A 57,671-nucleotide genomic window follows, 5' to 3' on the forward strand; every position below is an offset into this window, starting at 1 on the left:
CAGCCTGTCCTGGAGGTCGAGCAGGAGGTCGAGGATCTGTGCCTGCACGGACACGTCGAGCGCGGAGACCGGCTCGTCGAGCACCAGCAGGTCCGGGTCGCTCGCCAGTGCGCGTGCGAGGGTGACGCGCTGCCGCTGGCCTCCCGACAGTTCACGCGGAAGGCGGTGGGCGACGTCTGCGGGCAGGGCGACGAGGCTCAGGAGCTCCTCGACCCGCGCAGTCCGGGCCGCCTTCCCGCCGAACAGTCGGAACCCGCGCAGGGGCTCCGCGATCGACTGGGCGACGGTGAAGCGGGGGTCCAGTGCGGCGGTCGCGTCCTGATGGACGAACCGTGCGCGGCGCGACAGGACACGCACACGCCGGGGCAGGGTCGCGAGTTCCTCCCCCAGCACGGTGCCCGTTCCGGTGTCCGCCGGTTCGAGCCCCAGCAGCAGGCGCGCCGTCGTCGACTTCCCGGATCCGGATTCGCCGACGATGCCGAGCGTGCGTCCCGGCCGGATGATGACATCGACATCCGCGACGGCGGCGACCGCCTGCGTGCCGGTGCCGAAGGTGCGGGTGAGCCCGGACACCTGGACGGCCGGGGCCCCGGAGGCTGTGTCCTCCTGGACGGCCCGGAGCCGCGGTGCGTCGGTGAGGCCGGGAGCGGCGGCCAGCAGCTTCTGCGTGTAGGGGTGCTGCGGTCGGCTCAGCACGTCGTCCGCGGCACCCGCCTCGACGACGCGCCCGGCTTCCATGACGAGGATCCGGTCTGCCCGGTCCCGGGCGATGCCGAGGTCGTGGGTGATGAGGACGAGGGCCGCCCCCCGTGCGGCGACGAGGTCCTCGAGCAGGTCGAGCACCTGCTTCTGCACCGTGACGTCGAGGGCGGAGGTCGGTTCGTCCGCGATGACGAGGCCGGGGTCACCGGCGATCGCGAGCGCGATGAGCACCCGCTGGCGCTGGCCGCCGGAGAACTCGTGCGGGTGCCTGCCCGGGTGGTGGTCCGGGTCCAGCCCGACCGCGGCGAGCACCTCCCGCATCCGTGCTCGGGCCGCGTCCTTCGCGAAGCCGTGGACCGCGAGCACCTCGAGGATCTGCGAGCCGACGGTCCGCACCGGGTTGAGACCCGAACCGGTGTCCTGCGGGACGTAGCCGATCCGCGTGCCGCGCACCCCGTGCCACGCCCGGCTGCCGGCTCCCCGCATGTCCGTGCCGAAGACTGTGTGCGTCCCGGTGGACACGTCCGCCGAGGTCCCCAGGAGCCCGGCGGCGACAGCGGCCGTCGTCGACTTCCCGGATCCCGATTCGCCGACGAGGACGACGGTCTCCCCCGCCTGCACCTCGAGGTCGACACCCGTCACCGCGGTGACCGGCCCACCTCGCGACGGGAAGCGGACCGTGAGGTCGGTGAGACCCAGCGCGACCGGACCATCCGCAGCGGGGCCCGGGTGGGCGGCCGCCTGGCCTTCCGCGTGGGTATCCGTACGAAAGGCCGCGCCCGAGGTGTGGGTCGTGGGACGGGCCGTGTCACGTGTCGTGGTGGGCACCTCGGCGGTGGTCCCCGGCACGTCGGTGACCGATACGAGCGAGCAGCCGGTGAGCGCCTGCTCCGCCTGCTGGGATGCGGCGAAGAGGATCGGTGTGGAGGTCATGACAGTCTCCTTCCGGAGCCGATGGAACGGGCGATGCGGTTGACGGACAGGACGACGCCTGCGATGACGAGGCCGGGCAGGGTGGTGAGCCACCAGGCGCTGGCGAGGAAGTCACGGCCCTCGGACACGAGCAGGCCCCATTCGGGCTGCGGCGGCGGGGCGCCGTAGCCCAGGAAGCTCAGCGCGGACACCGCGAGGATCGCGGACCCGAACTCCAGCGCCGCGAGCGCGAAGACCGGCGCCACCGCGTGGGGCAGGACGTGACGGCCGATGATCTCCGGCGTGCGGATGCCGCTCAGACGTGCCGCCTCGACGAAGAGGGTCGACCGCCAGCGCAGCACCTCGCCGCGGGCCACACGGGCGAACGCGGGGATCGAGGCGAGCGCGACGGCGAGCGCGATGTTGACGGAGCCGAAGCCCAGAGCCACGACGACGGACATCGACAGCAGCAGGCCGGGGATCGACTGGAGCACGTCGATGAGACGCATGACGACCGCATCGACGCCTCGGCCCAGGAATCCAGACACGACACCCAGCAGGGTGCCTGCGCCGAACGCGATGAGGACGGCGATCGCGGTCGTCCCCAGCGAGGCGGCGGCCCCGTGGACCACCCGGGACAGCACGTCGCGTCCCAGGTGGTCGGTCCCCAGCAGGTGGGCGGTGCTGGGCGCCTGCAGCCTGTCCGCGGGTTCCCCCATGAGCGGGTCCTGCTCGGTGAACAGGTCGGGGACCAGCGCCCACGCGATGACGATCGTCAGCACCACCGCGGCGAGGACGAGTCCGGGCGCGCGACGGAAGGCGCGAAGGACAGTTCCGGCGATTCCGTTCCGCGTGCGACGGTCGGCCGGCACCGGCAGGATCGACGGAGTGGTCGTCCGGGCGGTCACGGAGGCGGTTGCCGAGGTGGTCGTCGGGGTGGTGCTCGTCCTGACACTCGTGCTCATGCCGACACCTCCTGTGCAGCGGTGGGCGCCACCGGCCTCGCCGTCCGACGGGACGACGGTCGAGCAGCGGGACGGGTGCGGGGGTCGACCAGCGGGTACAGCAGGTCCGTCACGAGGTTGACGACGACGAACACGAGCGCGGAGAACACCACGATCCCCTGCACGAGCGGGATGTCCTGGCTCGAGACTGCGCTTTCGGCCAGTCGACCGAGCCCGTTGCGGGTGAACACGGTCTCCACGACGACTGCGCCGCTCAGCAGGTTGCCGGTGAGGACACCCGCGATCGACAGCAGGGACAGGCTCGCCACCCGCAGCGCGTGGGTGAGGAGGAGCCTGGTCCGTGCGAGCCCGGCGGCCCGGAACGTCGTCACGAACTGCTCCGCCCACGCCCGGTCGAGTGCGGTGAGGAGCACCTGCCCGATCATCGCGCCCAGCGGCAGCGCGAGCGTGATCGCGGGGAGGACGAGGCCCAGGAAGCCGTCCGCGCCGAGCGCGGGGATCCACCCCAGACGGAACGAGAAGACCTGGAGCAGGAGCAGGCCGACCCAGAACGTCGGCATCGCGACGCCCAGCCCGGGCAGCCCTGCGAGGATGTTCCGCAGCGTGGGGCGCTGGGTGCGCACCGCGATGATCGCGAGTGCGGTGCCGCCCACGACTGCGAGCGCGAGGGCCGCGGTTGCGAGCCCCAGCGTGCTCGGCAGGGACTGGACGATCGCCTGGACGACGGGCATTCCCGTCGCGTACGACGTGCCGAAGTCCAACCGCAGAGCCCCTGAGAGCGCGAGCGCGTACTGCACGAGGAACGGACGATCGAGGTGGTGCTCCTCCCTCACCGCCTGGATCTGCTCCGGGGTCGCGGTCGACTGGTCGGCCCCGCCCAGGATGATTGCGACCGGGTCACCGGGGAGGACGAAGAGCACGAGGAAGCTCAGTGTGTAGGCCGCCCACAGGACGATGGCACCGTGGCCCAGCCGGCGGAGGATGAGCACCGCGGTCGGTGTGATGCGCATCAGTCCTCACCCGCCAGCCACGTGTCGTAGAACTGGATGCGGGAGGATGCCTCGAAGTGGAAGCCCTGCACGTCGGGGCTCGTCGCGACGACCCCCGACAGTTCGACGAGGGGGATCGAGTACCCCTCCTCGATGAGTGCCGTGACGGCCTCTTCTGCGAGCGCACCGCGCTCGTCGGGATCCGTCGTCGCGGTCGTCCGGTCGAGGATCTCGTCGACCTCCTCGGGCTCCCGGTTGTTCACATTGCGGCCGTTGGCGTCGAAGACGGTGCGGAGGATGTCGACGTCCGACCGGGTGAGGTTGTAGAAGTCGAACGCGAGGTCACCGGTCTCCTGCACCGCCCGGTGCTCCGCGATCGTCTTCTTGTCCAGCTGCAGATCGATGCCCACGGTGCGCAGCTGCTGCTGGACCAGCTCCAGGAAGGGTGCGGTCTGCCAGTAGCTGAGCGCGATGGTGAGGGGCTCGCCGTCCTTCTCCCGGATGCCGGTCGACTCGTCGAGTTCCCACCCGGCGTCGTCCAGCAGCTGGGCGGCACCGTCCGGATCGTGCTCCAGGAGGTGGGAGAGGTCCGTGTAGTGCGGTGTCGACTGGGCGAGGGTCGACGTGGCGGGCGACTGGTGCGGGGACAGGACGGTGGCGAGCTCGTCGCGGTCGATCGCCTTGTTGATCGCCTGGCGCACCTCCGACTCGTCCGCGATCGGCTGTCCGACGTTCGGGAACAGGTGGTAGACGACACCCGGGTTGGGGCGGGAGACGATCGGGAAGCCGGAGGACTCGAGCACCTCCTCGTCCTGTGGGAGGACCGCCGTGTCGATGTCGATCTGGCCCGACGACAGGCTTCCGTTGCGGACGGTCGCCTCCGGGACCACCGTGATCTCGATGCCGTCGAGGTGCGCCGGCCCGTCGTGCTGGGCGAGCGAGGACGGCCACCCGTAGTCGTCGTAGCGCGACAGTGTGACGGAGTCGGCCTGCGTGAAATGGTCGAGGGCGAACGGCCCGGTGCCGACGATGTCGCCCATGCACCGCTCCTCCGGGGTCTTCTCCAGGGTGTCCGGCGCGTAGAAGCCCAGGATCATCGTGGAGGTCGCCTGGAGGAATTGGGCATTCGGTTCGTCGAAGGTGACGGTGACGGTGCGGTCGTCCGGAGTCTCGACCGAGCGAAGCCCCGCGAGGTACGACGACCCCTGCGTCGCCTTCGCACCCAGGTCGATGATCGCGTCGAAATTCTCTTTGACGGAGGCGGAGGTGAACTCCGTCCCGTCCTGGAAGGTGACCCCGTCGCGCAGGTGGAAGGTGAAGGAGGTGGAATCCTCGTTCACCTCCCAGGACTCCGCGAGCCACGGGACGATCTCACCCGTCTCCGGGTCCTGATCCGTGAGGGAGTCGGTCACCTGACGCGCCACGTTGAGAGCGGTGTTGTTGCCGACCTGCTGACCATCGACGCACTCCGGGTCCACGTCGTAGGCGACGCGCAGCACGCCGCCGGACACGGGTTCGCCCACGTCCTGGGCGGAACTCGCCGCACCCTGGCATCCGCTCAGCAGGACGAGCGAGGCCAGGGAGGCGACTGCGGCGAGCGGCAGCGCGAAGGTGGAGCGAAGAGACGTGGGACGTCGGGACATGAGGTGTTCTCCTGTGGCGGATATGGCCCGGCCGGTGCCGGGAGAGGAATGGGTGGAATGGCGATGGACGGCCCGAAGCCGACGGCGGGACCCGGGCTGGGCGATTGAGGTCGGAACCAGCGGTCGGAGCCGGAGATCGGAGCCGGGGGTGAGGTGACGCGCAGGAGCCCACGGACAGTGTTCGGCGCACAAGATCTGAGGCGCTGCCTCTGACACACGGAGCTCGGCGCGCCGGTCCGGCGCAGCGGTCCCGGAGCTGGGGAGGGAGTGCGTGTTCCGGCGTGCGCGCAGGGTTGCCCGAGGATTCCGACTCAGTCGGAGGGAATCGGATCAGCGAGCCGGGTGGAGAGTGCGGTGCCGGTCAGTGAGGGCGGGGTGACAGCGGACGGCGTGAGCCGTCCGACATGTGACGGTGCGAACCGTTCAGCTGGTCCCGCGGACGCACGGGGCAGGGCAACAATCGAGGGCTTCGAAGCGGGCGGAGAGTGCCCATGCCTGCGAGTTCCTGAAAGCGATCATCGTTCGTCCTGTCGTTGTGCACTCGGGTCACGTGACCCGAACCACCACTGACAGTAGCCCGTCCGGGAACCGGTGTGATCGCGCTCGTAAGAGTCCGTCACACGGCGTCGCATCCTGAGACACGGAGCTCGGACCGTGGCCGTTCCGTAGAATCCCGATCATGCGCGCAGTCCTCTATGAAGCCTTCGGCCAGCCACCGTCCGTCGTCACCGTCGACCCGCCGACCCCACCGGACCACGGTGTCGTCATCACCGTGGAGGCGACCGGGGTGTGCCGTTCCGACTGGCACGCGTGGTCGGGGCACGACGACAGCGTGTCCGCGCCCCATGTGCCCGGTCACGAACTGGTCGGTCGCATCGTGCGCGCCGGCGCGGGTGTGACGGCGTTCTCCCCCGGCGATCGGGTCACTGTCCCGTTCGTCTGCGGATGCGGGACGTGCGAGTTCTGCGTGTCCGGGAACGCACAGGTGTGCCCCACGCAGACACAGCCCGGCTTCACCCACTGGGGGTCGTGGGCGGAGGAGGTCGTCATCCACCATGCCGACGTCAACCTGGTGTCCGTGCCGGAGGACCTGCCCGCCGAGGCCGTCCTCCCCCTGGGCTGCCGGTTTGCCACCGCGTTCCGCGGGCTGCACGACCGTGCGCAGCTGCGAAGCGGCGAGGTCGTCGCCGTGTTCGGCTGCGGCGGTGTGGGCCTGTCCGCGGTCATGATCGCCCGCGCGATCGGAGCGGAGGTGATCGCGGTGGACATCTCCGCCGACGCGCTCACGCTGGCGGAGTCGATGGGCGCCGGCGCCGCCGTCGACTCGACCGGACTCACCGAGGCCGAGGTCGCAGACCGTGTCCGCGTGGCCGCCGCTGACCTGGGCACGGCCGACGGCCCGCATGTGACGGTGGAGGCGCTGGGCGTCGACAGCACGCTCAACGCCGCCCTCCTGTCGCTGCGGCCGCTGGGCCGCCACGTCCAGATCGGGCTGCTGGCGGCCCGTCCGACGACAGCGGTTCCGCGCATCATCTCCCTGGAGCTCAGCCTGCTGGGGTCCCACGGGATGGCGGCCGGCGACTACGCTCCGCTGCTCCGCCTCGTGGCCGACGGTCGCCTGCGGCCCCAGGATCTCGTGACGCGCACCATCGAACTCGACGAAGCGCCGGCCGCCCTCGTCGGTCTGGGAGAACCCGGAGCGGCCGGTCTCACGATCATCAGGCCATGAGACCCGCAGACCGCGGCGTGAGACTGGTCCGTCTTTCGACATTACGGTCGCGTAACAGCGGAGGCGCCCGGCGTAACGCTCCTTTCGTTTCTGAGAATCATTTTCTACAGTAGGGGGGAGTGAAGGACGCAGGCGGCCGCTCCCGGTGATCGCAGTGCCCTTCAGACGACACGAAAGGGCTGCACATGGATCTCCCGCAGATCGCAGGAATCGTGCTCGCGCTGATCGCCGCCGTCCTCGTCGTCGGAGGCGTGGCAGGCTTCGTGACGACCGCTGTCAACAGGACGCTGCAGCGCCGTCGGCAGGACGCACACCGCACGAACGCCACCCACGCGACCACCGCGCACTGATCAACTGGACACAGAAAGGGTGCCCCTCCCGAGGGAGCGGCACCCTTTCCTGCTGCTCGACGTCCTGACGTGTGGAGCGATGGCACCGGCCGCGCTCGACGAGAGCCGAGAGCACTGACCCGCCCGATCGCCCCTAGCGGACGATGCCGCCCCTAGCGGACGATGCGCGCCAGCACGACGGGCGATTCCTGGCCGTCCCACGTGGCGACCAGCTGACCGGCGTCCACCACTGCGGAACCGAGGTCCGCCGCACCGGCTCCCGGCAGCCCGCCGTCCGTGTCCAGCACCTCCACGAGTTCGATCGCCGTCCCGCGCAGACGGGTGACGGTCTTGCCCCCCGCGCGCTCGACGGTCGGGAGCACCGAACCGTCCGCCTGCACCTCTTCGTCCGCACCTCCGGACACGTCCCGTGGATCGGGCATATCCACGGGGTCCGATGCGGGGCCTGTCCCCCGGACATTCGCCAGCCCCTCCGTGAGGAGCGATCGACTGCCGTCGTCGGCAACGGCGAACTGCTGTGCGGCGCTCCCCGCGTCGGTGATCGCCAGAAGCAGCTCTGTCACGTAGATCGGGTCGTGCGCCGCGTCGTACACCCAGCGGTCACCCAGCACCGAATGGTCCATCGTCGTGACGAGGGCCTCCTGGCGCGCGCCGTCGAGCGGTGCACCCCGGTACGTCAGGGGGACCTGGACGACGAGGTCGCGCCGATCCGGCAGGGTCACGGCCACGATGTGGGTCTCACAGCCCACTTCGCCGGCCGGGTCATCGAAACGGAACGACGTGAGCATCCGCACGTCCTCCGCCGTGATCGCGGTGCTGAACCGCACGGTCAGGAGCGCGGCGACCGCCTGGGGCTTCGTCGGGCTCAGGTCCGCTGCGAAGATGTCAGACATAGATGATCACGCCTTCCGGGTGCCCGGCAGCCATGCACCCTCCTCCACCGAATAGTCCGCGAAGATCGCGGGCGCCTCCTCCTTCATGATCTCCCCGATCTTGCCGAAGACCAGGCGGATCTCCTCCTCCGCACCCGGCGCCGTGCGCATCTCGATGACGTGACGCAGGGAGCGGAGGTTCGCGGTGTAGACGATTCCGGTGCCCAGCCCCTCCGGGGCGAACCGACGCATGAACGACGTCATGTGCTTCTTGTGCGAGAACGCGGTCCCCTCCTCGTCCAGCTTGAAGTGGGACGCCATCCACTTCTGATGCTCTTCGAGCGTGTCGAGCACCTTGAGGGAACGCTCCATGAGCTCCTCGTCCTCCCGTGCCCAGTCGGGGAACCAGAACGGCACCTCCTCGAGCCGGACGTATCGCAGCGACTCCTGCGAATAGGCACAGCCTGCCCGGTGCCTGATGAGCTCGTGCGTCAGCACGCGCGACACGTTGTGGAGGATGAAGGTGAAGTTCGCGTGCTCGAGCACGGAACCGTGCTGTGAGCCGATCACATTGCTCAGGTACGCGGCGGAGTCCGTGCGCACGCGGGAGACGTTCGGGTTGAGCCCGGGCTCCCACGAGCGATAGCACATGCGACCGGCGAACTCGAGGAGGTCCTCGCTGTCCGGGGACTCCGAACTCTGGACCCGGTCGGACCACGAACGCCCTCCCACCTCGTCGAGATAGGAGTCGATGGCCTCCCAGTCGATCTGGGGCTTGGCGATGAGCGAGACTGCCGGTTCGACGTGGCGCACTTCTGTCCTTCTTCACGGGGTCCGGGACATGGGGGCACGGCGATGTCGCCGCCCCTTCCGATGACGACAGTCTCCCACAAGGGGCGCGCTCGTCCCACACCGCGAAACCCGAAGAGAACTGCGCCCGCGCGTCGTCACACAAGCCAGTCGGCTGGTATGTTTATTCTCGGACTAACAGCTGAGGGGAACGCACATGACAACGCTGCCGGTACGGGTACTGGGATCTGCAGAGGAACTGCCACGCCGAATCGTCACCACCGCAGAAGTCGCCGCACTGTGCGACGTACCCGCCGACACGGCCGAACAGCGATCGGGAGTGCGGACACGGCACTGGCTCGGTGAGGACGAGGACCCCCTGATGCAGGGCGTCGCAGCCGCCAGAGGCGCGATCGCAGCTGCGGGTCTGTCCCCCGACGACATCGATCTGGTCCTCAACGCATCCGGCACCCCGATGCAGGCGATCCCGGACGGCGGCGCCCTCATCGCGGCGGAGCTGGGCCTCACACGGTCCTTCGCCTTCTCCGTCCACGCGACATGCATATCCTTCCTCGTCGCACTGCAGCAGGCGGGCTTCCTCCTCGCGGCAGGCACCGCGGAGCACATCCTCATCGTGTCGACGGAAGGCGGCAGCCGCGGCATCAATCTCCATCAGCCCGACAGCGCGCTCCTCATCGGTGATGCGGCCGTCGCGTTCATCGTGGGGCGGTCCGACGACGGCAAGGGCATCGTGGCATCGCAGTTCCGCACGGACCCGTCGGGGATCCGGTACGCGGAGATCCGCGGTTTCGGCAGCCGGATCCATCCGACACGCGTGACCGACCGCCCCACGGACTTCCAGTTCGACATGAACGGTCCCGCGCTGCTGCGCGGGGCGCTCGGCCAGATGCCTCCCTTCTTCGAGAGCCTGAGACCCGGACTCAGCCGCGGGCTGCCCGGGATCGACCGGGTCGTCCCCCATCAGACCAGCGCCGCCGGGATGAAGCTGCTCGAGCGGTTCTGGGACCCCGCACACATCACTCTCACGCTCCCGGTCGTCGGGAACACCGTGGCCGCGAGCATCCCCCTGGCTCTCCATCGGACCCCCGTGGAGCCCGGCGAGACCATCCTCCTGTTCGGCACGGGGTCCGGCACCCACTACGGAGGACTGATCGTCGAATGGTGAACGGTGCACGTCCGTTCCTCCGGATCCGCGGGGTCGGCCGCAGGTTCGGGAGCGGGCCGGCCGAAGTGACAGCACTCGACAGCGTCGACACGACGATCAATGCCGGGGACTTCACCGTCGTCCTGGGGGCCTCGGGGTCGGGGAAGTCCACCCTGCTCAACATCATCGGTGGGATGGACAGGCCGACGACGGGGTCGGTGGTCGCCGACGGCACGGAGCTGACGGAGCTCAGTGACCGCCGGCTCACGGACTACCGTCGCACCCGGGTGGGCTTCGTCTTCCAGTTCTACAACCTCGTCCCGAACCTCACAGCAGTCGAGAACGTCGCACTCGCCGCCTCCCTCGTCATGCCGATGCGGGACGCCGGGACCCTGGCGGAGGAACTCCTCACCGAGGTGGGGCTCGGGCACCGGCTCGCCCAGTTCCCCCGGAACCTCTCCGGCGGTGAGATGCAGCGTGTCGCGATCGCACGCGCGCTCGCGAAGCGGCCGCCCCTGCTCCTGTGCGACGAGCCCAGCGGCGCCCTCGACTCCGTGACCGGGCAGCACGTGCTCGCACAGCTGCAGCGCACAGCACGGGACACGGGGACCGCCGTCGTCGTCGTCACACACGACAGCACCCTCGCGGACGCTGCGGATCACCTCATCCGGCTGGCGGACGGCCGCATCGTCACCGATGAGCACGAACCCGCCCCCGCGCTGCTCGTCCCGCCCGCGTCGTCCACGGCCGCCTCGTGACCCGCCTCCTCCTGCGGAAGCTCAATCGTGACCTGTGCGAGCACTGGACCCAGTTCGCCTCCGTCGCCCTCATGGCCGCGCTGAGCGTCCTCATCTTCGTCGGGATGGAGGGCGGCTGGCGCGGCATCGACACGCAGGTGGAGGGCTTCGCGGACTCCCATCGGATGCCCGACGCGTGGGTGAGCGGACGCGGACTCACCGATGACGATGTGCGGGCCCTCGAGGAGCACGTCGATGATCCGGACCAGATCGAGGAGGCGGCTCTCGTCGACATGGTCCTCGCGCAGTGCGACGGGACGCAGCTGTCCCTGTCGGCGCCGCCTGCAGACGGCATCAACATCCCATGGGTGACCGCCGGCACGCCGGTGGACAGTGGGGACGGGGTCTGGATCGACGACGGCTACGCGCGCGCCCACGACCTCGACCCCGGCGACACCCTCACCGCGACGGTCGGAGACACGACCCTGGAGCTCACCGTCCGCGGCCTCGTACTCCTCCCCGACAAGATCGCGTTCACGGGCACCGCGCGTGTGGCACCGGACCCGCAGGCCGCCGGCTACGGACTCGTCTCCGCCGGAACCCTCGACCTCCTGCCACCGGAAGCCGTCCAGCAGACCATCCTCGTCCGCGGGGACCTGCACGATCTGGCCGACCGGGCGAGGGACGCGCTGGGGCCGGCCTACACCTCGTACGCGGATCGCGACAGCCACCCCCACGTCGCGACCGCCTTCGAACGGGTCGCCCAGATCCGCAGCCTGTCGTACCTGTTCTCCGGCCTCTTCCTGCTGGTCGCCCTGCTGTCGATCACGACCTCACTCCGACGCCTGACCGACGTGCAGAGGTCTGAGGTCGCGACGCTCAAAGCGCTGGGTGTCACGAACGCCCGGATCGGCGGTTACTACACCGCGATGAGCGTCGTGCCCGTCCTCGTCGGCAGCGGTGCGGGGCTCGCCCTCACGCCGGCCCTGTCCCGATTCGTCCTCGCCACGCAGCGCGGCAGCTTCTCGCTGCCCGTGTGGGAGACCGACTACTCGGCGCTGAGCCTGCTCCTGCCGGCGGGCCTCCTCCTCGCATGCGTCGCCGCGGCGTGGTCGGCGACGCGCTCCACCCGGCGCATGTCACCGGCAGAGGGGCTCCGACCCGACATCGGCCGAGCCCGCCGCACCCCCGTGGAACTGATGGGGAGACTGTGGGATCGGGTCGGCTACGGAGCTCGCTGGTCGGTGCGCGATGCGACGACGAATCCCGTCCGCGTCCTGCTGGGCATCGTCGCGACCGCCGGATGCATGATGCTGCTGGTCGCCGGCTTCGGCATGCCCGCCACCCTGGACCAGCAGGTGCAGACCTCCTATTCCCAGCAGTACCTCTACGACACGCGGGTCCAGGTCTCACCGGCCGCGGACGAAGCGCTCCGCGCACGGCTGAACCAGCAGGGCGGGCAGTGGATCCAGCAGACGACAGCACGCATCGATGACGAGGACGCCCCGGAGCTCACACTCACCGTGCTGGGGACCGGCGACCTGTTCCGGCTGCTCGACGGTGACGGGGACCCGCTGCCGGCTTCCGACGGTGCGGTGGTGAGCGCGCAGGTGGCGCACGCTCGAGGACTCGGAGTGGGCGATGACATCACCGTGACCCTGGGCGACGGGACGGAAGCACAGGCGGAGATCACCGCGCTCACGTCCGTCTCCGAACCTCAGGGAGTGGCCTTCACTGCAGAGGCGTGGAAGGCGGCGGGCGGTGCCTTCCACCCGAACGCGTTCCTCAGCGACTCCCCGACCACCGACGACGTCGCCTCGCGGCCCGGCGTCATCGACACGGTGTCACTCGTGGACCAGCAGGCGAACGCCCAGGCCCTCGTCGATTCGCTCGGGCGCGTCTTCACGCTCATCAAGGTCTTCGCGATCGTCCTGTCCGTGGTCGTCCTCTACAACCTGGGTGCCCTCAGCTTCACAGAGCGGATCCGTGACTACGCCACCCTGCGGGTACTCGGGTTCCACCACGGGGAGCTGCGGTCTCTGGCAGCACGTGAGAATGCCGCCACGACGCTCGTCGGATGGCTCATCGGCATCCCCGCGGGGTGGTGGTTCCTCCGCACGTACGTGAGCCTCTTCAGCACGGATCGCGCCGCCTACACGCCCGCGATGGGAGCAGCGGAATGGGCATGGGCCTCCGTGATCACGATCGCGTTCGCGATGACGGCGACCCTGCTCCTCACACGACGCATCAACGGCATCGACATGACGAGCGCCCTCAAGGGCGTCGAGTGATGCCGGGTGCTCCGCTCAGCTGGTGCGAAGTGCCGGTCGGGATCCCCTCACGCGGCGATGCCGCGCAGGACAAGGTCCCACATCGCGTCGACCCGGTCGGCGAGGTCCTTGCGCCCATTCAGCTGGTGGGAGATCTCCTGGGTGCCGAAGAAGCAGCTGACGATGTGCCACGCCACCGCTTGGGGATCGACGTCTGCCCGGACCTCCTTGCGCTCCTGCGCCACGACGAGCTGCCGAGTGACGGCGTCGAGCCAGGGCAGGAACGGCGTGGGCAGGTCGACTCCGATGACGTCCGATTCGCGCATGAGGCGCAGCGGAGCGCGCACGCCCGCATCGTCGCGGTAGATCCGTGCCGCCTCTGCGGACAGCTGCCGGAGGGCCTCGAGACCCTCCGCACGACTGCCCTCCACACCGTCGACGATGGTCTGCCACGCGGACGAGTAGGTGTGGACGACTGCGGTCGCGAGATCCGCTTTCGAAGGGAAGTGGAAATAGACGGACCCCTTCGTCACCTCGACCCGCGCCGCGATCTCGCTGAGCGACACCGCCGCATAGCCGCGCCTCTCGAACTCCTCGGCCGCGGCCTTGAGGATCGCGTCACGGGTACGCTGCCGCTGCAACTCTCGCACGCTGGGGACCACGCCCACCTCCAAAAGGGGTTACTTACTGGTCAGTATCTGGAATACCGTACCACTGCACTGAAATTCGCATGTCATCACGGCACGCGAAGAGTCCAGGCCTCCGTGCCGAACTTCTGGTCGACGAGCGCCTTCGCCGCGGCCTCCTCTTCCTCGCTCAGGACGCCGCGGACGGCAGGATACTTCGCAGTGAACGTGTCGATCATCGTGGCGATGATGTCCTCGCGCGTCGCGCCGGTCTGCCTGCGGACGGGGTCGACCCGCTTCTTCGCGCTGGTGATCCCCTTGTCGGAGATCTTCGCCTGCCCGATGCGCAGGACCTCCGCCATCCGGTCCGCATCGATGTCATAGCTCATCGTGACGTGGTGGATGACCGCGCCGCGCGTCCGCTTCTGCGCCGCACCGCCGATCTTCCCCTGTGATGAGGTGATGTCGTTGATGGGGACGTACCAGGCGTCCACGCCATGAGCGGCGAGCGCTTCGATGACCCAGCGGTCCAGGAACGCATAGGACTCCGTGTAGTCGAGCCCGGCGACGAGGTCCAGGGGCGCGTACAGCGAGTACGTGATGCAGTTCCCGCCCTCCATGAACATCGCCCCACCGCCGGTGACCCTCCGCACGACCTCGACGTCGTGGTCCCGCACACCGTCGGGATGCAGCTCGTTGACGTAGGACTGGAAAGCCCCGATGACGACGGCGCGGTCCTCCCACTCCCAGATCCTCAGGGTGGGCTTCCGCCGCCCTTCGCTCACCTCTTCGAGGAGGACCTGGTCCAGCGCGACGTTCACCCGCGTGGGCAGCACCGGCGTGTGGAGGACCTCCCAGTCGAAGTCACCGAAGTCGCGCGCACCGGCGAGCGCTCGACGCACCACCGCCGCGACGTCCGACAGGGAGAAGCCCTGGAGGTCGAGCGCATCCCCGAAGGGTTCGAGCGCGTCCCGCAGTCTGCGGGTGAGCGCCGCGCCGTCGTCCGTCACGGACGCTCCGACCAGCGCCGGAGCCAGGGCGTCGAACGCCTCGTCCGGCTCGAGGAAGAAGTCTCCGGAGATCTTCGCCTCCGTGATCCGCCCGCCCTGCGTCGCGACATCGGCGACGACGAGCTTTCCGCCCGGCACCTTGAACTCCCCGTGGAATCGCGCGGGGTCATTCTTCACAGTCATGCCCCCAACCTACTCTGCCCGTCATCTGTGCACGTGCAAGGGTCGTGCCGTTTCCGGCATTCTCCCGGCCCTTGACGCGGGCACGCCCACCCTGGTTACCTAGTCAAGTAAGTAACCAGCCCAGTGAGGAGCGTCGTGTTCGATCCGGGTCGTCCCCTCTTCCTCCAGATCGCGGAATCGATCGAGGAGTCGATCGTCGACGGGTCGCTCGCGGAGGAGTCGCGGGCTCCATCGACGAACGAGCTCGCGGCCTTCCACCGGATCAACCCCGCCACGGCCGCCAAGGGCGTCACCGCCCTGGTGGATCGCGGGATCCTCTACAAGAAGCGCGGGATCGGGATGTTCGTCGCCACCGGTGCCCGGCAGACGCTCCTCGACGAGCGGACGAAGGGGTTCGCCGACGCGTATGTCGCCCCGCTGCTCGCCGAAGCGCGACGACTGGGACTGGGCCCCGAGGACGTCGTCCGCCTCATCACCGAACACACCGGCCACCCCACAGACCATTCCGCCCACCTCTCACCGCAGGAGGCACGATGACCGCCGTCATCGAGGTCGAGAACCTCACCAAGCGCTACCGCTCCACCACCGCAGTCGACGACGTGAGCTTCCGGCTCGAAGAGAACACCATCTACGGCTTCCTGGGAGGCAACGGCGCCGGCAAGACGACCACCATGTCCCTGCTCACCGCGCAGAACGCCCCGACATCCGGCAGCATCCGCGTGTTCGGCGAACGCCCGTATGAGAACCACCGGGTCCTGTCGCGCATGTGCTTCGTCCGCGAGAGCCAGAGATACCCGGAGGACTTCACCCCTCGCCACTCCTTCGACGCCGCCCGCATGTTCTTCCCCCGCTGGGACGAGGACTTCGCACAGCGGCTCATCGACGACTTCCACGTGCCGGTGCACACTGCGATCAAGAAGCTGTCGCGCGGCCAGCTGTCCGCCGTGGGCGTCATCATCGGACTCGCCGCCCGCGCGGAGATCACGTTCTTCGACGAACCGTACCTGGGCCTCGACGCCGTCGCCCGGTCACTCTTCTACGAGCGGCTCCTGGAGGACTACACGCACAGTCCCCGCACGATCGTCCTCTCCTCGCACCTCATCGACGAGATCTCCGACCTGGTCGAGCGGGTCCTGCTCATCGACGACGGTCGGCTGCTCATCGACGAGTCGACCGACGACCTGCGGGGACGGGCCGTGACGCTCACGGGGAACGCGGACCAGGTGGACAGATTCGCGGAGGGACGGACGCTGCTGCACCGACAGGCGATGGGCTCCGTCGCCTCGGCGACCGTCTACGGTGCGCTGACCGACGCGGAGCAGGCGGAGGCGACCGCAGTGGGCCTCGAGAGATCATCGGTCCCGCTGCAGCAGCTCGTCGTCCATCTCACGAAGAAGACCCGCAGCGGGCACTCCCACTCCCACGCGCTTGCCCACCCCACCCCATCGTCGGAGGTTCACTCATGACCACCGCCACCCACCTCACTCGCGGCCCGCTCGGCTCGATCGAACGCACCCCCGGCGCCACGATGGCCACCGGCACCCGCATCCTCCATGTCGTCCGGCTGCAGTTCATCAACCGCTACACGTTCCTCTGGGTGCCACTGCTCATCACCGGCGCCGCCGTGCTCATCTCCCTGGCCATCTACGCCATGGTCGGGTCAGACGACCCGATGTACGGCGGAGCGGGGCAGGCACCGCTCTGGTACTACCTCGCGATGGGTGTCCAGGCGATGAGCCTGACCTTCCCGTTCTCACAGGCGATGAGCATCACACGTCGCGAGTTCTTCCTGGGGACCGCACTCGCCGCCGCGGTCTCCTCCACGGCCCTCGCCGGTTTCTACGTGCTGCTGGGCATCGTGGAACAGGCGACGGACGGGTACGGCCTCAACGGCTACATCTCGCTGCTGCCCTGGGTGTGGTCCAGCGGGTGGGCCGGTGCGGCGGCACTCGTCTTCATGCTCACGATGTTCTTCTTCTTCGCGGGCTTCTGGGCGGCGACGCTCTACCGCCGCAGCGGCACGATGGCGGTCACCCTCGCCCTCGTCGGCCTCGCCGTCGTCCTCCTGGCGGTGGTCTTCGGCATCACCCGCATGGAGGCCTGGCCCCGCGTCCTCGAGACCTTCGGCACGATGGGACCGTTCGGGGCCGCCGGCATCCTCGCGTGCGCCGCGCTCGTCGCCGCCGCCGGATCGTGGCTGACGCTGCGCCGCGCCATGCACTGACCCGATGGGCCCTGCCCCGCACCGGCCGCGGGCGACGGACCGCGCAGCTCCGTTCCTGCCCGTCAGGCGCGGAGCTGCCGCATCAGGAACGCGTAGGACAGCGACCGGGTCCGCGCGGCCTGCTCGTTGTCCGATGCGGCGGAATGCCCGCCTTCGCGGTCCTCGTAGAACCAGACGTCGGGCACGCCCATCGCCTGCATCTTCGCGGCCATCTTCCGTGCCTGCACGGGGCCCACCCGGTCATCGGAGGTCGCGGTCCAGAACAGGACCGGCGGGTACTCCTCCCTCCGGGGCGTGCTGGGTTCTCCGGAAGCACCCGAGTCCCCGGTCGCACCGGCCTCCCCGGAAGCGTTCGGCACTCCGTCCGCGTCGAGAAGGTGGTAGGGCGAGAAGGTGCGGATGAAGTCCCAGTCGGCGGGATCGTCGGGGTCCCCGTACTCCGCCGCCCACGAGGCTCCTGCGGACAGCTTCGTGTACCGACGCATGTCGAGCAGGGGGACACCGCACGACACCGCACCGAAGTCCTGCGGGAACTGGGTGAGCATGTTGCCGACGAGCAGTCCCCCGTTCGACCCGCCGGAGCAGGCGAGGGCCCGTGGGACCGTGACGCCGCGGGCCACCAGGTCGCGGGCCACCGCCACGAAGTCCTCGTAGGCGCGATGGCGGTTCTCACGCAGTGCCGCGGTGTGCCACTTCGGACCGTACTCCCCACCGCCGCGGATGTTCGCGACGACGTAGGTGCCGCCCTTCTCCAGCCAGCCCAGCCCGATCGAGGGCGCGTACCCCGGCAGTCGGCTCACCTCGAACCCGCCGTAGCCGTCGAGCATGACCGGCGCAGGGGTGGTGGTTCCGTCCGATGCTGCCGCTCCGTCCGACCCCGAGGCCACAGGTCCCACCTGGAAGTACGGCACGCGGGTGCCGTCCGCGCTGCGCGCGAAGTGCTGGGTGACGACGAGTCCGGCCGCGTCGAAGAGCGCCGGCGCCTGCTTCACCACGGCGGGCTCCGTGTCCGCCGCACCGGCCGTGCCGAGTGTCCCGCGCATGAGCGTCGTCGGTGTGAGATACCCGCTCACCGTCATCCAGACGTCGTTCGCCGTCCGCTCGTCGTCAGGGTCGACGGCGCCCATGCCGACGGACAGCGTCGGGTCGAGCCCCGGCAGGGCACGTCCCGGGAGCACTCCCGCGGACCCGGCCGCGGCCTCGGCGGAATCCGCCTCCGTCCCCGCGGGGACGACTCCGGCGAGCAGTGCGGAGCGGTCCAGGATGCGCAGCTCCGAGCGCACATCAGTGAGGAACGACAGGACGAGGTGGTCGCGGGTCAGCGACCATCCCTGCAACGAGGTGCGCGGCTGCTCGCCCGTCTCCGGGGCGAACACGACGATCGGCGCCGCGGCCGCCGCTCCCCCACTGTGGACGAACGCGTCGTACGGGGCGACCGCGAGAGCGCCCGCCGGCACGCGGAACGGGACCTCGGCCGGGCCGGTGCCCACCCAGTCGGTGCGCGGCCGGAACAGGATGAGATCCCGGTCGACGTCCACGGACACGTCGGTGGGCACGTCGATGAGGGTCCACCCGGCCGTGAGGTCGTCGCCGGATGCGATCCCGTCCTCCGTGACCGGCAGCTCGCGGATCCAGGTCCGCGAGTTGTAGAAGTCGATCGCCTCGATGATGACGGCCCGCTCGTAGCCCGGCGTCCGATCGACACCCGTGAAGATCGACAGGAGGTCGGTGGGGACGGACATGATCTCGCGCGCCTCGTCGAGGCTCTCACCGCGGCGCAGCACGCGGGCGCTGCGGGGATAGGTCGAGTCGGTGAGCGAGCCGGGACCGAAATCGGTGGCGATGAGCAGCGTGTCGTCGTCGAGCCAGCTCGCCTGCGCCTTCGCTGTCGGCAGGACGAACCCGTCCTCGACGAACTCCCGACCGCCGAGGTCGAACTCGCGGATCGTGTGCGCGTCCCCGCCGTCCGGGGACAGCATGACGAGCGCTCGACGGCGGTCCGTGCGCCGCACGCGCGCACCGTGGAACACCCATTCGACCCCGTCCGCCGCGGCGAGCGCGTCGACGTCGAGCAGCACGTCCCACTCCGGGGCGTCCGCCGTGTACGACTCCCACGTGGTGCGACGCCACAGCCCCTTGGGGTGTTCGCGATCGCGCCAGAAGTTGTAGTAGTAGTCGCCCAGCTTGCTCACGCCGGGGATGCGGTCCTCTGAATCCAGCGCCGCACGGATCGCGTCCGACGTCGCCTGCGCGTCGTCGTCGAAGAACTCGTCGACCGTCCGCCCGTTCTGCTGCGCGACCCACGCCAGCGCGTCCTCACCCTCGATCTCCTCCAACCAGAGGAAGGCGTCATGCGGCACGGGAGCGGTCTGAGCAGTGCGTTCAGTCATGGCACCACCCTAACCACGGGGTCAGTCGAGTTCGCGGCCCGTCGTGTCGTGGGCGAGGACCGCCATGAGGATGAGCGCGACGGCGACGAGGCCTCCGGTGAGGGCGAAGGTCCACGTGAGCCCCAGCATCGGCCACAGGAACGAGCCGAAGACCAGGGGCGCGATGCCCGTCGCCAGCCGGGACGCGCTCGAGGCCCAGCCGAAGCCGGAGGCCCGCAGCTGCGTCGGGTACAGCTCGGAGACGTACGTGTACAGCGTGGGGATCGCGATCTGGATGAGGAAGCCGAACACCAGGATGAGGACCTGTGCGGTCATGCTGAGGTTCGCGCCCGAGGATTCGAGCACCCACGCGAAGCCCACGAGCGCCGCTGCACCCAGCAGGGATGACAGCCCCAGCTGCCACTTGCGCCCGATGCGCTCGATGAGCAGCGCGGAGACGACCACGCCGACGATCCCGACCGCGGTCATCTGGCCGGTCACGATGAACGCCGCCTCGTCCGCCAGCCCCTGCTCGCGCAGGATCTTGGGCAGCCACGTGAGTGCCGCGTAGTACAGGAGCAGGATCGACACGAACAGCGACCACGCCACGAGCGTGAGCGGGGTCGACCACCGCCACAGATCCGCGATCTGCCCGGTCACCGCCGCGAGCTTGCCGCGCCACGTGCCCGGCGTCGCCGCCCGCGGTGCGACTGCGGCGCGCCGCCATTCCGTCACGTCCGAACCGGTGGCCGCTACGAGCCTGCGGACGATCGCATCGGCCTCGTCGTGCCTGCCGACGCTCGCCAGATACATCGGGGACTCCGGCACGAAGAGCCTCACACCGAACACCAGGAACGCCGGCACGATCATGATGAGCATGACCGCACGCCAGTCCGAGAAGGTGATGAGCCACGCGGAGACGAACGCGCACAGCGTCGCGCCGATCGGCCACCAGCCGTCCAGCGCCGTGAGCACCCTGCCCCGGTGCTTCGCGGGCGAGAACTCCCCCACCAGCGCGTAGTCGACGGGGATGCAGCCGCCCAGCCCGAAGCCCGCGAAGAACCGCAGGAGGCAGAAGATCCAGATGTTCGGGCTGAACGCCCCGAAGGCGGTGAAGACGGAGAAGCACAGGAGGGTGAGGGTGAACGCCTTCTTACGCCCGATCCGGTCGGCGATGCCGCCCCACACGAAGGCACCCACGGCCATGCCGACGAGGTTGACCGTCGCGATCCACGCGGCCTGCCCCACCGTGAGGCTCCAGTGGTCGCTCAGCAGCGGGATGAGGAACCCGTTGAGGGCCACGTCCCACGCGTCGAACATGAAGCCCAGGCCGCCCACCAGGAAGATCGCACCCTGCGTCCGCCATCGCCACGGCAGGCCCGCGATGACGTCGGCGGTCGTGGGCAGTTCAGCGCGGGGCGCGACGGTTCCCGCACCACTGCGGAGGTCTGAAGAAGACATGGCTGAGACAGTACACCGGCTTTTTCGCGCTTCTGCGAAAAAGAGGGTCGACGACGAATAATCGTGACCGTTCTGTGACCTTCAGGAGTGGCGGTGCGGGCGCCGCCGCGACGGGAGCAGCCGGTCTGCCGCGAGCCGGGCGCGGATGATCCCACCCATCATCGCGCTGGGTCCGCCCGACCGTGTCAGCCCGTCGAGCCGGGCCTTCCGGACGTCGGCCTGATCGGTGGTCTGCGGTGCGGTGGGCCCGCTGCCCCGCTGTGCCAGGTCGATCGCGGCGAAGAGCGCCTGCTCGTGTGTGTCGAGAGCGCTGTGCCCGTGATCGGGCACCGTCGCGAGCAGCCCCTGCGGAGCACGCCGAGCCGCATCGTGGGCGACCGGTCGCGGTGTCCGGAGGTCGCGGTCGCCCGACAGCGCGACGACGGGGAAGTCGAAGCTCGACAGTGCCGCCGCCGTGTCGACGGGCTCAGCGCTGAAAGCGGAGTACTGCTGCGCGAGGTCGCTGAACTCCGCGCCGCCGTCGAACAGGACGGACGGGTCCGTGTCCGCGTAGTCGAGTTCCCGGAACGCGATCTCCGCGACCCTGTCGAACTCCATCCAGTAAGGGATGGGCTGGCCCGTATCCGACGCGCCGAGCTTCTGCAGCGCTGCCCACGTCGTCCGCGCCCTGCCCACCGCGAGCTGGTTGAGGAGGGCGTCCAGGGTGTCGAGGCCCGCGAACTCGTAGACGATCCGGGCAGCGCGGCCCAGATCCCGACGTGAAGCCCCGTCCTGCATGCCCGCCGCGGTCTCGCGCACCTTCCGCGCCACCCGGCGGTGTGCGTCGTCACCGGTGGTGCCGTCGTGCAGCAGCGCGGTCGACCAGTCTCGGGAATCAGCTTTGCCCGCCGCGAGCAGAGGGGAATCGAGCACGAGCCCAGCGACACGGGACGGCAGCGTCGCGGCGAAGGCGGTCGCCAGGTAGGAACCGTAGGACGAACCGACGACGAGCACGCGGTCGATCCCCTCCCGATCGAGGACGGCACGGATGTCGTCGACGACCAGGGAGATGCGCATCGCGGCCAGCGGCAGGTCCTCCCCGGACGCCGTACGCCGCGACAGGCCGACTCCGCGGTGCTCGACCATGAGGACGTCGAGGCCCCGCTTCACGGCCTTCTTCCGCAGACCCGCGTATGGCAGTGCGGAGGCGAGGCCCGGCCCGCCCGGGATGATGAGCACCGGAGGCCCGTCACCGTTCTCCCACTCCTCCGGTGACGTGCGGACGTACGCCAGGGAGAAGGTCGCGCGCCCGCGCTCATCCGTGACGGGGCGCTGGATCCGCTTCAGACCGGCGACGGATTCGGCGCTCTTCCGGAGGCGGCGCGCCTGCCGCGAGGTGAAGACCGCAGGTGGAGAGGTGGGCGGGGTGCTCATATGCGGTCATCGTATGCGCCGGACACCCACTCCGCATACCGTTCGGCTGATTCGGCGATCGCACGGGCTCCGTCGCTGCCGGTCCGCTGCCCGAAGCTGCCCTGGATGCGCTCGACGTCCAGGTCCGCGACGCGGGACGCGATCATCCTCACGGCGCGCGCGGACAGCGGCAGGTAGTTCGGGAACGAGCGCATGAAGGTGACCCAGCCCTGCCGCGCCACCGGCGAGATCGAGTCGCTGCCCAGCAGCACGAGCCCACCGTCGACCGGTGATCGCCACAGCCCGACCGAGCTGCCCGGGAAGTGGCCGCCCACCTGTCGTACGCGGATGCCGGGAACCGGTTCAGCCTCACCGTCGTAGAGCCTGATCGCCGGCCCCCACCGCTGCACCCAGTCCGCGTCGATGCGGGAGACGAAGACCGGCGCGTCGTCGAACGCGCGACTCCACTCCAGCTGGAGGCCGTACATGTGCGGGTGGCTCGCAACGATCGCCGCCACTCCCCCGCGTGCCGCGACGGCCTCGACAGCGGCGTCGTCGATGAACGGCGGGACGTCGAAGAGCAGTCCCCCGCGCCGGCTCGTCGCGTCCGCGCGGGAGTCGCCACTGTCCGCCTCCGAGGCTCCGGCCCCCGTGCCCGAGGCCGTGGTCACCGCGCCCGGGGCCGTCGCCAGATAGCAGGTCTGCCCGATGCCCGTGCGCGGTTCGGTGCGGAGCGCATGAAGCCCCGGTTCGACCTCGGCGATCGCGAGGGACCGCCCGGAGGCGGAGAGCGCACGTACCGTGGTCCACTCCTGCCCACCGGTGGGGACGAACTGTCGCTCGTCCTCGCAGACCGGGCAGACCTCCGGAAGCGGTTCTGCGGCCTCGACACCGCACGTGGCGCACAGTGGCGTGTCCGACTCTCCGCGGCCCGTGGTCACGCCAGCTGCACCATCCAGCCCTCTGGTGCCTCCGCACGGCCGTACTGGATGTCGAGCAGCGTCTTCCGCATCGCCATCGTCGTCTCCCCCGGCTCATCGCCGTGATCGACGCTCCAGTCGTCGGACACGAGCTTCCCGATAGGGGTGACCGCGGCGGCGGTGCCGCAGGCGAACGCCTCGACGATCGTGCCGTCCGCCGCACCCTCACGCCATTCGTCGACCGTGATGGGACGCTCCTCCGGGGTGAGGCCCAGGCGCGGCGCGAGATCGAGGATCGACCGGCGCGTCACACCGTCGAGGATCGTCTCCGACACCGGCGGTGTGAGGAGCCTCCCGTCCGACGTGACGAGCATGACGTTCATGCCGCCCAGCTCCTCCAGGTGCGTGCCGTCGACGGCGTCGGTGAAGAGCACCTGCTGGCAGCCCTTCGACGCGGCTTCGATCATCGCCTCCGTCGAGGCGGCGTAGTTGCCGCCGCACTTCGCGAAGCCCGTGCCGCCCTTGCCGGCGCGCTTGAGGTTCTGCGACAGCCAGATGCTCACCGGCTTGATGCCGCCGGAGAAGTACGCGGCGGCCGGGGACGCGATGACGTAGTAGTCCGCCTGCTGGGAGGGACGCAGCCCCAGGAAGCGCTCTGCGGAGATCATGAAGGGCCGCAGGTAGAGGCTCACCTCGTCCGTGTCGTCCTTGGGTGTCGGCACCCACGCCACGTCCTGCTGCACCAGCCCGCGCAGGGACTCGAGGAAGTCGCCGTCATCCATCGTCGGCAGCGCGAGCCGCGCCGCGGACTTGTTCATCCGGTCCGCGTTGCGGTCGGGACGGAAGGTCCACACCGATCCGTCCGCGTGCCGGTAGGCCTTCATCCCCTCGAAGACCTCCTGCGCGTAGTGGAGGACGGCGGCCGCCGGATCGAGCGACAGCGGGCCGTAGGGAATCACCTCGTGCCCGTGCCATCCCTGCTCGACGGTGAACCGGATGTGGGCCATGTGGTCCGTGAACTGCGTCCCGAACACGGGGGCACCCAGAATCGCGTCGCGCACGTTATCGCTCTGCGGCTGCGGATTCTTCTGGAGTGCGAACGTCGTCATTGCGTCCTTCTCTCTTGTGAGCTGTCGGTTGTGTCTGCGGTCACTCTAACGCAGGGACGCCGAACGCCCCCACCCGGTGGAGCGTTCGCACTGCGGCGTGCTGCGGGAGGGGGTCGGGCGTCTCGCGAGCTATGGGCCGCGAGTGCCGAGTCGGCCGGGCAGCGCTGAGTCGAGCAGCCCGGCCGACCGGAGCGTCAGCTGAGGCGGGACGCGATCGCGTCCCCCACCTCGGCGGTGGTGCGGGGTGCGTCGCCGCGAGCGGCGAGGTCGGCCTCGGCGGCGGTCTGGATCGACCGGGCGACCGCGTCGAGTCCCAGGTGCTCGGCCATGAGAGCGGCGGACAGGATGCTCGCCGTGGGGTCCGCCTTGCCCTGCCCCGCGATGTCCGGAGCGGAACCGTGAATGGGCTCGAAGAGGCTGGGCGCCGTGCCCTCGACGTTGATGTTGCCGCTGGCGGCCAGACCGATCCCGCCGGTCACGACCGCGGCGAGATCCGTCACGAGGTCGCCGAACAGGTTGTCCGTGACGATCACGTCGTACTGCTCCGGGTTCGCGACCATGTAGATCATCGCCGCGTCCGTGTGCTGGTAGGTCACCTCGACGTCCGGGTACTCCGCGCCCACCGATTCGACGGCGCGGCGCCACAGGTGGCCCGCGTGGACCATGACGTTCGTCTTGTGGAGGTACGCGAGCTTCTTCTTGCGCGCACTTGCGCGCTCGAAGGCGTAGCGGACCGTGCGCTCGACGCCGTAGCGGGTGTTGACGGAGACCTCGGTGGCGAGTTCGTGGGGTGTGCCCTCACGCAGGGTGCCGCCCTGACCGGTGTAGGAGCCCTCCGTGCCCTCGCGGACGACGAGGAAGTCGATCTCACCCGGGTTCGCCAGCGGGGACGTGATGCCGGGGTACAGCTTCGACGGACGCAGGTTCACGCCGTGCTCCAGCCCGAACCGCAGCTTGAGGATGATGCCGCGCTCCAGGACACCCGACGGGACCGACGGATCGCCGCACGCACCGAAGAAGATGGCGTCGAAAGCGCGGAGGCGCTCGAGCTCGTCGTCCGTGAGGGTCTCTCCCGTCTCATGCCACCGGCGTGCACTCGCCTCGAACTGCTCCGTGTCGAGGGTGGCGTCCGTGCCGGTCACCTCGATCGCGCGGGAGAGGACCTTGAGGCCTTCGGGGACGACTTCCGTGCCGATGCCGTCACCGGGCATCACTGCGATCTTGAACGTTGTCATGGTCGTGAGGATAGCGCGGGGGTCTCACCATGCGGGTGTGCATCTTGGCTCGCGAGATGGGGTGACGGCGCGGGTCGCGAGGCGCGGCGGCTGTATGAAAGGGGGTGACGGGGGCGCGTCGGCTGGCGGCCGCGACGAGCTCCGATCCTACTTTTGTGAGCCGCACACAAAGCCCGATGGCCACACTGCGTTTCCGCAATAGACTCGGACGCATGTCGACACCTCCCATTCGGAATGCCCGTGCCGCGTCCCTTCCCGCCAAGCTGTCCCGCACCTGGCTGCTCGTCAACGCCGCCAAACCGCAGCTCTTCGAACCCGGGCAGCGGTCGGAGGCGGACTCCGTCATCTTCGACATGGAGGCCGCGGTCCCCGATGACGGGAAGGACGAGGCGCGCGCGAACGTGGTCGAAGCGCTGTCAGAGCGAGATTCGACCACCGGCGAACCGAACATGACCGCCTGGGTGAGGATCAACGGCATCAAGACGCCCTACTGGGAGGACGACCTCGCGGCACTCAACGGCCTCGCGGGTCTGCGCGGCGTCATGCTGCCCAACACGGAGGCTCCCTCGCAGGTCACGTGGACCGCCATGAAGGCAGGGGCCGGCGTCCCCGTGCTGGCCCTCATCGAGACCGCGAACGGAGTGGAGAACGCCACTGACATCGCGAACGCGCCCGGCACCTTCCGCCTGGCGCTCGGGACGAACGACCTCCGCAAGGACACCGGCATGTCCGACGACCCGCTGGCCCTCGCCTACGTGCGCTCGCGCCTCGTCATCGCCTCCCGCGTAGGCGGGCTGCCCGGCGCGATCGACGGGCCGTCCGCACCCGGCGCCTCCGAAGAGCGCGTGCGTGAGGACTGCGAGTGGACGATCAAGATGGGCATGGCCGGAAAGCTCACACTCACCACCTCGATGGCACCGATCATCAACGACGCGCTCGCACCGTCCGAGGACGAGCAGCGCTGGGCCCGCGAACTCCTCAAGGACGCCGAACACGGAGCGGACATCACGGACGGCTCCTACCTGCCGCGCCTAGCGAGGGCGAAGAAGATCGTCGAGCTCGCGTCGTCGTACGGCCTCTGGAACGCCTGAGCCGCGAAGGGGCGCGGCCGGGTGGTCGCGACCTCCTCGTCACGACAGTCTCGTCACAGCCCTCTCGACACAGCTCTCTCGTCACGGTTTGGAGAGACCGACCGTGCCCTGGCGCGGGGCCGTCACTCCGAGAACGCGCAGGACACGACACCGAGGCCGTCGAAGGCCGCGTGGAGCGCATCGCCCGGCTGGACCGGGATCGGTTCACTGCATGTGCCGGTGGTGACGAAACTGCCGGATTCGACGGTGATCCCCAACGCCGACAGCTCGTTCACGAACCACGTGAGTGCGGACCACGGGTCACCCAGGACGTTCGCCCCCACGCCGTCGACGGTCCGCTCCCCCGAGGTGGCCGTGACCGTCGCAGACATCGACACATCCGCCAGGCGTCGATCCCTCCACCCGTCATGGGCGGTGGGCCCCAGCACGAAATCGTGTCCGCACGCGTTGTCCGCGATGAGCTGGTGGGCCCCGACCGCCGTCACGTCGAGGAACCGGGTGCTGGGCAGTTCGATGCCCAGCCGGAGCGAGCTGACGGCTTCGACCACCTCACGCTCGGAATAGGGTGCGGTCCGGGGAGTCAGGGTCTCGCCCATCACGAACACGAACTCCGGCTCCGCCAAGCACATCCTGTTCCCTGTGAGCGGGACGGTGGCGTCGTCGTCATAGACCCGATCGGCCAGCACCCGGCCGGCCACGGGACCGTCGACATTGATGTGCCGCTGGCCCGCAGCACTGGTCGCCGCGATCTTCCACCCCACCGTGGGCGCCCCGTGAGATCAGCGAGGCAGCGCTGAGCCTCGTATGCCTCTGCCTGATTCGCAGGTGCGAAGTCCTCAGGGAGAGGCGGCACCGGATCGTCGTCGACCGCGGCCCGGAAGAGGACGTCAGCGCTGCGGGCCATGTCCGCCGACCTGCCGTTCGGCCCCACCTGCAGCACCGTCTTCGGAAGGCGCCCCTCAGCCAAGCGTCGATGCACGTCCACCACGTCCTCCAGGCGTGCGGTCGCGGGAGCCTGCACGTCCAGTTCCCCGTCCGCGATCATCGCGGACACGTATTCGAGTGCCACATGATCGGGTTCGACGATCATGTTCGTGCCCCGGATGCCTGCCGCTGCCGCTGCTTCTTTCAGCCCCTGCTGCTGGCCCGAGGGCACACCGACGACGGTGCCGCCGCGACGGACCAGGGGCACGGCCCGCAGAGCGAAATCTCCCCCGATGAGGTCGACGACGACATCGACGTCCCGGACAGGACCGCCGGACAGATGAGGATCATCGAATTCCTGGGTGGCATAGTCGATCCCACGATCTGTGCCCCGGCCGATCCCACGATCTGTGCCGAAGCGCTCCAGTCGACGCAGCTTGTCACCGGTCGCGTGGCCGATCACAGTCGCGCCCAGCTTCTTCGCCATCTGGACGACGAGGGATCCCACCATCCCTCCAGCGCCCAGCACCAGAACGGTCTGCCCGGCCCGTACCTGTGCGACGTCGTGGACGATCTGATAGGCCGTCGTCGCGGGCAGCGGGATCGATGCAGCGGTCGCCATGTCGAGCGCCTCCGGGATCCGGACCAGGTGGCGAGAGAGTGCCGTGACGTATTCCGCGTAGCCCGCTGCGGAGTATGGGAAGCGCGGCATCCCGTAGACGCGGTCGCCCACCGCGAAACGGCTCACCCCGTTGCCCAGCGCCGTCACGGTCCCTGCCACGTCCCATCCGACCGTCCAGGGGAAACCACCCATGAACGGTGCGACAGATGCGCCCTCACGCGTCTTCCCGTCGACGGGATTCACCCCGACGCAGCTGACGCGCACCTGCACTTCCGTGGGAATCGGCTGCGGTACCGGCACATCAGTGACCAGGCGCAGCACCTCGGGCCCTCCGAACTCGTCCTGGACCACCGCGCGCATCGACGCCATCTCCACTCCTCCGTCGTCTCTGACCGCCCGGGGTATATGCCGCTCAGTCCCGGCTTCCTCGATCCCATCACATCCGCAGCGGCGGTCCGGACACCGTCCCCACAGACAAGCGCGCTCTCTCCGTGTATGCACGTTCGAGGCGCGTCAGCCGCTCCGCCATGTCTGACGATTTCGTGATGCGGAGGTACTCCCACCCGGCTTCGCGGAAGAGGTCCTCCCGGCGGATATCCGCGTCCCACTGCCAGTCGTCCACTCTGTGGTGGTCTCCCTCGTATTCGATCGCGATGCTCAGATCCGGGTACGACAGATCTGGATGGAACGTCCGCCCCTCGAGTGTGACGGGGTGGGCGACCACTGGTTCCGGCAGCCCCGCAGCCATGATCTGCAGACGCAGGGCCGTCTCACGCGGTGAGCGCACGCCCAGGCGCACACGAGGAATCGCTCGCAACAATCTCGCCTTCCCACGAAAACGCTTCCATGACCTGGCGTGCTGGATGAGATCAAGCGGAGTGACTTCGGGCGGCCCGTGCCAATACCCGCACATTCCCTCGAGCAGTGCGAGCAGATCGTCTTCGGCCATGAGGCTACTCACCTGGCGCAGCGTCTCGTCACGTGCCGCGACGGCCACTCCGCTCACGTCATCGGCGGCGAGTCCTCTCTGGCGATGCCCCACGAACTCGGGCCTGCGCACGATCTCCGTCGTCACATGGACGCGGCGGTCGTGCTCCAGGCGGAGAGGCAGTGCCCACCCGTACATCCTCGCGGCGGACTGGTGGGACACGACAGCGTCCGGCCGGCTCATCTGCAGGGCAGCCGCCACCATCCGCGTCTCCTTCCAGCGGTCGTCCGCCCAGACCGGAACCTCAACCGTCTGGACCCTGGTGGGGTGCTCCCTCACCCCTCGGATCACCCGCTTCAGCCCGCCTGCCGTCGACAGGTGGAAAGGGGTGAGGGAGAGTTCATCGAGGTTCGACGCATGGATGAGCAGCGGCAGTGCGACCCGTCTGTGCGTTGTCGAGTGGCCCGTCTTCGAGTAGTTCGTCCTCGAGTAGTCCGTGCGCGTCTGGTCTGTCCTCGTGTGGCCCGTTCCCGTGTGAGCCGTCGTCGTGTGATCCATGCAGGGAGACTAGGGCTCGCCGCACCGCATCACGCCGTGGTTGCCGCCACTGTGGATACGGCGCTGCCCTTCCACAGGTGTGAGCACGCGCCAATGCCGACTCAACCCCCAACAGGTGAGCGCGCAGGCTCGCCGCGAATATACTCCCGACGGGCGGCCTCCCGACCGCCAGTCTCCTCGCCAGCAGACTCCCCGCCAGCAAACTCCTCGTCGCCAGGCTCCCCACTGACTGCGCACTTCTGCTGCTGAGTGAACAGTGCACTGACCAGTACGGTGCAGAAAATGATGCACCCAAAAATGAAAACGCGCAGTGAAGCGAACCGAACGCTTGAGAAGCGCAGGCCGCCACTCCCCTACAGGCCCCCTGCCACCGTCATAGGCCGCCTGCCACCGTCACAGGCCGCCACTCCCCTGCAGCCGCCCAGCCACCCCTACAGCAGTCCTGCCACTGTTTCGACGACCTGCACACCGGCGAGCACGGTGAACAGCACCAGGCAGACGACCAGGACGGTGTTCGACAGCCATCCGTTGCGCAGCGAGGGTTCGACGGAGGCGCGGTTGAGCAGGAGGAGCAGGACGATGGCGAGGATGGGGAGGATGAACGAGCTGATCGCCGCGTACACGAGCACCAGGGTCACCGGCCGGTCGAAGCCGAGGATGCGTTCGACGGTGAGGAGCACCAGGGTGCATGCAGTGAGCCACACCAGCGCTGCCTTGAACTCCACGGTCTTCGACGACATGGCGTGTTCGGGTGCGTCCTGGTGGGGGTAGCGCCGGATGACCCGCAGGCAGTCGCCCGTCACGTAGGCGATGCCCTGGAACCCTCCGAGCAGGCTCGTGTAGGTGACGGCGAAGAACGACAGGAGGAACAGGACCCACGCCCAGCCGCCCAGGCGCTCGCCGATGAGATCGCCGATCATGAAGACGGCGTCGTTGCTCATGATCGAGTGGCCCTGGCCGTACAGCCAGAAGCCGCCCACCACGGTCATCGCGATGGCGAACACTCCGACGAGGATGTAGCTGAACGCCAGGTCGACCCGCACGATGCTCTTCCACGACGGGCCGCCCCACCGCTTCTCCTGCACGAAGTACGTGTAGGCCATGATGCCGGTCGCACCGCCCACTCCGCCGATCAGCGACAGCACTGTGATGAGGGAGGTGCGGGGGTAGACCGGCATGATGGTCGCCGCGGCGGTCTGCTGTGCGTCACCGTCGCCCACGGATCCGATGGCGAGTGCCACGATCCCCAGGAACATGAGGATCGCGAATCCGACCATCGCCTTCTCCACGATGCCGTAGCGACCCACCCACAGCAGGATCACGGCGGATCCCAGGAGCACGACGAGGGTCGGCCAGAAGGGCAGCACCGGGAACAGTGCCTGCACGATGAGTGTCGTGATCGCGGCGACGCCGGCGCCGAAGAAGAGCCCCACCAGCAGTTCTGCGATGAGCAGGATGATGGGGAACAGTCGTCCGCCCACATCGGTGACGTGGGAGAGGAACGAGCGGTTCGCGGTGAGCTGCAGACGGGAGATCGCCTCGGACAGCCCGAACTTCAGCAGCAGTCCCACGGTGAAGACCCAGATGAGGGCGAGTCCGTATTCCGCGCCCGAGTTCAGGGTCGTCACCATGTCGGAGGCGCCCACGCTGGCGAGCGCCAGGACGATGCCCGGGCCCAGCATCCGCAGGTGTCCGACCCACCCGCGCGGTGCCACCGGTGCGTCCGCGCCGAACCCTGCCGACGCACCCGCACCCGAGTTCGGAGCTCCCGCTCCCGCCATCACCGGAGCCCCCGCTCCCGAGGTCGGCGTCGCCTGCCCGGGTCCCGCACCATTGCGCTGTGCCATGTGTTCCGTCCTTCTCAGCGTCTCGAGACGCGGAAGCGGCCGGGCTGTGGGACCCGGCCGCTTCGGCGTGTGGTTTCTTCAGGGGCGTCGGCTGCGCCGAACGCTCTCCCTCGTCCTCAGTCCTCCGTGAGGTTGACTGCGGCGGCGTGCTCCGCGTCCGCTGCGGCGGCGACCGTCTGGACGATCTCTGCCGTCACCTCGGTGTCCACCGCGAGCACGGACAGCGCCTTGCCGCCCTCGGCCGCACGGGACACCTGCATCCCGGCGATGTTCACGTTGTTGCGGCCCAGTGACTGCCCGAAGACGCCGATGACGCCGGGCCGGTCGACGTACTCGAAGATGAGGAGGTGGTCGGTCATCGTGATCTCGAGTTCGAAGCCGTTGACCTCGACGAGCTTCTGCACCTGCTTGGGGCCGGTGAGCGTGCCGGACACGGACACCTGTGCGCCGGAGGCTGTCGTCGCGACGAGGGTGATGATGTTGCGGAAGCCGTCGGCCACGTTGTTCGTCGTGAGTTCGACCGCCACGCCGCGCTCGTCCGCAAGGACTGGTGCGTTGACATAGGACACCGGCACGTCGACGCGTCCCCGGAAGAGGCCCTTGAGGGCGGCGAGCTTGAGCGCTCCCACGTCCTTCGACGCGATCTCGCCCTTCACCTCCACCTTGAAGTGGGTGACGGTGTCGGTGAGTGCGGCGACGATGCGGCCCAGACGCTCCGTGAGCGGGATGCCGGGGCGGACGTCCTCGTCGATCCGGCCGCCTGCGACGTTCACGGCGTCCGGCACGAGTTCGCCCGCGAGCGCCAGGCGCACGGACCTCGCCACGGCGACACCGGCCTTCTCCTGCGCTTCATCCGTGGACGCGCCCAGGTGCGGGGTGACGTTGACGGCGTCGAGCTCCATGAGCGCGGAGTGCTCCGGCGGTTCGGTGTTCCACACGTCGATGCCGGCACCGCCCACGCGGCCGGAGGCGACGGCTTCGGCGAGCGCTTCCTCGTCGATGATCCCGCCGCGGGCGACGTTGACGATGCGCACGCCCTGCTTCGCCTTCGCCAGCTGCTCGCGGCCGATCATGCCGACCGTCTCCGGGGTCTTCGGCATGTGGACGGTGATGAAGTCGGACTCCTCGACGAGTTCGTCGAGCTCCATGACCTTCACGCCCATCTGGGCGGCGCGGGCTGCGGAGATGTACGGGTCGTAGCCCACGAGGTTCATGCCGAACGACTTGGCGCGCTCCGCGACGAGTCCGCCGATGCGGCCCAGGCCGATGATGCCGAGCGTCTTGTCGTAGAGCTCGATGCCGGTGAGGCGCTTGCGCTCCCACCGGCCCTCCTTGAGGGAGGCGTGGCCGGCCCCGAAGAAGCGGGCGGACGCGAGCAGGTGCGCCATCGTGAGCTCTGCGGCGGAGAGGATGTTCGAGGTGGGCGCGTTCACGACCATGACGCCGGCGGTCGTCGCGGCGGGGACGTCGACGTTGTCGAGGCCCACGCCGGCGCGGGCGATCACCTTGAGGCGGGGCGAGGCGGCGATGGCCTCGGCGTCCATCTGGGTGGCGGAGCGGACCAGCACGGCGTCCGACTCGGCGAGCGCGCCGAGGAGAGCCGGGCGATCCGTACCGTCGACCTGACGCACGTCGAAGTCGGGACCGAGCGCCTCGACAGTGGCGGGCGATAGGTTCTCAGCGAGCAGCACGACGGGCTTGGGCACAGTTCTCCTCCTGGAGCGTCTTCGCGGATTCTCCCCACTGTAGTGATTCGATCGCAGAATCACGCATCCAGGCTCACATCGTGAACAGAGTCATGCGATCGCACCGCGTGAGAGTCTTCCCCGCGCTCTCCTCCCCTTCACACTGCATCCCGCCTCTTGCCATAGTGTGTGTCGCACACTATCGTGTAGGCCATGGTCGCTTCTGATCGTCCGGACTCCCCCGACGCCCTCGCCCTCCACCTCCAGGAGGTGCGGCGCGGCACCGTCGTCCTGGCCTGTCTCGCGGCCTGCCGGGAGCCGCAGTACGGGTATTCGCTGCTGGAGACGCTCGCGCAGGCGGGCATCCAGGTCGAGGCGAACACGCTGTATCCGCTGCTGCGAAGACTCGACAAGCAGGGGCTGCTCACCGCCGAATGGAACACGGACGAGCCCCGCCCGCGGAAGTACTACACGCTCACCGACAGCGGTGCCCGGGTCGCCGACGACCTCCGCGCCGAATGGCTCGCACTCACCGCGAGCCTCACCGACCTCTGGAAGGACACCTGAGACATGCGCACTCTCACCGAGAGGTACGTGCACACCGTCGTCCGCCGCCTGCCCGAAGGGATGCGGGACGACGTCGCCGCAGACGTCACCGCGATGATCGCCGACATGCTCGAGGCCCGCACTGACACGAACACCGATGCCGATACGCACACCGGCACGGACGCGGACCCAGCCGTCGCCGAGGCCGCCGTCCTCGAGGAACTCGGGTCGCCGGAATCCTTGGCGCAGGAGTACGCGCGCGGCCCCCAGCACCTCATCGGCCCGGCGGTGTTCCCCGCCTACCGCTGGGCTCTCACGTGGGTGCTGCCCGTGGTCGTCGCCGTCGCCCTCGCAGTCAACGGTCTCGTCTACGCGCTCACCGCTCCCGAGGTCCACATCGGCGGTCTCATCGGCACCTCCGTCGGCAAGGCGGTTCCGGCGCTGCTGGTCGCCTTCGCGACGCTCACCGTCCTCTTCGCGGTGTACGAGCGAGTGGGCACCGCGCCCGCTCCCGGCCTCCGGGGCCATCGCAGGTGGACTGTCGACCAGCTGGCCGAACCGACGCCGTCGGGAAGCACCGTGCGTGCCGACGGCGTCGTGTCACTCGTCATGCTCGTGCTGCTGGCCCTCGTCCCAGTCGTCCCCACCACGCTCGTCTACGTCGGCCACCTGAACGGCGGAGAGACGTTCGTGAATCCCCAGCTGGGTGCGGGCTGGCTGTTCGGGTACTGGCTGATCCTCCTCCTCATGGCGGCAGGCCCCCTCATCCACGCCGTCCGCGGTCGGACGACCCGTGCCACCCGGGTGTGGGACATCGTCACCGATCTGGTCATGGCGTCGTTCCTCACCCTCGCCCTCCTCTCCCAGCCGGTCCTCCACCCGGACCTCGCCGCGGCCTCCGGCATCGACATCGCGGTGTGGCTCATCCCCGTCATCTGGGCGGTCACGCTCTGGGACCAGATCGCGACGGTGCGGGCGCACAGATCATCCCTGAGGACGATGCCCGCGCCCACGACCGCCCAGTAGCGTGAACCGCATGCCCCCGCCGTCCCCTTCGCCCTCCTCGCCTCCTCACCGCGCTTGGTCCCGGGTGCGCCGCGTCTTCGCCGCGCACCCGTGGATCAGCGACGGTCTCCTCTGGGCGCTTCCCGTCACCTGGGCGGGGGTGAGTGCAGTCCGGGAGATGACGTGGCTGGAGCCGCGAGCAACCGTTCCGATGTGGGTGTGGGTCGCGATCACCGTCCTCACCACTGCGCCCCTCGTCCTACGACGCGTGCATCCGCTCCTGAGCTCCGCCCTCATCGCGGTCGCCTGCTGCCTGGCGCTGCTGACCGGTCTGGGACCCACCTTCGCGATCATCGCCGTGCCGCTCAGCGTCTTCTCCACCGCGTCGTGGGGGACCCGCGCCCATGCGCGGATCGTCCTGGTGCTGGGCATCGTGGGAGCGTTCGCACTGGGACTGTGGTCGTACACGCTCACCCTGCAGTCCTCGCTGGGCCCCGATGCACGTTTCGCGCAGGACCAGAACCTGCAGCGGGCCGACAGCGCCGAATACGTCGGCATCGCGATCATCGTCTCCCTCTGCTCCGCGATCGTGCTCTCCGCGTGGCTGCTGGGAATCCTCGCGCACCGCAGGCGCACAGCGGTCGAGGACATCCGCGACCGCAACCGGCTGCTGGAGAAGGAGCGCGAATCCGAATCCCGGCTGGCAGCCGATGCGGAGCGCATGCGCATCGCCCGCGAGATGCACGACATCATCGCCCACTCCCTCTCCGTCGTCATCGCGCAGGCGGACGGCGGCCGCTACGCCGCGAAGAGCAATCCCGAGGTGGCGGAGGCGGCCCTCACGACGATCGCGCAGACAGGCAGGGACGCACTCGCACAGACACGCAGCCTCCTGGGCGTGCTGAGGACTGAGACGGAAGCGGACGATTCGACGCGTCCCCTCCCCGGCCTCATGGAGGTGCCGGAACTGCTGACCGACGTGCGAGGCGCGGGCCTCGCGGTGAGCATCGACGGATTCGAGGCATCCTCCGGGGTCGGCAGCACCACTGTGACCGGCGCCTCGGCTGCGGCGACCGTCGCCGGCCGGCTCCCGGACGGAGCGGGGCTCGCGGTCTACCGGATCGTCCAGGAAGCGCTCACGAACATCCTCAAGCACGCCGGATCCGGCGCCCGAGCGCAGGTGACACTCACGACGACCGACAGCGACCTCATCATCCGCATCCTGGACGACGGCGGTCCCTCCTTCACACAAGCAGCCGACCGGGTGCGCGATCCCGGCAGCGGTATCCTCGGAATGCGCGAACGCGCGATGCTGTACGGCGGCACGCTCGAGACAGGCCCCGTGCCCGGGGCGGAACGCGGCTTCAGAGTCACCGCCCGGTTCCCCCTCACCGCATCCGACGCCACACCGTCCATCGCCGAGGAGCCCACCCCGTGACAGAGTCCGGAACCACCGCGACCCCACCCCTGCGCGTGGTGCTAGTCGACGACCAGGCCCTGGTGCGGACCGGCTTCGCGATGGTCATCGACTCACAGCATGACCTCGAGGTCGTGGGGCAGGCCGGCGACGGTGTGGAGGCCGTCGACCTCGTCGCCCGCCTCCACCCGGACGTCGTCCTCATGGACGTGCGGATGCCGCGGATGGACGGGATCGAGGCGACCGGCACGATCCTCGCCCGTGCGGACGACGGGACGATCCCCACCCCGCGCATCATCGTCCTCACGACGTTCGACGAGGACGAATACGCGCTCGCCGCCCTGCGCCGAGGCGCGTCCGGCTTCCTCCTCAAGGACGTCATGCCTGAGATCCTGCTCGACGCCATCCGCACCGTCGTCAAGGGCGGGGCGGTCATCGCCCCGTCGACGACGCGCCGCATGCTCGATTCCACACTGGGTCTCCGCGACGCACCCGCGCCGCAGGCGGGATCGGCAGAGTCATCGTCCGCGCCGCAGCCCGGTACTCCTTCGCCGGCCGTGGAAGCGCCGGCCCTGGACGAGGACCGGACGCACCGTCTCGCCTCCCTCACGCCCCGCGAACGCGAGGTGCTGGGACTGGTGGGCCGCGGCATGAGCAACGCGGAGATCGTCGACGCGCTCTTCCTCGCAGAACCGACCGTGAAGACCCACGTGGGCCGCATCCTCATGAAGCTGGGAGCGAGGGATCGGGTGCAGGCGGTCGTCTTCGCCTACGACGCGGGGATCGTCACCCCCGGCGACTGACGACGCTGCGGGGAAGGCCATCATCCGGGGGACTGATGGTGCCCCAGGCGGCGGAGTCCCGGGGAGTCCGACGACACTCCGGGCGACTGCCGACCGGCAGGCGTGTCAGACCCCGGTATGACACCGCCGCACGACACGAGCCCCCGGCTATGCTCCTCGTCACTCCACAGACCATCCCGTGGTCCGATGTGCGAAGTCTTCTCAACCACCAGGCTGGAAGCATGCACACACCAGATCAGTCACGCGCAGTCTCTCCCGCTCCTCCGGTCGCCCCCACCGCTCCGGCTGGGCCCACCCCTCCTGTCGCAGGACCGGCGCACCGCGAACCGGCGATTCCCGAACCCGCGATCCGCGCGATCCGTCTCGTGAAGACCTACGGCGAGGGCGATGCGCGCGTCCGCCCGCTGGACGGCCTCACGATCGACATCGCCGCCAGCCGCTTCACGGCGATCATGGGGCCGTCCGGCTCCGGGAAATCCACCCTTCTCAACATGCTCGCCGGCCTCGACACCCCCGATTCCGGTGAGGTGATCCTGGGCGGCACACCGATCACCGGGCTCAAGGACGCACAGCTCACCGCGCTGCGGCGCGACCGGATCGGCTTCGTGTTCCAGGCCTTCAACCTCGTGCCCGCCATGACGGCGGAGGAGAACATTGTCCTGCCCTCACAGCTGGCCGGTCGCCGCGTCGACCGCCGGTTCTTCCGGCGGATCGTCGATCTTCTGGGCCTCACGGACCGCCTCCGGCACCGCCCCCACGAGCTGTCCGGCGGGCAGCAGCAGCGCGTCGCTGTCGCCCGCGCCCTCGTCGCGAGCCCGGACGTCATCGTCGCGGACGAGCCGACGGGCAACCTCGACTCCGCGAGCGGTGAGGAGGTGCTGGGGCTGCTGCGGGCCTCGGTCGACGAGTTCGGCCAGACCGTCGTCATGGTGACGCACGACCCGCAGGCCGCGGCCCGGGCGGACCGTGTGCTCATGCTGGCCGACGGCAGGCTCGCCGGGGAGCTCCACTCCCCCACCGCCGAGGCCGTCGCCACCGCCCTCACCCAGGTCACCGCACGCGCGACCGGGGCCCAGGCGCCCTCGGCGGGCGCGCACTCCGCTCCCGCCGGTGCACACGGTGGAGGTGCACGATGATCCGCATCGCCCTGTCGAACCTGCGCAGCGCGTCCGGCCGGCTCGTCGCCGCCGGCATCGCCGTCGCCGTGTCCGTCGCGTTCATGGTCGCGGCTCTGCTCTTCTCGCAGGGATTCGGCGACACCCTGGCGAACCAGGTCCGAGCCTCCTGGGAGGGGGCCGATGTCGCCGTCCTCGTGGACGACCCCGAAGACCCGTCGGAGATGCTCGACCCGTCCGAGGTCCTCACCGGCGACCTCGTTGACGACGTCGCCGCGGTGAACGGCGTCGCACACGCGCACCTCGAGGAATCCGGGTATGCGCTGGCGAGCGCGGGCGCGTCCGATGTCTCCGCCTCGCTCACCGGTCTGCCTGCCGACGGGGAGGAGCCGGTCGACGGGGGTCTGCCTGAGTCCGCGGACGAACTCGCACTGCCCGTCGCGGACGCGGAGGCTCTGGGAGTGGGCGTGGGCGACACCGTGACGCTCGAGGGCTTCGCGGAGACCAGCGGCGCCGGAACGGAGTACACCGTCTCCGGTCTGCTGCCGGGAGCCTCGCCCTTCGGACTCACCCTCCACTTCACGGAGGAAGGGCTGGAGTCCGCCCCCTCGGAGATCACGCCCGAGGCGATCCGCATCCGTGCCTCGGACGGCGTGGACCGCGCGGACCTCGCCGCAGCCGTGAGCGATGCGCTCACACAGGATGGCACCGGAGCCGAGGCCGCGCAGGTGGACGTCCGCACCGTCGACGAGGTCGTGGACGAGCAGGTCGACGAGCTGTCCGGGTCGACCGACATGCTCGCGACCATCGGGATCGCGTTCGGGCTGCTGTCCGTGGGTGTGGCCTCCCTCGTCATCTCCAACACCTTCCAGGTGCTCGTCGCCTCCCGCGCTCGCGTGCTCGCCCTCTACCGCGCCGTCGGTGCGACCGCACGGCAGCTGCGGGGTGCGACCCTGCTCGAAGGGCTCGCGCTGGGCATCGCGGGAGCGGCCGCCGGTGTGGCGCTGGGGCTGCTCATCGGATGGGGTCTCTTCGCCCTCGTCCGCGCACTCTGGATGCCGGACTTCGCGCAGATCTCCCCCACTCCTTCGGCACTGCTCGTCGGGCCCCTGGTCGGGATCGTCGTCACGGTCGTCGCCGGCATGGTGCCCGCGTTCAAGGCGGGCGGCGTGTCACCCGTCGAAGCGCTGCGCCCCGCCGACGTCGCACCGGCCCGGTCGCGCTTCCCGTGGGTCCGCGCGATCGTGGGCGGTGTGCTGGGCGCCGGTGGCGTCGCACTCTGCCTGCTGGCCACGACCACCCATTCCGTGGTCGTCGGCATCCTCGGCTGCTTCGTCCTCTTCATCGCAGTGCTCCTCGCGGCGCGCGCCTTCGTCCCGCCGCTCATCGGTGCGATGGGCAGGGGGTTGTCCGCACTCTTCGGCCGCTCGACGCCGATCCTGCTGGCGGGTCGTTCGGCAAGCTCCGCTCCCGGACGCACGTCCTCGACCACCGCAGCGCTGCTCATCGGCGTGACACTCGTGTCCGCGGTGCTCGTGGGCGCCGCGAGCGTCCAGCGCACCGTCGAACTGGCCACTGCAGGCGACACCCCGATCGACCTCGTCGTCGACGGTGCGGGAGATCGCATCGACACGGTGCTTGACGACTCGTCCATCATCGACGACCGCAGCGCCGTCCCCGCAGCACGCGCGGAGGTGACGGTCGCAGAGGACGCGACCGGGACCTCGGGCTCGGAAGACGGCACTGAGACGGGACCGCTGAGCGGGAGCCTCACCCTCGCGAGTGCGGACGACGCGGACGAGGCAGTGGTCCGCAGCGACGGGTTCGCGGTGGTACCCGGAACGATCCGCCTGGCACCCCGCGAACTGGGCGGCGAAGGGCTCACAGACGACTACGACGGGCGGGAGGCGACCGTCACCGTGGGCGACGAGACCTTCACGTTCACCCTCGACGGATCGCCGAACGTACCGGCGGGCACCGCACTGGTGAGCGGTGAGGACGCCGCGCGGATCCAAGCCGCCGCCGGTGGGGACGCAGCAGAGCAGACGTGGGTGCGCATCGCGGACGACGCGTCCACACCGCAGATCGAATCCGTGGCCTCCCAGCTGGGCGCGCAGGACCTCACCGTCGACGCGAGCCCCGCACTCCAGCGGGCCGAGTATGCGAGCGTCTTCCAGGTGGCCATCGCGATCGTGCTGGGACTGCTGGCTGCCGCCGTCGTCATCGCGGTGATCGGCGTGAGCAACACGCTCACCCTGTCCGTCATCGACAGGAGGCGGGAAGGTGCACTGCTGCGGGCGCTCGGATTCAGCCGGGGCGCGCTGGGCCGCATGATCACCGTCGAGTCGCTGCTCATGACGGTCGTCGCACTGGTGGTCGGCCTGGGGCTGGGCACGTTCTACGGCTGGGTGGGCACGGCCTCCCTCGTGGGTGAGCTGTCGACACCCACCCTGTCCGTGCCGGCGCTGCCGCTGACGCTCATCGCGGTCGCCGCCGTCATCGCCGCGGTGCTCGCCTCCGCACTGCCCGCGCGGACCATGTCCCGCATCGTCCCCGCGGAGGGCATGAGCCAGGAGTGAGGGCGGTGGGGGCCTGCGTGCGGCAGGATAGGGGCATGTGCGGGCGAACGGGCGGGAGCGGACGATGACGGGTGAGAGCGGCCCGAGCCTGCGGGACCTGGAGGTCTTCGCCGTGCTCGCTGCCTCGCCCACGATCACGGAGGCGGCGATCGCGCTCCACCTGTCCCAGTCTCAGTTGAGCCGGATCCTCGGCGGGCTCGAACGGCGGATGGACGTCGTGCTGTTCGACCGCTCCACCGCGGGGCTGCGTCTCACCGCTGAAGGCCGCGAGTTCGCCCGGACCGCGGAGGCAATCGGTGAGGCGTACACCCGGGAGATGCGGGCATTCACCAGTCGCGTCGCCGGGGAAGCGGGTGAGGTCCGCGTGTCCGTCCTGCCGTCGATGGCGTTCGAGCACATGGCGACCTGGACCAACCGGTTCCGGTCCCGCCACCCGCAGGCCACGCTCACCGCGACGGACGACATCTCCGGCAGCGGGATCGCCGCAGTGATGAGTGGCGACGCGGACGTGGCGATCTCCGCTGCGCGCATGCGTCTGCCCACCGGTGAGGCGCGCCCGCTGTTCACCGAGGCCCGCGGCGTGCGGATGCTGCCGCTGCTCACGGAGAGGTTCCACCTGGTCGCGCCCGCGGATGCGCCGCTTCCTGCAGAGCCGTCGTGGGAGTTCGCCCTCTCACACCTGAGTGTGGGCTTCACGGAGTCCACGAGCGTGCAGCGCAGCCTCACGGCCATCGCAGCGGCGGAAGACGTCGACTACCTCCCCGAAACACTCACGAACAGCCCCCTCACCATCGCGGGCCTGGTCGAAGCGGGACTGGGCTGGTCGATAGTCCCCGCGTCCAACCTGCGCCTCATGCAGGTGAGACAGCTGCGGACGGCGGAGCTGCCCGGCTACGAAAGAGTCGTCTGCATCGTCGTGCCGGAGGCCGACGCCGCACCGCTCGCGCAGCACTTCGTCGACACCCTCCTCGAGGGCTGACGCGGCTGCGGGTGCTCCGCTCAGCGGTCGCGCCACTCCGGGTCGTCCGCACCCAGCGCAGGTGCCGGACGGTACTCCATCACCGGTGTGCCGCCGAACGTGACAGGGAACTTCACCGCCTTGACGTCCTCGCGACCGGTGAGCGGCTGCAGCAGTCCGCGTTCGGCGGCGAAGGGGTCGTCGAGCACCTCCTGGAGGTCGTTGACCGGTGACCCTGGGACACCCGTGGCCTTGAGGACCGCATCGAGCTCGTCCCGTGGGATCCGCCGGGTCCGCTCCTCGATCGCGTCGATGAGCGCAGTGCGGTGTGCCACCCGATCATCGTTCGTCGCGAAGCGCGGGTCCGCAGACAGGTCGTCGAGGCCCATCGCGGTGCAGAACCGCAGCCAGTGGCCGTCGTTGCCGCAGCCCAGCATGTAGTCGCCGTCCGCCGTCGCGATCGTCTGGTAGGGGGCGAGCGCCGGGTTGCCCACACCCATGGGCTTGGGCGCCTCACCCGTGCCCAGGACGGACAGCGCCCAGTTGTTCATGATCCCGAACTGGGCGTCGAACATCGCGACATCCAGGTACTGGCCCTCCCCCGTCCGCTCCCGGTGGAAGAGGGCGGTGAGGAGACCCACCGACGAGTAGAGGCCCGTGGAGATGTCTGCGATCGACGGGCCGATCTTCACGACCTCGCCGGCCTCCGTGCCTGTCATAGACATGAGTCCGGTCTCCGCCTGCATGACGATGTCGTAAGCGGGCCAGGTGGCGCGCGACCCTTCCCTCCCGTATCCGGAGACCGACAGGTAGATGAGCCGCGGGTTGATGGCGGCGAGGGTCGCGTAATCGACACCCAGGCGCTCGGTCACCCCGGTGCGGAAGCTCTCCGTCACCACGTCGGCATCACGGACCAGGCGGTAGAGGACCTCACGGTCCTCCGGATCCTTGAGGTCGAGCGCGATCGACCGCTTGTTCCGGTTCACCGCTTGGAAGTAGCAGCTGTCACCGGCGTACGTGGGCGGGGTGAAGCGCCGGGATTCGTCGCCGCTGCCGGGCTGTTCGACCTTGAGGACGTCCGCCCCCAGATCGGCCAGCACATGGCCGGCGAAAGGGCCGGCCAGAGTCCGGGCCAGCTCGAGGACCCGCACCCCGGCGAGCGCGCCCGCTGGTGCCGTCACCGCGCTCCCGTCGCGTCGGCACCTGCACGCTCGTCACGCGCGACGAGCGCCTTCCGGGCGAACGCGAGCGCGAACTCCTTGCGGCTGTCGGCGATCGCCGTCTGCTCATGCGTGTTGCGCCACGTGCGGAAGAGGCGCTTCTGCTGCGCGATGACCGCGCGGTCCGACTCCATCGTGTCCCGCAGGTAGCCCAGTGCCGTCTCCTCCACATCTGCCGGGTCGACCACGGCATTGAGGAACCCGCACCGGTCCATGTCCTGCGCGCTGAAGCGGTTGGCGGTCATGATCAGTTCCGTGGCCTTCGTCCACCCCATGACCCGCCAGAGGTTCGCCGCGTCGAGGACGGAGGGGATGCCGATGCGGACCTCCGGCATCGAATACCAGGAATCGTGAGCGCCCACGCGGTAGTCGGCCGCAGAGGCGATCTCGACGGCACCGCCCACGCAGTACCCGCGCATGGCGACGGCGACGGGCAGGTCGCAGTTCTTCACCGCTTCGCAGACGGCACCCAGGTGCGTGATCGTCTCGTACGCGCGCTCTGCGTCGTCGTGCTCGAACTGTGCCGTGTCCATCCCCGCGGAGAAGCCCCGGTCGCCCTTCGCCGTGAGGAGGACCGCACGCAGCGATTCATCCGCGGACGCAGCGGTGAAGGCGTCGATGAGCTCCGTGAACATCTGCGCGGTCAGGCTGTTCGCCTTCGCCTCGTTGTCGATCGTGAGAGTGAGGATGCCGCCGTCGCGGGACTGAGAGAGCACAGGTGTACCTTTCGAAGAGAACGTGGTTTCACTCTCAGAGTGCCACGTCTCCATGCATGCCGCACCGCAGACCTCGGGTCACTCCATGCATCTCACGCATAGGAGCGGCTGGCCCCAGCGGTTCAGTCCCGTCCTTGCCAACGGTCAGCCCCGTGGGCGCCTGCAGCGTCGTGCACACGACGCGGGGTTCGGCAGCATGTCGCTGTCCGCCCCGGACAGGTCGATGGCTGTGCGGCAGTCGTCGGTCACCGGCAGCATCGGCGCAGAGCATTCGGCGTTCGTCGACGCAGTCGTGCGGAGCCCGCACGACTGCAGGTGCGATTCGTCTCCCCGCTGCAGCAGGGGCCACGCGCGGATGCAGCGGGCGCTCGCGATCGTGTTGATCACCATCGCCGCCACCTCAGAAATCGTTCGGCGCGTAGGGGGCACGCTCCAGCGCCAGAAGCCCGCGCGCTCGGATCGCCGCATCGTCGGATCTCTTCGTGATCCTTCCGGCGCGTGCGAGCACGACCGGATCAGCCCCACCCAGGTACAGCGAGCCGAGTTCCGGCACACCCAGCAGCAGGTCAGCGCTCCGGCCTTCAGCGGAATCCACGGAATCCGCGATCTTCTCGACCGTGCCGTTCTCACCGTCCGTGCGCAGGCGGAAGACACCCTCCGCGTAGTCCATGTCGTCCCGGACCGCGAACGTGAGCTCACCCGCGAGTGTGTACGGACGCGCTTCGAACGCCTTCTTCACGTCGAGGATGCGCAGCCACATGCCGTCGCTCTGGGCGATGACCCGCACGCGCCGGGGGTCGGTCAGCAGCCACGGCAGCGGCGACTCCTGGGCGGCATAGCCGAACTGCACGCGCTCCACGAGGTCCACTGCGCCCAGGAACGACCAGAGCGACGCGTAGGCCGCATCGCTCACGGCGATGAGGTCCAGCACCTCGAGCGTCGCGGGCTTCACGTCCCACCCGGCGAAGCGGTAGCTCACGTACCCGTCCGGGTGGCCGTCCTCGTCGTAGTGGAGGGCCGCGCGTGTCCCGAGGTCCTCTTCGTCGGTCGTGAGGTTGAGGTCGCCGGAAGCCACATCGACATACACGCGCTGGCGGCCTGCCGCCCCCGGTGACATCCTCTGGAACCTGTCGTACAGCTCAGGTCCCAGGTCGCGCAGGACGCGGGGATCCGCCATCTCCACACGCCTGTCCGGCTCCACCGCCATGGTGAAGCCTGCACGGGTGTCGACTTCGACCTCGTTGTACCAGGTGGCCGCACCGAAGCCGAACCTGCGGTAGATGCTGCCCTCCGTCACGGTGAGCGCTGCGAAGGGATACCCGGACTCCGCGGCCTTCGCCAGGTTCGCCGTCATCATGCTGCGCAGCAGCCCACGCCTGCGGTGGGTGGGACGGACCGTCACCCACGTGATGAGGTGCGCGGGGAGGAGGCGGCCGCTGCCCACGTTCACGGTCTTCTCGAAGTGGGCGAACGTCGCCACGGGGATCTCCGGCGGCAGAGCGGACTGAGGCGCCTGATCCGCGTACACGGACGTGAACACGCGCTCGTCCGCGATCGCTCTCTGTGTGCGCTTGAGGAGCTTCTCCCCCTCGACGCGCTTGTCGTGGAACCCCGCGCGCACTGCCTGCATGTACGCCGTCGTACGTGCGTCGGGAACGCCGTTCTCCAGGGCCGGTTCAAATGTCTCGAAGCGGTATTCGGTCACGCGCCCAGCCTATAGCACCATGACACCGCTCACGGAGACACGACACCTCACAAGGGAGCACGACGAAGGGCGGGGGACGAGCCGTGCTCGTCACCCGCCCTTCACACCAGTCGGATCAGCGCGCTGCGGTGCCCTCGACGTAGTCGTCGTCGGAGTCCTTGAGCCACGCGAACATCTTGCGCAGCTCACGGCCCGTCGCCTCGATCGGGTGCTTCTCTTCCTTCGCGCGCAGTTCGTTGAACTCCGGCGCGCCTGCGGCCTGGTCGTCCATGAAGCGCTTCGCGAACTTCCCGTTCTGGATGTCGTCCAGGACGGCCTTCATGTTGTCCTTGACCTCCGGCGTGATGACGCGGGGGCCGGAGACGTAGTCGCCGTATTCCGCCGTGTCGGAGCAGGACCAGCGCTGCTTCGCGATGCCGCCCTCGACCATGAGGTCGACGATGAGCTTGAGCTCGTGCAGGACCTCGAAGTACGCGACCTCCGGCTGGTAGCCGGCTTCCGTGAGGACCTCGAAGCCGTACTGGACGAGGTGCGAGGCACCGCCGCACAGCACTGCCTGCTCACCGAACAGGTCGGTCTCCGTCTCCTCCGTGAAGGTGGTCTTGATGCCGCCGGCGCGCAGGCCGCCGATCGCCTTCGCGTAGCCCAGAGCCGTGTCCCACGCAGAGCCGGACGCGTCGACCTCGACGGCGACGAGCACCGGCACACCGCGGCCGTCGACGTACTCACGACGCACGACGTGGCCGGGACCCTTGGGCGCGACCATGACGACGTCGACGCCTTCCGGCGCCTCGATGTAGCCGTAGCGGATGTTGAAGCCGTGGATGAAGACGAGCGTCTTGCCCTCGGCCAGGCTGTCCTTGACGGACTCGTTGAAGATCTGCGCCTGGACCTGGTCCGGAGCGGCGATCGTGATGACGTCGGCCCACTGGGCGACCTCGGCCGGAGTGCCGACCGTGAGGCCTTCCGCTTCAGCCTTGTCGCGGCTCTTCGAGCCCTCCTTGAGGCCGATGCGGACCTCCACACCGGAGTCGCGCAGGCTCAGCGAGTGTGCGTGGCCCTGCGAGCCGTAGCCGATGACGGCGACCTTCTTGCCCTGGAGGACGGAGAGGTCTGCATCATCGTCGTAGAAGCGCTCTGCCATGGGATTTCTCCTTCTCGAAAGGTGGGATGCGGTTACCCGCGTCCCAGAGTAGTACGGGCCTCGACGGCCCGGAACCTTGTCTCAGATCCGCTCCCTGCGGGGGAACGGAGCCCCACCGCCGCCGAGGTGCCGGTCACCCGTGAGGGCGACCGCCGCCTCGGCGGGGGAAGGGTGTGTGCCTCACTCAGCGGCCGGCGCGGTCCGTCATCGACTTGGGCCCGCGCCCGATCGCGAGCGTGCCGGACTGGACGATCTCCTTGATGCCGAACGGCTCCAGCACCCGATGGAGGGCGTCGACCTTGTCCTGCTCGCCGGTCGCCTCGATGCTCACGGCGTCGACCGCCACGTCGACGATGCGGGCGTCGAACATCTCGACGACGGACGCGACCTGCACACGGACCGCGGCGTCGGCACGGACCTTGAAGATCATGTGGGCGCGACGGACCGAGGTCTCCGGCTCCAGCTCCACGATCTTGATGACGTTGATGAGCTTGTTGAGCTGCTTCGTCACCTGCTCCAGCGGGGTGTCCTCGACGTCCACGACGACGGTGATGCGGGAGAGGCCCTCGAGCTCCGTCGTGCCCACGGCCAGCGAGTGGATGTTGAAGCCGCGGCGGGCGATGAGCCCCGTGAAGCGGGTGAGCACACCCGGCTTGTCCTCGACGAGGACGGACAGCGTGTGGCGGCTCATGCCTCTTCACCTTCCTCGAGTTCCCCGGAGAAGTCCGGGCGGATGTCACGCGCGTATTCGATCTGGTCGTTGCTGACGCCGGCGGCGACCATCGGCCACACCATCGCGTCTGCAGGGACCACGAAGTCGATGACGACGGGACGGTCGTTGATGTCCAGAGCACGCTGGACTGCTTCGTCGACGTCCTCGTTGCGGGTCACGCGGATGCCTTCGCAGCCGTACGCGTCCGCAAGCTTCACGAAGTCCGGCACGCGGACGGACTCGTGGCCCGTGTTGAGGTCGGAGTGCGAGTAGCGGCCGTCGTAGAACAGCGTCTGCCACTGGCGGACCATGCCGAGCGACGAGTTGTTGATGATCGCGACCTTGATCGGGATGTTGTTGATGACGCACGTGGCCAGTTCCTGATTGGTCATCTGGAAGCAGCCGTCGCCGTCGATCGCCCACACCTGCCGGTCGGGTTCGCCGACCTTCGCGCCCATGGCCGCCGGCACCGCGTACCCCATCGTGCCGAGCCCACCGGAGTTCAGCCACGACTGCGGCCGCTCGTACTCGACGAACTGCGCGGCCCACATCTGGTGCTGGCCCACACCTGCGGCGTACACGCCTTCCGGCCCGGTCAGAGCGGAGATCCGCTGGATGACGTACTGCGGATCGCACAGCCCGTCGGTGTTCGACTCGAAGCCCAGCGGGTAGCTCTTCTTCCAGCCGTTGGCCAGGCCCCACCACGTGGGGCGCTCGTCCTCCAGCGCTGCGGGGCAGTTCGTCCGCAGCTCCGTGAGGAGCGCGTCCATGACCTCTGCCGCGTCGCCCACGATCGGGACGTCCGCGACACGGTTCTTCCCGATCTCCGCCGGGTCGATGTCCGCGTGGATGACCTTGGCGGTCGGGGCGAAGGATTCGAGTTCGCCCGTGACACGGTCGTCGAACCGAGAACCGATCGCGATGAGCAGGTCGGATTTCTGGATCGCTGCGACCGCCGGCACGGTGCCGTGCATGCCGGGCATGCCCAGGTGCTGCGGGTGGGAATCGGGGAACGCTCCGCGTGCCATGAGGGTGGTGGTCACCGGGATGTTCGTCGCCTCCGCCAGGGCGAGGAGCTCCTTGTGGGCGCCCGAGCGGATGACGCCGCCGCCCACGTAGAACACCGGCTTCTTCGCGTCCGCGATGAGTGCGGCCGCTTCACGGATCTGCTTCGCGTGCGGGCGATTCACCGGACGGTAGCCGGGCAGGTCGAGTTCCTCATCCCACGTGAACTCGAGCTCCGCCTGCTGCGCGTCCTTCGTCACGTCGACCAGGACAGGACCGGGACGACCCGTGCTCGCGATGTGGAACGCGGAGCGGATCGCCTGCGGGATGTCCTGGGCGCGGGTGACGAGGAACGAGTGCTTCGTCGCGGGCATCGTCATGCCGACGATGTCCGCTTCCTGGAACGCGTCCGTGCCCAGCAGCTTCGACGACTGCTGACCCGTGATCGCGAGGAGGGGGACGGAATCCATGTGGGCGTCCATGATCGGGGTGACGAGGTTCGTCGCGCCCGGACCCGAGGTCGCCATGCAGACGCCCACACGACCGGTCGCCGCCGCGTACCCGGTCGCCGCGTGACCTGCGCCCTGCTCGTGGCGGACCAGCACGTGCTGGATGAGCTCCGAGTCGAGCAGCGGGTCGTACGTGGGGAGGATGGTGCCGCCGGGAAGGCCGAAGACGGTGTCGACGCCCAGCTTCTCGAGGGTGCGGATGATGGCCTGTGCGCCTGTCATCACCTCCGGCTGCGAGCGGACGCCGCGGATCGCGGCACCGCCCGGAGCGGGCACGGGACTGGGGGTGGGTGTGGTGACGCGGGGACTCTGCGCCTGTGCTGGGCCTGCCACGGTGGGCTCCTTCTAGTGATCGATTCCCTGATGGACGCCTTGAGCGGCGCCCTCATGTCCCGCCCTGCCTGTGCTCCTCACCCCGGGTGGGGTGTCTTGCACAAAAAAACGCCCTTCCGGTCTGGAAAGGGCGCGCGGGACGTCGTCAGTCGACAGCTACGGGGTCACCGCGCGCTGGGTAATGACGACGAGAAGGACGTTCATGGGTGAGATGTTACACAGGTGCGCGCAGCGGTGTCGAATCGCGGAGCAGCAAGTCTCACCCTGTGGGATGGGCGCCGCCGTAGAAGATGGTGGCAGCCGGCACGGCGGACGACCCCACGCTCGGTCTCCTCGATGAGAACAGGTCCGGGATCGAATACGTCGTCTACTCCTTCGACTCACCCACACGTCAACACTGCACTGCGCCGAGCGAGAGGCACAGAGCCCCTCTCCTCACAGCTCAGCCACCGGCATAGGATTGGGGCACCATGCGTGACCTCCTGAGATTCTGGCCTGACATCCGCCCGCGCGCATGGCGGTATGTGGTGAGCATCCTGCTGGCGCTGGTGTCCACCGGTGTCGGCCTCTTCATCCCCGTCCTCACCGGCCGTGCCGTCGATGGTCCGATCGCCCAGCGCGACGTCGCGGGCCTCGTCGCCGTCGTCCTGCTCGTCGTCGCCGTGGGGTTCGGTGAGTCGATCGCCCAGCTGGTCCGCCGCATGCTCACCGCCGGCATGACTGCGGACTGGGAGGTGCTGTGGCGCCGCCGCCTCTTCACGCACCTGCAGGACCTCGACATCGCGCATCATGACGAGTGGGATTCCGGCCAGATGCTCTCCCGCGCGACCAACGACCTCACGCAGCTGCGCCGCTTCACCGCGTTCGGGCTGCCGTTCCTCGTCATCACCCCGTGCCTGCTGGTGGTGGGCGGTGTGATCCTGTCGTTCATCCACCCCGTGTTCGTCGCGCTCCTCGTCCTCATGGCGATCCCGACGATGGTGGGAGTCGCGTGGTTCAACTCCCGCTACAAGCTCGCCGCCCGCGCCGCGCAGGACACGATGGGTGAGGTCTCCACCTCCGTCGAGGAGTCCGTGCAGGGCATCCGCGTCCTCCTGGCTTTCGGCCGCAGCCCGTGGGCGGCCGCCCGCTTCCACGCGATCGTCGAACGCCTGCGCGCACACGAACTGGAGAAGGTCCGTCTGGACGCCTGGCTGTTCGGTGCGATCATGCTGCTGCCGCAGCTGGCACTCGTCGCCTTCGCCGCCGTGGGCGCATGGGGTGTCGTCGCGGGCTGGGCGACGATCGGCCAGACCGTCGCCGCGATCACCCTCATGATGTACCTGCGCATGCCGATCGAGATGTTCGGCTTCCTGCTGGCCGACGCCCTCATGGCCGCCACCGCCGCGACCCGCTACTGGGAGCTCATGGACCGGCGTCCGCGCATCACTGACTCAGGGCTCCCTGACCACGCGCCGCGCGACCCGTCCCCCGGCGTCCTCGAGTTCGACGAGGTCGTCTTCCAGCACGAGGATGCGGCGACACCGCTGCTCACGGGCGTCTCGCTTCGGATCGAGCGGGGCGAGACCGTCGCGCTCGTCGGGACTACCGGCAGCGGGAAGACCGCGACGGCGGCCCTGGTCCCCCGCCTCTTCGACGTGACTCGCGGGGCGGTCCGCGTCGACGGGCACGACGTCCGGGACCTGTCACTGGCCGACCTCCGGTCCCGGATCGGGGTCGCGTTCGAGGAGCCCATCCTCTTCTCCGCCACCGTCCGCGACAATGTCGCGATGGGCACGCACGCGGTCGACGGGTCCGCCGCGATCGACGACGACCGCGTGTGGGAGGCGCTCGAGGTGGCACAGGCCGCTGACTTCGTGCGCGCCCTGCCCGATCGCCTCGACACGGAGGTCGGTGAGCAGGGACTGTCCCTGTCCGGAGGGCAGCGGCAGCGGATCGCCCTGGCCCGGGCGGTCGCGGGACATCCGCGCTTCCTGGTGCTCGACGACCCGCTGTCCGCCGTCGACGTGGAGACGGAGGACCGCGTCCAGTACGGACTGCGGCGCGTGCTCGCCGCGACGACCGCACTCATCGTCGCCCACCGACCGTCCACGGCGGCGCTGGCCGACCGCGTCGCCGTCATGGACGCCGGCCGCATCGTCGCGGTGGGCGGGCACGAGGAACTGCTCGCCACCTCGGCGGTCTACCGGGAGCTCATGGGGGCGACGGTATGACCGACACGACCTCGACCACAGACTCCCGCACCGCGCGGCGCAGCCCGCACGAAACGGACACACTGCCGCCGGACATCGCCCAGCGGGCCCGCCGGCTGCTGGTCGACCTGGCGCGGCCGGAGCGCAAGGGCTACATCGCCCTGGCGTTCCTGCTGCTGGCGTTCGGGATCGGCAACGCGATCGGACCGGCATTCATCGCGCAGGCGATGGACCAGGGCATCCCCGCAGCGATCGACGGCGACACCGCAGCGCTGGCCGTCCCCCTCATCGTGTTCCTCCTGGTGACGATCCTGACCGGCGTCGCTGACTTCTTCGGCACCCGGATGACGGGAACGCTGGCTCAGCGGCTCATGGTCGCGCTGCGCAAGCGTCTCTTCGGGCACGTGCAGAAGCTCGGGATCTCGTACCACGAGCGGTCGACGTCCGGTCGGCTGGTCGCCCGGCAGACGTCCGACATGGAGAACATCCAGGTGTTCCTCACCGGGTCGCTGCAGGAGATGGCGATCGGGCTCACCGCGATGGGCGCGATCGCTGTGACGCTCATCGTCATGGACGTCCGGCTGGCGATCGTCGTGTTCCTGGGCTTCATCCCGCTGCTCGCGGTGTCGATCGCCTCGAACCGGGCGCAGCGGCGCAACCAGAGGCGGACCCGAACGGCGATCGCGAAGGTCATCGTCCACATCGTGGAGACCCTGGGCGGCATCCGCGCCGTCCAGTCGTTCCGCCGCGAGGACGCGAACATCCGCCACATCGTCCACGAGGACTCCGAGTACCGCAACGCGACCGCCGCGAGCCTCCGCAACGTCGCGTGGTTCGCCGCCAGCACCCGCCTCATCGGCAACCTGTCGATGGCGGCGGTGCTGCTGGTGGGCGGCTGGCTGGTCATCGGCGACACCCTGCAGATCGGGATGCTCACCGCGTTCCTCCTGTACGTGCGTCGCTTCTACGGCCCGCTCGACGAGCTGGTCCAGGCCGTCACCATGTACCAGTCCGCGTCCGCCGCCCTGGAGAAGATCACGGCCGTCCTGGACGCCGCACCCGAGGTCGTCGAACCCACCAGCCCCACTCCCCTGCCTGCCCGGGGCGGCTTCCGAGGAGAGGGCGAACCGGGCCGTCTCCCCGAGGGGGGCGACGGTCACCGGCCGGCGACGTCGGGAGATGACCGGGACCTCGGCGGCGGTCGCCTGGTCGAATTCGACGACGTCGAGTTCGCCTACGGCGACGGGGTCCCCGTGCTGCCGCGGTTCGATCTCACGATCCCGGCCGGCCAGACCGTCGCGCTGGTGGGCGCCACGGGCGCCGGCAAGTCGACCCTCGTGAAGCTGCTCACCCGGTTCTACGACCCGACCGCCGGCCGCGTGCGCCTGGACGGCGTGGATCTGCGGGACGTCGCGGATGCGGACCTGCGCGCGGCCGCCGTCATGGTGACGCAGGAGTCCTACCTGTTCGGCGGGTCGATCGCGGAGAACATCCGCATCGGACGGCCGGACGCGTCGGACGAGGACGTGCGGGTGGCCGCACACGCGGTGGGGCTCACCCCGTTCATCGAGCAGATGCCGGACGGCTTCGCCACCGACGTGCGCAAGCGCGGCGGACGCCTGTCGTCGGGACAGCGCCAGCTCGTGAGCTTCGCACGCGCGTTCCTCGCAGACCCGGACGTGCTGGTCCTCGACGAGGCGACCGCCCACCTCGACATCCCCTCGGAGCGGCAGGTGCAGGAGGCGCTGGCGACCGTGCTGGAAGGCCGGACCGCGGTCATCATCGCCCACCGGCTGTCCACCGTGGAGATCGCGGACCGGGTGCTTGTCATGGAGGCCGGCCGGATCATCGAGGACGGCGCGCCGGGGGTGCTCATCGACTCCGGTGGGCGGTTCGCCCGGCTGCACAGCGCGTGGGAGGACTCCCGCGCGTAGGGGGCGGGCGCCCATGTGCTGTCAGTCTTCGGAGCTGCGCTCGACGCGTTCGATGAGCGCATGGAGGGTGTCGCGCAGGGACGCGAGCTCCTCGATGTCCATCTCGAGGTTCGCGAGGATGGCACCGGGGATCGGCTTCGCGCGCTCCCGCAGCGCCCGGCCCGCGACCGTGAGGCCGACGAGGCGGATCCGCTCATCCTCCGGTGCGGCGACGCGCGTGATGTAGCCCGCCTTCTCCAGTCGGGTGAGCAGCGGCGACAGTGTGGCGGGCTCCAGGCGGACGACCCGCGCCAAGTCGCCCTGACGGCGCGGCTCCTCTTCCCACAGCGCGAGCATCACGAGATACTGCGGGTGGGTGATCCCCAGGGGGGCGAGGAGGGGCCCGTACATGCCCACCACGGATCGCGAGGCGACGGCGAGTGCGAAGCAGACCTGCTCGTCCAAGCGGAGGAGATCACGTTGGGAGTCCACGCGATGAGGCTACACCTCGCCCGCACCAGCCCCGGCACAGACACAAGCCGCATGATAAAATTAGTGCACAAACTAAAGCGGAGAACACACCGCTCGGAGTCCCTCGCAAAGCCGGCGCGACACACGGGACATCCAGACCCGCCACCTGCACGGCCGAGGAGATGTCACCCCATGTCACACGAGAAGAATCCTGGCCCCCTCACCCCTCACGGGACGGACGGACACGGCCCGGAGGAGCCTTCAGCCGAAGAGCCGTCTGCGGTCTTCGCCGAGGATGAGGACGACACTGCTGCGGATGCCCCTATGGAGAAGCCGCGCGGGGAGGACGGCTTCGGCCTCTGGTACCGCTTCTTCTTCCGGTTCCAATACCTGCTGCTGCACATCATCGGCCCGCCCCGACTGTCCCGCAGCATGGATCCCCGCACCCGCATGAAAGCCGACTACGACAGGCGCAAGGCACTGCGTCAGCAGTGGAAGGCGTCCCGGAGGGGAGCCTGATCCGCACCGCTCCCTGCGCACGCCCGTCCTGGAATGGGTTCCGGGGCGGGCTGTGTTGTTCCAGGACACGCGGCGACACCGAAGGAGTGTGGTCATAATGCAGATTGCAACAGCACCGGGCGCAGAGGCGCGGCCCGACACCGCAGGCACCGCTTTCGACTACGTGATCGTGGGGGCTGGGATCGCAGCAGCGTCCGCAGCGCGCTCCCTCCGACGCAATGACCCGGACGGCACGATCGCGATCCTGGGGCGGGAACCGGACGGTCCCTTCTACCGCCCCGACCTGTCCAAGACGCTGTGGGTGGACGAGTCCGCACAGCTGGACTCGGGGTGGCTGCTGGACGAGAATACAGGCGCGGAGTTGAGGACCGGGACCACGGTCACGGCGATCGATGCGGAAGCGAAGACGCTGACACTGTCGGACACGTCCACGGTCACTTACAGTCGCCTGCTTCTGGCGACGGGGTCGGAACCCCGGAACCTGGAGCTGCCGATGTCCGACCGCATCCTCTACTACCGGACGGTCGAGGACTACCGGCGGCTGCGCGCACTCGCCCGCCCCGGCAGCCGTGCGGTCGTGGTGGGCGGCGGCTACATCGGTGCGGAGATCGCCGCGGCGCTGGCGCAGAACTCCGTCGACGTCACCCTGCTCATGCGCGGCACGACGGTCCAGGGTCACATGTTCCCGCCGCGCCTGGCGGAGGAGGTGACGCAGACGTACCGCGATCGCGGAGTCACCGTCATCGGCGGTTCCGGTGCCTACGGGGTGAGCGACCACACGGACCACGTCATCGTCGCCGACGCGGACGGGGAGACCCACACCGCCGATGTCGTCGTCGTGGGCGTGGGCGTCATTCCCAACGACCAGGTCGCACAGCAGGCGGGGATCACGGTGGACGACGGGATCGTCGTCGACGAGCACCTGGCGACCAGTGCCGCGGACGTGTGGGCGGCGGGAGACGTCGCCCGCTACGATGATCCGCTGCTGGGCCGCCGCCGGGTGGAGCACGTCAACAATGCGAAGCGGATGGGCACGATCGCCGGGCGGAACATGGCCCGGTCCCGCACCGGGACCAAGGAGCAGGATCCCTACGCGTACACGCCGTTCTTCTGGTCGGACCTCTTCGACTACGGGTATGAGGCGGTGGGTGTCCTCGATGCGTCACTGGAGACGGTCGAGGACTTCACGGACGACCGCACCGCCGGTGTCGTGTACTACCTGGACGAGGGCGCCGTGCGCGGCGTGCTCCTGTGGAACGTGTGGGACTCCGTCGAGAAGGCCAAGCAGGTGATGGAGCAGTCGAAGACGGAACCGCTGGGAGCAGACGACCTCATCGGCCGGATCGCACTCGAGTGAAGCTGCGGCTCATCGCCACCCTGCCCTCGCGGCACTGAATGTTGAGTTTCCTTGACACGCCTGTGTTAAGTCTGTTTAACATGGACATGTCAAACATTCTTAACACGGGAAGGGTGGTCATGCCGGACTCACATCGCTCCCACCCGCACGGGACCGCCGCGCAATCGGTGGTCGCACCATCAGCGGAGGGCGCCTCCCCGATCCGCGCGCTGCGCAAGTCCGCCGGCCTCACGCAGGGTCAGTTGGGACAGCATGCGGGGGTCACGCGACAGACGATCGCCGCCATCGAGAAGGGCGACTACGCGCCCAGCGTCTACCTGGCACTGCGCATCGCGCAGCGCCTCGATTCCACCGTCGAACACCTCTTCCCTCTGGACAAGGAGCCGTCATGACCTCGAACAACAGCGGAGGACGCAGGAGCTTCGCCTCTATTGCCGACACCCTCGCAGGCATCAAGGACCCGTCCATGGGCGACGAACGCGAACGGGACATCATCCTGCGCGCCGGGACAGCGGCGATGACGGCGTCGATCTTCACGATCCAACTGCTGGGCGTCTTCCTCGCTCTGATCGGCGTGGGGCTGTGGTCCGGTGTCGTCGTGGTCGCAGCGGTGATTCCCAGCGGCGTCTACTCCTGGTACTGCAGGAGTTCCGGACTCGACACCCATCAGAGCTACTCCAAGATCGCGCCGCGACGCAGGAACGGGGCGATGGCGCTGGGATTCGTACTGGCGCTCGCCTGGATCGGCGCGGTTGCGTTCCACATGAGCACCGGATCTCCGATCATGGACGTGGGCATGGGCAGCGTGAAGGTCGGGGAGACCTCGACCGCCAGTGGCCTTGTGGTCGGCGGCATCGTAGGCGGCACGATCGGGGCGATCGTCCTCACCCGAAGCTCACGAGTGGGTGCCAAGCGCAGAGCCGCGGACGTCGAAGACGACGAGGACTGACACTGCCAGTCCCGGCGACGACCGCCCCAGAAGCGGGCGTCCCTGCGACGAAGGGCGATCCGACCGCTGCTGTGAACGCGGCCTCGGAGAAGCAGAGCGGGGGCCGCGGAACGATCGTTCCGCGGCCCCCGCTCTGCTGACCGGCAGTTCACACTGCCCACGCCGGTCGCATGACTCAGCAGCTCACACCGTGATGGCACCCACGGATGCCGACTGCACGAGCTTCGCGTACTTGCCCAGGACACCGTGCAGGCGCGGGTTCTCCGGGATCGTCCAGTCCTTGCGGCGCTCTGCGAGCTCCTCCTCCGGCACGTGGAGCTCGATCGTGCGGGCGGCGATGTCGATGCTGATCTTGTCGCCGTCACGCACGAGCGCGATCGGACCGCCGTCCACGGCCTCCGGTGCGACGTGGCCGATGCACAGGCCGGTCGACCCACCGGAGAATCGACCGTCCGTGATGAGGAGGACGTCCTTGCCGATGCCCGCGCCCTTGATGGCGCCGGTGATCGCGAGCATCTCGCGCATGCCCGGTCCACCCTTGGGGCCCTCGTAGCGGATGACGACGACGTCGCCCTTCTCGAGCTCACCGTTCAGCACCGCGTCCATCGCGGGCTGCTCGCGGTCGAACACGCGCGCCGTGCCGTCGAAGACGTCCGCGTCGAATCCGGCCGACTTGACGACTGCACCGCCCGGCGCCAGCGACCCCTTGAGCACCGTGAGGCCGCCCGTGGGGTGCAGCGGGTTGTCCATGGCGCGGAGGATCTTGCCGTCCGGGTCCGGCGGGTTGATCTTCGCGAGGTTCTCCTCGACGGTCTTGCCGGTGACCGTCATGCAGTCGCCGTGGAGCAGACCCGCGTCCAGCAGGGCACGCATGACGACGGGCACGCCGCCGATCTTGAAGACGTCGTTCATGACGTAGTCGCCGAAGGGCTTGACGTTGCCCAGATGGGGGACGCGGTCGCCGATCCGGTTGAAGTCGTCGAGGCTCAGGTCGACGCCCGCCTCGTACGCGATCGCCATCATGTGGAGCACCGCGTTCGTGGATCCGCCGAACGCCATCGTCACGGCGATCGCGTTCTCCAGCGACTCCTTCGTGATGATGTCCTTCGTCGTGATGCCGCGCTTCAACAGGTTGACGACCGCGTCACCGGACATGCGGGCGAACAGGTTGCGATTGCGGTGGATCGCAGGCGGTG

The 57,671-nt window shown here is 69.2% G+C and carries 50 protein-coding genes (2 of these 50 running past the window's edge); 22 read left to right on the forward strand and 28 right to left on the reverse strand.

The window, feature by feature from the left end; translation table 11 throughout:
* The 4 genes in view from JFC09_RS09255 to JFC09_RS09270 are tightly spaced (each overlapping or abutting the next) and all read right to left on the reverse strand, a layout consistent with a single transcriptional unit that may run on beyond the window.
* A protein-coding gene (locus JFC09_RS09255) for a dipeptide ABC transporter ATP-binding protein (protein WP_198393732.1) crosses the window boundary here: on the reverse strand, positions 1-1,635 show its 5' portion. It extends 282 nt beyond the left edge of the window; the window shows 1,635 of its 1,917 coding nt (coding positions 1-1,635); it begins with the start codon at positions 1,633-1,635; its stop codon lies off the left edge, out of view.
* The gene (locus JFC09_RS09260) at positions 1,632-2,579 is read right to left on the reverse strand and encodes an ABC transporter permease (protein ID WP_198393733.1); all 948 of its coding nucleotides are present in this window, start codon (positions 2,577-2,579) and stop codon (positions 1,632-1,634) included. The genes JFC09_RS09255 and JFC09_RS09260 overlap by 4 nt, the downstream gene beginning before the upstream one ends.
* Positions 2,576-3,589, reverse strand: coding sequence for an ABC transporter permease (locus tag JFC09_RS09265; RefSeq protein WP_198393734.1), 1,014 nt, complete (start codon positions 3,587-3,589; stop codon positions 2,576-2,578). The genes JFC09_RS09260 and JFC09_RS09265 overlap by 4 nt, the downstream gene beginning before the upstream one ends.
* The gene (locus JFC09_RS09270; RefSeq protein ID WP_198393735.1) at positions 3,589-5,211 is read right to left on the reverse strand and encodes an ABC transporter substrate-binding protein; all 1,623 of its coding nucleotides are present in this window, start codon (positions 5,209-5,211) and stop codon (positions 3,589-3,591) included. The genes JFC09_RS09265 and JFC09_RS09270 overlap by 1 nt, the downstream gene beginning before the upstream one ends.
* Positions 5,212-5,890: 679 nt before the next feature.
* Here JFC09_RS09270 and JFC09_RS09275 point away from each other — a divergent pair.
* Together JFC09_RS09275 and JFC09_RS09280 are read left to right on the forward strand one after the other, a co-directional pair.
* Complete coding sequence (locus tag JFC09_RS09275) at positions 5,891-6,940, forward strand: alcohol dehydrogenase catalytic domain-containing protein (protein WP_198393736.1); 1,050 nt, start codon at positions 5,891-5,893, stop codon at positions 6,938-6,940.
* Positions 6,941-7,125: 185 nt separating this feature from the next.
* Positions 7,126-7,290 carry a hypothetical protein gene (locus JFC09_RS09280; protein ID WP_198393737.1) on the forward strand — a complete coding sequence of 55 codons (165 nt, stop codon included), beginning with the start codon at positions 7,126-7,128 and terminating at the stop codon, positions 7,288-7,290.
* A gap of 152 nt (positions 7,291-7,442) precedes the next feature.
* On the opposite strand, the gene JFC09_RS09285 is transcribed toward JFC09_RS09280, so the two are convergent.
* Together JFC09_RS09285 and thyX are read right to left on the reverse strand one after the other, a co-directional pair.
* Positions 7,443-8,183 carry a maltokinase N-terminal cap-like domain-containing protein gene (locus tag JFC09_RS09285; protein ID WP_198393738.1) on the reverse strand — a complete coding sequence of 247 codons (741 nt, stop codon included), beginning with the start codon at positions 8,181-8,183 and terminating at the stop codon, positions 7,443-7,445.
* Between the two features lie 6 nt (positions 8,184-8,189).
* Complete coding sequence (gene thyX, locus JFC09_RS09290; RefSeq protein ID WP_198393739.1) at positions 8,190-8,975, reverse strand: FAD-dependent thymidylate synthase; 786 nt, start codon at positions 8,973-8,975, stop codon at positions 8,190-8,192.
* A 193-nt stretch (positions 8,976-9,168) separates the two neighbouring features.
* Here thyX and JFC09_RS09295 point away from each other — a divergent pair, with 193 nt between their 5' ends.
* From JFC09_RS09295 to JFC09_RS09305, 3 genes are read left to right on the forward strand one after another with little or no spacing between them, the layout of a single operon-like run.
* Positions 9,169-10,137 (forward strand): 3-oxoacyl-ACP synthase III family protein, encoded by a 969-nt coding sequence (locus JFC09_RS09295; RefSeq protein ID WP_198393740.1) that lies wholly within the window; start codon positions 9,169-9,171, stop codon positions 10,135-10,137.
* Complete coding sequence (locus JFC09_RS09300; protein WP_198393741.1) at positions 10,131-10,874, forward strand: ABC transporter ATP-binding protein; 744 nt, start codon at positions 10,131-10,133, stop codon at positions 10,872-10,874. The genes JFC09_RS09295 and JFC09_RS09300 overlap by 7 nt, the downstream gene beginning before the upstream one ends.
* Positions 10,871-13,144, forward strand: a complete 2,274-nt coding sequence (locus JFC09_RS09305; RefSeq protein WP_198393742.1) for an FtsX-like permease family protein — start codon at positions 10,871-10,873, stop codon at positions 13,142-13,144. The genes JFC09_RS09300 and JFC09_RS09305 overlap by 4 nt, the downstream gene beginning before the upstream one ends.
* A 47-nt stretch (positions 13,145-13,191) precedes the next feature.
* On the opposite strand, the gene JFC09_RS09310 is transcribed toward JFC09_RS09305, so the two are convergent.
* Together JFC09_RS09310 and JFC09_RS09315 are read right to left on the reverse strand one after the other, a co-directional pair.
* On the reverse strand, positions 13,192-13,764 hold the full coding sequence (locus JFC09_RS09310) for a ScbR family autoregulator-binding transcription factor (RefSeq protein WP_198393743.1): 573 nt from the start codon (positions 13,762-13,764) through the stop codon (positions 13,192-13,194).
* A gap of 95 nt (positions 13,765-13,859) precedes the next feature.
* Complete coding sequence (locus JFC09_RS09315) at positions 13,860-14,942, reverse strand: lipoate--protein ligase family protein (protein ID WP_198393744.1); 1,083 nt, start codon at positions 14,940-14,942, stop codon at positions 13,860-13,862.
* 135 nt (positions 14,943-15,077) lie between these two features.
* Here JFC09_RS09315 and JFC09_RS09320 point away from each other — a divergent pair, with 135 nt between their 5' ends.
* The 3 genes from JFC09_RS09320 to JFC09_RS09330 are packed head-to-tail and all read left to right on the forward strand — an operon-like array spanning position 15,078 to position 17,166.
* Positions 15,078-15,479, forward strand: a complete 402-nt coding sequence (locus JFC09_RS09320) for a GntR family transcriptional regulator (RefSeq protein WP_198393745.1) — start codon at positions 15,078-15,080, stop codon at positions 15,477-15,479.
* Complete coding sequence (locus JFC09_RS09325; protein ID WP_198393746.1) at positions 15,476-16,408, forward strand: ABC transporter ATP-binding protein; 933 nt, start codon at positions 15,476-15,478, stop codon at positions 16,406-16,408. Before JFC09_RS09320 ends, JFC09_RS09325 begins: the two co-directional genes overlap by 4 nt.
* Positions 16,405-17,166, forward strand: a complete 762-nt coding sequence (locus tag JFC09_RS09330) for a hypothetical protein (RefSeq protein ID WP_232483382.1) — start codon at positions 16,405-16,407, stop codon at positions 17,164-17,166. Before JFC09_RS09325 ends, JFC09_RS09330 begins: the two co-directional genes overlap by 4 nt.
* A gap of 62 nt (positions 17,167-17,228) precedes the next feature.
* On the opposite strand, the gene JFC09_RS09335 is transcribed toward JFC09_RS09330, so the two are convergent.
* From JFC09_RS09335 to JFC09_RS09360, 6 genes are all read right to left on the reverse strand, one after another.
* Positions 17,229-19,556 (reverse strand): prolyl oligopeptidase family serine peptidase, encoded by a 2,328-nt coding sequence (locus tag JFC09_RS09335; RefSeq protein WP_198393747.1) that lies wholly within the window; start codon positions 19,554-19,556, stop codon positions 17,229-17,231.
* 21 nt (positions 19,557-19,577) lie between these two features.
* Positions 19,578-20,996: an MFS transporter gene (locus JFC09_RS09340; RefSeq protein ID WP_198393748.1), complete on the reverse strand. Its 1,419-nt coding sequence runs from the start codon at positions 20,994-20,996 to the stop codon at positions 19,578-19,580.
* A gap of 81 nt (positions 20,997-21,077) precedes the next feature.
* Positions 21,078-22,409, reverse strand: a complete 1,332-nt coding sequence (locus JFC09_RS09345; protein ID WP_198393749.1) for an alpha/beta fold hydrolase — start codon at positions 22,407-22,409, stop codon at positions 21,078-21,080.
* Positions 22,406-23,329 (reverse strand): MBL fold metallo-hydrolase, encoded by a 924-nt coding sequence (locus JFC09_RS09350; protein WP_332839719.1) that lies wholly within the window; start codon positions 23,327-23,329, stop codon positions 22,406-22,408. Before JFC09_RS09350 ends, JFC09_RS09345 begins: the two co-directional genes overlap by 4 nt.
* Positions 23,326-24,417: a branched-chain amino acid aminotransferase gene (locus JFC09_RS09355; protein ID WP_198393750.1), complete on the reverse strand. Its 1,092-nt coding sequence runs from the start codon at positions 24,415-24,417 to the stop codon at positions 23,326-23,328. The genes JFC09_RS09350 and JFC09_RS09355 overlap by 4 nt, the downstream gene beginning before the upstream one ends.
* A 194-nt stretch (positions 24,418-24,611) precedes the next feature.
* Entirely contained in the window at positions 24,612-25,652 is a 1,041-nt protein-coding gene (locus JFC09_RS09360) for a 3-isopropylmalate dehydrogenase (protein WP_198393751.1), read from the reverse strand.
* A 212-nt stretch (positions 25,653-25,864) separates the two neighbouring features.
* Between JFC09_RS09360 and JFC09_RS09365 the strand changes: the two genes are divergently transcribed.
* Positions 25,865-26,743 carry an HpcH/HpaI aldolase/citrate lyase family protein gene (locus tag JFC09_RS09365; protein WP_198393752.1) on the forward strand — a complete coding sequence of 293 codons (879 nt, stop codon included), beginning with the start codon at positions 25,865-25,867 and terminating at the stop codon, positions 26,741-26,743.
* Positions 26,744-26,865: 122 nt separating this feature from the next.
* Here JFC09_RS09365 and JFC09_RS09370 read toward each other — a convergent pair whose 3' ends face one another.
* The 5 genes from JFC09_RS09370 to serA form a co-directional block, all read right to left on the reverse strand.
* Complete coding sequence (locus JFC09_RS09370; protein WP_198393753.1) at positions 26,866-27,366, reverse strand: 2-keto-4-pentenoate hydratase; 501 nt, start codon at positions 27,364-27,366, stop codon at positions 26,866-26,868.
* A complete protein-coding gene (locus tag JFC09_RS09375; protein ID WP_198393754.1) occupies positions 27,339-28,658 on the reverse strand; it encodes an NADP-dependent oxidoreductase in 1,320 nt (439 codons plus the stop codon). The genes JFC09_RS09370 and JFC09_RS09375 overlap by 28 nt, the downstream gene beginning before the upstream one ends.
* A gap of 67 nt (positions 28,659-28,725) precedes the next feature.
* A complete protein-coding gene (locus JFC09_RS09380) occupies positions 28,726-29,775 on the reverse strand; it encodes a hypothetical protein (RefSeq protein ID WP_198393755.1) in 1,050 nt (349 codons plus the stop codon).
* 431 nt (positions 29,776-30,206) lie between these two features.
* Positions 30,207-31,622 carry an Nramp family divalent metal transporter gene (locus tag JFC09_RS09385; RefSeq protein ID WP_232483383.1) on the reverse strand — a complete coding sequence of 472 codons (1,416 nt, stop codon included), beginning with the start codon at positions 31,620-31,622 and terminating at the stop codon, positions 30,207-30,209.
* Positions 31,623-31,738: 116 nt separating this feature from the next.
* Positions 31,739-33,328, reverse strand: a complete 1,590-nt coding sequence (serA, locus tag JFC09_RS09390) for a phosphoglycerate dehydrogenase (RefSeq protein ID WP_198393756.1) — start codon at positions 33,326-33,328, stop codon at positions 31,739-31,741.
* 192 nt (positions 33,329-33,520) lie between these two features.
* Between serA and JFC09_RS09395 the strand changes: the two genes are divergently transcribed.
* From JFC09_RS09395 to JFC09_RS09425, 7 genes are all read left to right on the forward strand, one after another.
* On the forward strand, positions 33,521-33,874 hold the full coding sequence (locus JFC09_RS09395) for a PadR family transcriptional regulator (RefSeq protein WP_198393757.1): 354 nt from the start codon (positions 33,521-33,523) through the stop codon (positions 33,872-33,874).
* Between the two features lie 3 nt (positions 33,875-33,877).
* Positions 33,878-34,879 carry an HAAS signaling domain-containing protein gene (locus JFC09_RS09400; RefSeq protein WP_198393758.1) on the forward strand — a complete coding sequence of 334 codons (1,002 nt, stop codon included), beginning with the start codon at positions 33,878-33,880 and terminating at the stop codon, positions 34,877-34,879.
* 10 nt (positions 34,880-34,889) lie between these two features.
* Positions 34,890-36,296, forward strand: a complete 1,407-nt coding sequence (locus JFC09_RS09405; RefSeq protein ID WP_198393759.1) for a sensor histidine kinase — start codon at positions 34,890-34,892, stop codon at positions 36,294-36,296.
* A complete protein-coding gene (locus JFC09_RS09410) occupies positions 36,293-37,078 on the forward strand; it encodes a response regulator (protein ID WP_198393760.1) in 786 nt (261 codons plus the stop codon). The genes JFC09_RS09405 and JFC09_RS09410 overlap by 4 nt, the downstream gene beginning before the upstream one ends.
* A gap of 221 nt (positions 37,079-37,299) precedes the next feature.
* A complete protein-coding gene (locus tag JFC09_RS09415; protein ID WP_232483384.1) occupies positions 37,300-38,214 on the forward strand; it encodes an ABC transporter ATP-binding protein in 915 nt (304 codons plus the stop codon).
* Positions 38,211-40,772 (forward strand): FtsX-like permease family protein, encoded by a 2,562-nt coding sequence (locus JFC09_RS09420; RefSeq protein WP_198393762.1) that lies wholly within the window; start codon positions 38,211-38,213, stop codon positions 40,770-40,772. The genes JFC09_RS09415 and JFC09_RS09420 overlap by 4 nt, the downstream gene beginning before the upstream one ends.
* Before the next feature lie 64 nt (positions 40,773-40,836).
* Positions 40,837-41,751, forward strand: coding sequence for a LysR family transcriptional regulator (locus JFC09_RS09425; protein ID WP_198393763.1), 915 nt, complete (start codon positions 40,837-40,839; stop codon positions 41,749-41,751).
* Positions 41,752-41,771: 20 nt separating this feature from the next.
* On the opposite strand, the gene JFC09_RS09430 is transcribed toward JFC09_RS09425, so the two are convergent.
* The 7 genes from JFC09_RS09430 to JFC09_RS09460 all read right to left on the reverse strand — a co-directional run bounded on the left by JFC09_RS09430 (position 41,772) and on the right by JFC09_RS09460 (position 48,963).
* Positions 41,772-42,911, reverse strand: a complete 1,140-nt coding sequence (locus JFC09_RS09430; protein ID WP_198393764.1) for a CaiB/BaiF CoA transferase family protein — start codon at positions 42,909-42,911, stop codon at positions 41,772-41,774.
* Positions 42,908-43,666 (reverse strand): enoyl-CoA hydratase/isomerase family protein, encoded by a 759-nt coding sequence (locus tag JFC09_RS09435; RefSeq protein ID WP_198393765.1) that lies wholly within the window; start codon positions 43,664-43,666, stop codon positions 42,908-42,910. Before JFC09_RS09435 ends, JFC09_RS09430 begins: the two co-directional genes overlap by 4 nt.
* 144 nt (positions 43,667-43,810) lie before the next feature.
* On the reverse strand, positions 43,811-44,056 hold the full coding sequence (locus JFC09_RS09440) for a hypothetical protein (protein ID WP_198393766.1): 246 nt from the start codon (positions 44,054-44,056) through the stop codon (positions 43,811-43,813).
* Positions 44,057-44,066: 10 nt separating this feature from the next.
* Positions 44,067-45,371 (reverse strand): GNAT family N-acetyltransferase, encoded by a 1,305-nt coding sequence (locus JFC09_RS09445; protein WP_198393767.1) that lies wholly within the window; start codon positions 45,369-45,371, stop codon positions 44,067-44,069.
* Positions 45,372-45,486: 115 nt separating this feature from the next.
* Positions 45,487-46,515, reverse strand: coding sequence for a ketol-acid reductoisomerase (gene ilvC, locus JFC09_RS09450; RefSeq protein WP_198393768.1), 1,029 nt, complete (start codon positions 46,513-46,515; stop codon positions 45,487-45,489).
* A gap of 184 nt (positions 46,516-46,699) precedes the next feature.
* Positions 46,700-47,206 (reverse strand): acetolactate synthase small subunit, encoded by a 507-nt coding sequence (ilvN, locus tag JFC09_RS09455; RefSeq protein WP_198393769.1) that lies wholly within the window; start codon positions 47,204-47,206, stop codon positions 46,700-46,702.
* Entirely contained in the window at positions 47,203-48,963 is a 1,761-nt protein-coding gene (locus tag JFC09_RS09460; protein ID WP_232483442.1) for an acetolactate synthase large subunit, read from the reverse strand. Before JFC09_RS09460 ends, ilvN begins: the two co-directional genes overlap by 4 nt.
* A gap of 581 nt (positions 48,964-49,544) precedes the next feature.
* On the opposite strand from JFC09_RS09460, the gene JFC09_RS09465 reads away from it, so the two are divergent.
* The gene (locus JFC09_RS09465) at positions 49,545-51,287 is read left to right on the forward strand and encodes an ABC transporter ATP-binding protein (protein ID WP_198393770.1); all 1,743 of its coding nucleotides are present in this window, start codon (positions 49,545-49,547) and stop codon (positions 51,285-51,287) included.
* Positions 51,284-53,200, forward strand: a complete 1,917-nt coding sequence (locus JFC09_RS09470) for an ABC transporter ATP-binding protein (RefSeq protein ID WP_198393771.1) — start codon at positions 51,284-51,286, stop codon at positions 53,198-53,200. Before JFC09_RS09465 ends, JFC09_RS09470 begins: the two co-directional genes overlap by 4 nt.
* A 21-nt stretch (positions 53,201-53,221) precedes the next feature.
* On the opposite strand, the gene JFC09_RS09475 is transcribed toward JFC09_RS09470, so the two are convergent.
* Positions 53,222-53,671: a MarR family winged helix-turn-helix transcriptional regulator gene (locus tag JFC09_RS09475; RefSeq protein ID WP_332839720.1), complete on the reverse strand. Its 450-nt coding sequence runs from the start codon at positions 53,669-53,671 to the stop codon at positions 53,222-53,224.
* A 171-nt stretch (positions 53,672-53,842) separates the two neighbouring features.
* Between JFC09_RS09475 and JFC09_RS09480 the strand changes: the two genes are divergently transcribed.
* The 4 genes from JFC09_RS09480 to JFC09_RS09495 all read left to right on the forward strand — a co-directional run bounded on the left by JFC09_RS09480 (position 53,843) and on the right by JFC09_RS09495 (position 56,475).
* Entirely contained in the window at positions 53,843-54,169 is a 327-nt protein-coding gene (locus JFC09_RS09480; RefSeq protein WP_198393772.1) for a hypothetical protein, read from the forward strand.
* A gap of 97 nt (positions 54,170-54,266) precedes the next feature.
* Positions 54,267-55,526, forward strand: a complete 1,260-nt coding sequence (locus JFC09_RS09485) for an NAD(P)/FAD-dependent oxidoreductase (protein WP_198393773.1) — start codon at positions 54,267-54,269, stop codon at positions 55,524-55,526.
* 119 nt (positions 55,527-55,645) lie between these two features.
* On the forward strand, positions 55,646-55,918 hold the full coding sequence (locus tag JFC09_RS09490) for a helix-turn-helix transcriptional regulator (protein WP_232483386.1): 273 nt from the start codon (positions 55,646-55,648) through the stop codon (positions 55,916-55,918).
* Positions 55,915-56,475: a hypothetical protein gene (locus tag JFC09_RS09495; protein ID WP_198393774.1), complete on the forward strand. Its 561-nt coding sequence runs from the start codon at positions 55,915-55,917 to the stop codon at positions 56,473-56,475. The genes JFC09_RS09490 and JFC09_RS09495 overlap by 4 nt, the downstream gene beginning before the upstream one ends.
* A gap of 183 nt (positions 56,476-56,658) precedes the next feature.
* On the opposite strand, the gene ilvD is transcribed toward JFC09_RS09495, so the two are convergent.
* Positions 56,659-57,671 carry the 3' portion of a dihydroxy-acid dehydratase gene (gene ilvD, locus JFC09_RS09500; protein ID WP_198393775.1) on the reverse strand. Its footprint extends 730 nt past the window's final position, so only the last 1,013 of its 1,743 coding nucleotides appear in the window; its start codon lies beyond the right edge, outside the window; the stop codon is at positions 56,659-56,661.

The sequence above is a fragment of the Brevibacterium yomogidense genome, assembly GCF_016107685.1.
Classification (GTDB): Bacteria; Actinomycetota; Actinomycetes; order Actinomycetales; family Brevibacteriaceae; genus Brevibacterium; species Brevibacterium yomogidense.

Bases quoted from the DNA above. Each gene is read 5' to 3' on its own strand.
- JFC09_RS09260 (WP_198393733.1), bottom strand. From the start codon at position 2,579: ATGAGCACGAGTGTCAGGACGAGCACCACCCCGACGACCACCTCGGCA.
- JFC09_RS09265 (WP_198393734.1), bottom strand. From the start codon at position 3,589: ATGCGCATCACACCGACCGCGGTGCTCATCCTCCGCCGGCTGGGCCAC.
- JFC09_RS09270 (WP_198393735.1), bottom strand. From the start codon at position 5,211: ATGTCCCGACGTCCCACGTCTCTTCGCTCCACCTTCGCGCTGCCGCTC.
- JFC09_RS09275 (WP_198393736.1), top strand. From the start codon at position 5,891: ATGCGCGCAGTCCTCTATGAAGCCTTCGGCCAGCCACCGTCCGTCGTC.
- JFC09_RS09280 (WP_198393737.1), top strand. From the start codon at position 7,126: ATGGATCTCCCGCAGATCGCAGGAATCGTGCTCGCGCTGATCGCCGCC.
- JFC09_RS09285 (WP_198393738.1), bottom strand. From the start codon at position 8,183: ATGTCTGACATCTTCGCAGCGGACCTGAGCCCGACGAAGCCCCAGGCG.
- JFC09_RS09295 (WP_198393740.1), top strand. From the start codon at position 9,169: ATGACAACGCTGCCGGTACGGGTACTGGGATCTGCAGAGGAACTGCCA.
- JFC09_RS09300 (WP_198393741.1), top strand. From the start codon at position 10,131: ATGGTGAACGGTGCACGTCCGTTCCTCCGGATCCGCGGGGTCGGCCGC.
- JFC09_RS09315 (WP_198393744.1), bottom strand. From the start codon at position 14,942: ATGACTGTGAAGAATGACCCCGCGCGATTCCACGGGGAGTTCAAGGTG.
- JFC09_RS09325 (WP_198393746.1), top strand. From the start codon at position 15,476: ATGACCGCCGTCATCGAGGTCGAGAACCTCACCAAGCGCTACCGCTCC.
- JFC09_RS09330 (WP_232483382.1), top strand. From the start codon at position 16,405: ATGACCACCGCCACCCACCTCACTCGCGGCCCGCTCGGCTCGATCGAA.
- JFC09_RS09335 (WP_198393747.1), bottom strand. From the start codon at position 19,556: ATGACTGAACGCACTGCTCAGACCGCTCCCGTGCCGCATGACGCCTTC.
- JFC09_RS09340 (WP_198393748.1), bottom strand. From the start codon at position 20,996: ATGTCTTCTTCAGACCTCCGCAGTGGTGCGGGAACCGTCGCGCCCCGC.
- JFC09_RS09345 (WP_198393749.1), bottom strand. From the start codon at position 22,409: ATGAGCACCCCGCCCACCTCTCCACCTGCGGTCTTCACCTCGCGGCAG.
- JFC09_RS09355 (WP_198393750.1), bottom strand. From the start codon at position 24,417: ATGACGACGTTCGCACTCCAGAAGAATCCGCAGCCGCAGAGCGATAAC.
- JFC09_RS09360 (WP_198393751.1), bottom strand. From the start codon at position 25,652: ATGACAACGTTCAAGATCGCAGTGATGCCCGGTGACGGCATCGGCACG.
- JFC09_RS09365 (WP_198393752.1), top strand. From the start codon at position 25,865: ATGTCGACACCTCCCATTCGGAATGCCCGTGCCGCGTCCCTTCCCGCC.
- JFC09_RS09375 (WP_198393754.1), bottom strand. From the start codon at position 28,658: ATGGCGTCGATGCGCGCGGTGGTCCAGGACGAGTTCGGAGGGCCCGAG.
- JFC09_RS09380 (WP_198393755.1), bottom strand. From the start codon at position 29,775: ATGGATCACACGACGACGGCTCACACGGGAACGGGCCACACGAGGACA.
- JFC09_RS09385 (WP_232483383.1), bottom strand. From the start codon at position 31,622: ATGGCACAGCGCAATGGTGCGGGACCCGGGCAGGCGACGCCGACCTCG.
- JFC09_RS09395 (WP_198393757.1), top strand. From the start codon at position 33,521: ATGGTCGCTTCTGATCGTCCGGACTCCCCCGACGCCCTCGCCCTCCAC.
- JFC09_RS09400 (WP_198393758.1), top strand. From the start codon at position 33,878: ATGCGCACTCTCACCGAGAGGTACGTGCACACCGTCGTCCGCCGCCTG.
- JFC09_RS09405 (WP_198393759.1), top strand. From the start codon at position 34,890: ATGCCCCCGCCGTCCCCTTCGCCCTCCTCGCCTCCTCACCGCGCTTGG.
- JFC09_RS09415 (WP_232483384.1), top strand. From the start codon at position 37,300: ATGCACACACCAGATCAGTCACGCGCAGTCTCTCCCGCTCCTCCGGTC.
- JFC09_RS09420 (WP_198393762.1), top strand. From the start codon at position 38,211: ATGATCCGCATCGCCCTGTCGAACCTGCGCAGCGCGTCCGGCCGGCTC.
- JFC09_RS09425 (WP_198393763.1), top strand. From the start codon at position 40,837: ATGACGGGTGAGAGCGGCCCGAGCCTGCGGGACCTGGAGGTCTTCGCC.
- JFC09_RS09440 (WP_198393766.1), bottom strand. From the start codon at position 44,056: ATGGTGATCAACACGATCGCGAGCGCCCGCTGCATCCGCGCGTGGCCC.
- ilvC (WP_198393768.1), bottom strand. From the start codon at position 46,515: ATGGCAGAGCGCTTCTACGACGATGATGCAGACCTCTCCGTCCTCCAG.
- ilvN (WP_198393769.1), bottom strand. From the start codon at position 47,206: ATGAGCCGCCACACGCTGTCCGTCCTCGTCGAGGACAAGCCGGGTGTG.
- JFC09_RS09460 (WP_232483442.1), bottom strand. From the start codon at position 48,963: ATGACAGGCGCACAGGCCATCATCCGCACCCTCGAGAAGCTGGGCGTC.
- JFC09_RS09465 (WP_198393770.1), top strand. From the start codon at position 49,545: ATGCGTGACCTCCTGAGATTCTGGCCTGACATCCGCCCGCGCGCATGG.
- JFC09_RS09470 (WP_198393771.1), top strand. From the start codon at position 51,284: ATGACCGACACGACCTCGACCACAGACTCCCGCACCGCGCGGCGCAGC.
- JFC09_RS09480 (WP_198393772.1), top strand. From the start codon at position 53,843: ATGTCACACGAGAAGAATCCTGGCCCCCTCACCCCTCACGGGACGGAC.
- JFC09_RS09485 (WP_198393773.1), top strand. From the start codon at position 54,267: ATGCAGATTGCAACAGCACCGGGCGCAGAGGCGCGGCCCGACACCGCA.
- JFC09_RS09490 (WP_232483386.1), top strand. From the start codon at position 55,646: ATGCCGGACTCACATCGCTCCCACCCGCACGGGACCGCCGCGCAATCG.
- JFC09_RS09495 (WP_198393774.1), top strand. From the start codon at position 55,915: ATGACCTCGAACAACAGCGGAGGACGCAGGAGCTTCGCCTCTATTGCC.